This is a genomic window from Novosphingobium sp. GW835-FHT14H07 (assembly GCF_058793515.1).
In genome coordinates, this window is sequence record NZ_JBXAFX010000034.1 from 1 (window position 1) to 42,012 (window position 42,012).

Genomic DNA, 42,012 nt, shown 5'->3' on the forward strand with positions numbered 1-42,012 from the left:
CCTCGACCGACATACCCACAAGGACGGCTTCAGCCCCACCGCTTGATCCTACCGGCGTCAGCCGGTCAGTGATTCAGTGATCTAATGTCCGGTGTCGTCGTGACAACGGGGGCCATGACCCTTGGCGCGGATTGAGTCATCGATGTCACCGGGGTCGCGACACCTGCGCATCACAAGCGCGTCGCATCGCGAGCATCGCTCAATTCGATGGACGGCGAACACGCTGTTTTCGCTCGCGATGCTCGTCGTGTTCTGCTGGCACGGCATCCTTGTCCAGACGCATTTTCACACCAATGTCCGGCCGCTGTCCGCAGCGTCCGAATTGGCTTCGAGCAACGGTCTTACACATGGGCAATCCTCGCCCGATACGCCCGACCGATGCCAGATCTGCCGCGAAGCCGCGACGGCCGGCCACTATCTCTCGCCTACCGTACCGGCGTTGGAAGCACGGATCGGGTTTGCCTCATGGCGGCCCGTCACGCCTTATATCCGCCAAAGCGGCCGTTCGCGCTCGCATGCCTGGCATAGCCGCGCGCCGCCCCTGTTCCTGACCCACTGAGACAAAGCAGCGGCAACGGTCCCTCGAGTGGATCGTGCCCGGCCCTGTGGGCTGTCTGCCGGCAGAGCCAAGTCCTCAAGGTTCCTGGAGATCAGGTCATGTGCACTCTACTTCGTTTTGGCGTGGTAACAGCCGCGCTGTTCCCTGCTGCCGCACTGGCGCAGCAGGCGCCGTCCACCACCCCCGACCCATCGACGGACATCATCGTCACGGCGTCGCCCTTCGGCAACGACACGCCGACGATCGTCGCCAAGGTCGATCGGGATTCGATATTGACGACGGGCGGCTCGAATATCGCGGATTCGCTTCAGACCGTGCCCGGCATCTCATCGACCGCATTCGCGGCGGGCGCCAGTCGCCCGATCATCCGCGGCATGGACGCAACGCGCGTGCGCTTGCTGGAGGATGGCAGCAGCAGCGCGGATGTGTCCGACATCGCGCCCGACCACGGCGTGCCGATCGATCCGCTCGCGGCGCAGAGCATCGAGGTCGTGCGGGGTCCGGCGACCTTGCGCTACGCTAGCCAGGCGATCGGCGGGGTTGTCAATGTCATCAACAATCGTGTCCCGCAGTCCCTCCCGACGAAGACGGTGTCAGGCGAGCTGAACGGTAGCTTCGGGACGGTCAACAATGCCGGCGAGGTGTCCGGCCAGACCGACGTCAGGCTTGGCAGCTTCGTGCTGCATGGCGACGCCTTCTATCGCCGTACCGACGACTATGACACGCCGCTCGGCACACAGCAGAACAGCTATTTCCGCGGCGATGGCCTCTCGGCAGGCGCATTGTTGATTGCCACTGAGAACTGACCCGGGATTTCCATCGAGAAGTGACCCGGATTTTCACGCTGCGGCGTGAGCTGGTCCGCTTCCAGCGCGTGCTCGGTCCCATGCTCGAGGTCGGTCGCAAGCTGGTGAACCTGCAGCTTCCGCGGCTTGATGAGGCCTCCAAACCCTATTTCCGTGATCTCCTCGATCACATGCTCCGGGTTGAGAGCGCCATCACCGGCATCCGCGACATCCTGATCTCGGTGTTCGAGGCGAGTCACCTGCTCGAACAGCAGCGCCAGGGTGCGATCACGCGTCAGCTCGCCGCCTGGGCCGCGATCCTAGCGGTGCCTACCGCGATTGCCGGGATCTACGGGATGAACTTCGAGAATATGCCCGAACTGAAGACGCAGCGGGGATATTTCGTCATCCTCGGCGTCATCGCTGCGGTCTGCATCGGACTCTACATCCGGTTCAAACGCAGCCACTGGCTTTGACGTCGCTGACCGCTTTCCACATCGCGCGGGCTGAGGCCGCTGGGGCAGGCCGGCATAACTCAATGCTTTCGAAGCGTCTCGGCGCGGTGCCGGTCCAACGCATCGAGCAAAGCCCTGCCGATCAACGGCTTTGCGAGAACGTGATCGAAGCCCGCCTCGGCGGCCCGCGAGGCCAGCAGCGTGTCGTGAAAGCCTGAGATCATGATGGCCCGTCCCGACCATCCGAGCTGGCGGAGGTGACGCAGCATCGCAAATCCGTCGATGTCGGGCATGCGATAGTCGAGGATGACGCAGTCCGCCTCCTTCGCGCGGGGGTCGGCCAACAGCGCGTGGCCGGTCGTATATCCCCACACGGCATAGCCGCGCGATCTCAGCAGCAGCTGGAGGCCACGCCGCACGCCGGGATCGTCGTCGGAAACGAGGATGGTGTATCTGCCATCGTGCTGGGTGGAACGGACTGATGGCATTGCGAGAAGCGGACACCCGTGTGACGATTGCACCATCGATCGCATATCGCGCCTCGTCCCGTCGCTACGTAGAGGTCGCAGTCATTTCGGCTTGCGGCCCATGCCCGCGGCAAAGGCGATCCGCAGGGCTTCGGACAGGTTGCGGACCTCGAGCTTGGCCATCAGGCTCGCGCGATGGACCTCGACCGTTCGCGATGAACAGCCCAGGTCATAGGCGATCGTCTTGTTGGGCAGGCCGTTCGCCAGCCCTTCCAGCACTTCCCGCTCCCGGGGCGTCAGTGCAGCGACCCGCACACCGGCTTCGGACGTTTCCAGGGTACGAAGGTCGACATCGTCGAGACGCGCGAACGCGCGGCTGACGGCGCCGAGCAGGGCGGCTTTCTCGAAGGGTTTCTCGAGAAAGTCGACCGCGCCGCCTTTCATGGCCTGCACCGCAACCGACACGTCGCCATGGCCGGTCAGGACGATGACCGGCATGTTGACCCCGCGCGCTGCCATGGCGGCCTGAACCTCGAGACCGTCCATCTCGGGCATGCGCACGTCGAGGATGACACAGCCGACGGCCGCCGACTTCGCCTCCTTGAGAAACTCCACCCCCGAGGCATAGGTCACGACGTCGTAGCCCGCGGTCTTGAGCGCAAAGCTCGCCGCCTTGCGAATGCTCTCCTCGTCGTCGACGAGATGGATGACGCGTCTATCCCCCATGTTCCTCCTCCGCCTGCGCATGGATCAAGGTAAAATGAAAGCGGGTGCCGCCGCGGTCGGGGCGCTCCATCCAGATGCGGCCGCCATGTGCTTCGATGATGGTCCGGCAGATCGAGAGGCCGAGGCCCATGCCGTCGGCCTTTGTCGAGTTGAACGCCGTGAAGAGCTGCTCGCGGACCTCGTCGGCGATGCCGGGGCCGGTATCCTCCACGGTCACCTCGATCAGCCCGTCAGGGCGCAACCTGGTCGCCACCTTGAGGTCGCGAACCGGACATTCCGCCATCGCCTCGATGGCATTGCGCATCAGGTTGACCAGCACCTGCTGGATCTGCACCCTGTCGACGAGGACTGGCGTCGCGGCGGGATCGACCGCAAAGAAGCTGCGGATGCCGCGCTCGCGGGCGCCGACCAGCGCGAGCTGGCTCGCCTCGGCGATGACCTGCGGCAGCTCGTGGAGGCTCTTGTCGACCTCGCCGCGGGCGACGAAATCGCGCAGGCGCCGGACGATATGGCCGGCCCGCAGCGTTTCCTGTGCCGCATCATCCATCACCGATCGCAGCGACACGAAGGGTTCGTCGTCCCGCTCGTCGAGCATGTCGCGGATCGTCTCGAGATAGAGCGCGACCGCGGCAAGCGGCTGGTTGAGCTCATGCGCGAGGGTCGAGGCCATGGTGCCCATCGCGCTCAGCCGGGAGACATGGACCAGCTCTGCCTGCAGTTCCTTGAGCCTGAGCTCATCCTGCTCCTTGGCGGTGAGATCCCGGATGAAGCCGGTGAACAACCGCTGCCCGTCTTCACCGGCCTCGCCGACCGACAGCTGCATCGGGAAAGTCGAGCCGTCGCGGCGCTGGCCGACCACGACGCGGCCGAGGCCGATGATCCGGCGCTCGCCGGTCTTGAGATAATGCGCGATATATTCGTCATGCCGGTCGCGATCGGGCTGGGGCATGAGGCAGGAGACGTTGCGGCCGACGAGCTCGGTTTCCGAATAGCCGAACAGGCGTTGGGCCGCTGCGCTGAACGACGTGATGGCGCCGGTCTCGTCGATGATGATCATCGCATCGGGGACGGTCGCCAGGATCGATTGCAGATGCTGCTCGCGGGTCTCGATCGACGCGCGGACCGCCGCCTCGTCGGTGACATCGCGACTGATGCAGGCGAAGCCTCGATGTGCGTCGCCTTCGAACAGGGCGCTGATCGTCAGGCGCGCGAGATACTCCGCGCCGTTCTCGCAGACCCGCCACGCTTCGCGCTCCAGCGTGCCCTCGTGAAAGGCGGCCGCCAGGTCTGCGCACGGGCGGCCGGCCGTAATCTCGTCGGGCGGGTAGAACAGGTCGTGGGGCTGTCCCAGGACGCGGTCGAGCGGCCAGCATTCGGCACGCTCGCCTTCTTCATTATAGCTCAGCACGATCCCGGCAGGATCGAGCAGCGTCAGGACATGGCCGCCAGCCTGTCGCAGGAACAGCGGCGCAAGCCGCGCCACCTCCCTGGCAATCTCGTCCGGCCCGCGCCTCGTGTCGACCATCGTCCCGGCTCACATGCCTGGCCGGGCGCACGCATCCGGGCGTAGCCCGACCGTGCCACTCAGCGCCGCGCGAGTATGGCCTTCATCTCGTCGATTTCCTGCCGCTGCGAGCGCTTGATCGATTCGCAAAGCCGGATGACTTCCGGATCGCTGAGCTTTGCTTCCTGGCACATCAGGATCGCCCCGGAATGATGCGGGATCATCGAGCGCAGAAAGGCCGTGTCGCCGATCGTGGTCTGGGTGCGGATGAGCGCAAAGCTGCCGAAGAAGGCGACCAGCGACGCGGCGATCAGCGCGATGTTGGCGGCTTTCGACGCGAACATGTGCCGCATGGCGACGATCATCAGCACCACCATCGGCGCGACCATCATCAGCGTCATGTAGAGCATGTTGAGGTTGTTGTAGAAGCTGTCGAGCCCGTCGATCATGACGAACATCACCAGATACATGATGACGCCGCTGATGACGGTCTGAACGGCAAGGCTCCAATAGGCGCCCATCTTCCGGGTGTTCATGTGGGACGAATGGTCCATGGCGTATCTCCTTCGCTCGGCGCCGGCCGACCTGGGTATGAGTGTAACGCCCCGCTCTCTTGTTCGCCCCCGCCATCAGCCGTCCTGATGCTAAAACCAGAAGCGAACGCCGGCGACGAAGCTGGTGGCATGGACGTCCTCGCCCGCAAGCCTCGACAGCCGCGCCGTGTCTCCGGCTTTGCGCAGATAGGAAACGCCGATGTAAGGCGCGAACTGGCGGCTGAATTCGTAGCGCAGGCGCGCGCCGAGCTCTATGTTGACCAGCCCCGAACCGATGTCGTTCTCCGGAATATCCTGTGCGGCGAAATTGACCTCGGCGCGCGGCTGGAGGATCAGGCGCTGGGTGATGCGCTGGTCGTAATAGCCCTCGACCCGGCCCAGAACATCGCCCTTGGTCGAGAGGAACAGCGCGCCTTCGACCTCGAACATGCCAGGAGCCAGGCCCTCGACGCCGATCGTCGCGTAGGTGCGGTCGGGCCCGCGGCCGAAGTCCTGGCGGATACCGCCCTGAAGATTGAAATAGGGGTCGATGGCCCGGCTATAGAGGGCCTGGACCTCGGCGCTGTCGATGCCGCGGCCGAACTCGCCTTCGCCCTCGCTCTTGAGCCAGAGCCGGTTGATGTCGCCGCCGTAAAAGCCTTCGCCATCCCAGCGATAGCCATCGCGGCCGCTATGCGCCTGATACTCGAACAGGTTGAGCAGCATCTGCCCGAAATTGTTGCCGCCGCTATCCTTCATCATGATGTCGCGCGAGCGCGCCATCTCGCCGCCGGGAAAATCACGATCGGCGAAGTGGTCGCTTGGGGGAGGCGGCGGGGGCGCATTGCCGGCCGGAAGCGCCGTGCCGGTCATTTGCATGCCGGGCATGGCGGGCATTCCCGGCATCGTTGTCTGGCCATGCTGCGAATGGTCCATACCCGGCATCTCCGGCATCGCGGGAGACGCGGGTTGCGGCTGACCGGCCGCATCTCCCTGCGGCGCAGGACTGGCCTGGTGCTGCGAATGGTCCATCGCCGAGGTGGCGTCCGGCGCTGGTGTCTGAGCGCGCGGCCTGGCGGCGGCCTTGTCCTTCTTCTTCTCCTGCGCCGGCGCCACTTCGCCCGGCGGCGCCATGCCGGGCATGCCGTGCATCGAATGATCCTGGGCAAAGGCGGGCGCGGCAGCGAAAAGGGCGATCGCGCTCACCAGCGGCGTGAGGATGCGGGTCATTACGCGTCTCCCTTCGGACGGACGCTCACGACCCGCATCATCCCTGCATGCATGTGGTAGAGGAGATGACAGTGGAAGGCCCAGTCGCCGACCGCGTCGGCGGTGAAGTCCCAGGTCACCTTGCCGCCGGGCTGGACGATCACCGTATGCTTGCGCGGCGCATGATCGCCATGCCCCGTCACCAGCTCGAAAAAATGCCCGTGAATATGGATCGGATGCCCCATCATCGTGTCGTTGATGAGATTGACGCGCACCCGCTCGCCTTCGATGAAGGGGATCGGCTCGTGATGGTCCGACATTTTTTCGCCGTCGAACGACCACATGAACCGCTCCATGTTGCCGGTGAGGTGAATGTCGATGCTGCGGCTCGGCGCGCGCACATCCGGATTGCGCTCGAGCGCCATCAGATCCTTGTAGACAAGCACCTTGTGGCCGACGTCGGCGAGGCCCTGGCCGGGCTCGCCGGTGCGGTCGACGGGCATCGGCGAGATGGTCTGGACGCTCGGATCGCGCTTCACCTGGGGCGCATTCGAGAAATCGCGCATCTTCATCGAGCCCATCGCGTGCCCGCCATGATCCATGCCCGCCATCTGGCCATCGGCGCCCATCGCGCCGTGGTCCATGCCGGCCATCGATCCATGATCCATCCCGGTCATCGCGGAATGATCCATCCCCGAATGGTCCATGCCCGCCATGGCGCTATGGTCCATGGTCGCCACCGCTGCCGCCGCGCCGGTCGCGAGGCGCGCGGAGGCGTTCTTCTCGGCTGTGGGATCGACGCCCCGCATCGCGCCGCCCGACATGTCCATGCCTTCCATGCCCGGCATCGAGGACATGTCCATGCCCATGTCTTTCATGTCGGCGAGCGGCCGTTTGCGTAAGGGAGGCACCTCGCCGGCCATGCCGGCGCGCGGCGCGAGCGTGGCACGCGCCATACCCGAGCGGTCGATGGCCTCGCCGACAAGGGTATAGGCCTTGTCATCGCCTGGGCTGACAACGACGTCGTAGGTCTCGGCAACACCGATCTGGAACTCGTCGACGGTGACCGGCACCACATTCTGCCCGTCGGCCTGGACGATGCTGAGCGGGAGGCCGGGAATGCGGACGTTGAAGGTGGTCATCGCCGACGCATTGATGACGCGCAGCCGCACCCGCTCGCCCGGGGTGAAGAGCGCGGTCCAGTTGTCCATCGGACCATGGCCGTTGACGAGATAGGTGTAGGTCGATCCGGTGACATCGGAGATGTCGGCGGGGTCCATCCGCATCTGGCCCCAGTCGAGCCGGTCCTTGAGCGGCTGATCCTTGCCTGACAGGAGCCCGGCCAGGGTCTGGCGCTGGAAGTTGAAATGCCCGGGGTTGACTTTGAGGCGCCGGAAGATCGCCTGCGGCGAGAGCGCACTGTGATCGGCGAGCACGATGACATGCTCGCGGTCATAAGCGACCGGATCGGCACCGGCGGGATCGATGATGATCGGGCCGTAATGGCCTTCCTGCTCCTGCAGGCCCGAATGGCTGTGGTACCAGTAGGTGCCGTTCTGCATCACCGGAAAATCATAGAGATAGCTGCCGCCAGGCTTGATGCCGGGGAAAGAGACGCCTGGCACACCGTCATGCTTGGCTGGCACCAGCAGCCCGTGCCAGTGGATCGAGCTGTCCTCCTCGAGCTGATTGACGACGTTGAGCCGCACGCGCTGGCCTTCGCGCAGCCGGATGAGTGGCGCAGGGACCGTGCCGTTGACGCCGATTGCCCGGAACTGGCGACCATCGATGCTCATCGACTGCCGGGCGATCGTCAGCGTGATGTCTTCGCCCGACACGGTCGGCAGCGTCGGCCGCATCCCCGGCGAGATCGTCTGCGCCCAGGCCGGCAGCCAGGCTGACAAGGCGGCGCCGCCACCGGCGAGGGCCGCGCCGCGAAGGAACTGGCGGCGGTCGAGAGCAGAAATCATTCGGTTTGTCTCAGCTTGCGGAAAGAGGGCGGGCCTACTGGAAATACGCAGCCCGCCCGCGTGCCCCTCAAACTTTCTTCAAAATTTCCGCGAGGCGCGCCCGGGCGCGGTAGAGGCGTGTTTCGACCGCCTTCTGGGAGATGCCGAGAATCTCGGCGGTTTCGGCTTCCGATTTCTCATCGATCGTCCGCAAGACGAGCGTGTCCTTGAGCGATGCGGGCAGGGCGGCGATCGCTTTCATGGCCTCTGCCAGCTGCTGCTCGGCGCCGATCGCCTGGTCGGGTAGTGGCGCCTCGTCGACGACATGTTCGGCTTCCCCCAGCGCCAGCGCGTGGGAGAAGAAGTTGCGGACCGCGCGGCGGCGGCGCCAGTCATGGCATTTGTTGATGACGATCCGCGACATCCAGACCGGAAAAGGTCGCGCAGCGTCATAGTGGTTGAGTGCGGCGAAGGCGGCGACGAAGCTCGCCTGGGTCACGTCGAGCGCTTCGTCGCGGTTCCCGACATGGCTGCGCACGAGGCGGTGCACCCAGCCCTGATGCCGGCGGACCAGCTCGCCATAGGCCGCTTGCCGGCCTCCAAGCGCCAGAGCCGCGAGCTCCCCGTCCGAGCAGTCGGGGAGGCACGCGGTCATTTGGACTTGGCCGTCAGCGCTTTCACCACGGCGTCGTCGAACTTGTCCGTCTGATCCGGGCGCAGCACGGCCCGCATCGCGAATATATGCTCGAGTGTTTCCTTCTGCAGCGCGCCCATCGCCTGGTGCGAGCGATCCACCGCCCCTGCAACCCGAGGACCATAGCCATGCTCCGCCTCGATCGCCTCGGCGAGCCGCGCGTTATCGGCGCGCAGTTCGGCCTCCAGTGCCTGACGCCGGATCGCATAGTTCTTCTCGATCGTCTCGAGACGGCTATGTTGCGCGGTGTCCAGCTTCAGATCGCGATGGAGCAGGTCGTGCAACTCATTTTCGACCGGGCGCACCGGAACCACATAGACGCGGCCGATGACCACACCGGCGATCGCCGCGGCAAAGGTCAGCAGGACGAGGAGCAGGAGCCGGCGGTCGCGCATCATTGTGAACTCAGCAGCGTCGAAGGAGCGAGCGCGAGCCGCGCGTCAAAGGGCGATATCGGCCCGGCTTCGGTCGACCGCACAGGCACGGCCGAGCCGGCAATTCCCAGGAACAAGGCTGCTGCCGCGGCGATACCGAATGTCGTGGCGCTCAGGCGGGGCATGGCCTGGAGCCGGGCGATCTCGGCCATGACGCGGCTGTCCAGCCCGGCAAGCCGGGGATCGAGCGGCGCTTCCCGCAACCGGCTGAGCATGTCGTCGAGGTGGTCCATGATGTTTCTCCGTCTTCACTTCTCAATACGCAGGATGGTCCGGCAACCCTTGTCCGGGAACAAAAAGAAAATTGCGAGGGGTGCAGGTCGCGGCTGCGTATTCTCTCATGTCACTGACAGGAGAATGTCCAAATGCGCTTCTTTTCGCCGCTCGCAGCCATCGCCGCCGCCGGCCTGAGTGTTTCGGCTCCGGCCTACGCCCATCCCAAGCTCGTGTCCTCGACGCCCGCCGCCAACGCCAGCGTCCCGGCGCCGTCGCGTATAACGCTCACCTTCAGTGAAGGTCTGATGCCGAAGCTGTCGGGCGCCGAGATCGTGATGACCGGCATGCCCGGCATGCCCAACCACCGCATGGCGGTAACCGGCTTCAAGACGTCCGTCGAAGGCGACAAGACGCTCGTGCTGACGCTCGCCAAGCCGCTCATGGCGGGCAGCTATCAGGTCGCCTGGCACGTCGTCTCGACCGACACGCACCGCATCCAGGGCAATCTCGCCTTTACCGTCAAGTGACGCCATGAACGACGTGGCACTCGTCGCCGTCCGCTGGGCGCTTTACGTCGATCTCGGCCTGTTGTTCGGCCTGCCGCTGTTCGCGCTCTATGCGCCCGGCGGCGGCCGGATGGTACAGCGGCATCTGCCGATGGTAGCAATGGTGGCCGGTCTCGCCTGTCTCGCCCTCCTGCTGTCGGTGCTGGGGTTCGCGTTGCAGGCAGCGGCCATGACCGGGCTGCCGCTCACCCAGCCTGATCTTTCCATGGTCGCAGAGCTGTTCAACGGCACGTCCATGGGAACGGCGCTGAAGGCGCGCCTCGTCGCGCTCCTCGTTCTTCTGCTCTCCATCCCCTTCTATCGCCGGCAATCCCGTCCTGCCTTCATCGCCTCCACTCTGGCAGGCGCGGTCGCACTCGCGACCCTCGCCTGGAGTGGGCATGGCGCGGCTGGCGAAGGCGAGGCGGGCTGGCTGCAACTGGGGGCCGATCTCATCCATCTGCTCGCCGCCGGCGCCTGGGTCGGCGCGCTTGCCGCATTCCTCGCGCTGGTACTTCCCAGGCTCGCAACCGACGATCTCGCCGCTCAAGACATGGACCGGGTCACGCTCGCCGAGGAAGCGTTGCGGGGCTTCTCCCTCGTCGGCACGATCATCGTCGCCCTGCTGATCCTGACCGGGACGGTGAACGGCTGGTTCCTCGTCGGTCCGGGCAACATCGCCTCGCTCGGGCAGTCGACCTACGGCCTGCTGCTCATCGCCAAGCTGCTGCTGTTCGCCGGCATGCTGGGCCTGGCCGCGCTCAACCGTTATCGCCTGACCCCGGCACTTGCGCAGGCGATCGAGGAAGAGGACGCGCCACGGGCGCAGGCGCTGCTGCGCGCGAGCCTCGTCGTCGAAGGCGGTCTTGCGATCGTCATTCTCGGGCTCGTCGCCTGGCTGGGGACACTATCGCCGCCCATGTCGATGTAGCTTATCGTTTCGGACGCCTCGCGTTGGGAGAAGCCAATGCAATCCTACACCCCGCCGCTCGGGACCGGATCGACGAAAGACTATGATCGCGCGATCCGCCTGTGGACGCGGGAGAAGCGGTGGCGTGCCGCCATGCTCGCCGCCCTGGCGCCCAAAGCCGGTGAGACGGTCGTCGACGTCGGCTGTGGCACCGGCAGCTTCGCGCTGATGCTCAAGCAAGCCGAGCCCAGGACGCAGGTGATCGGTCTCGATCCCAATGCCGAGGCGCTCGACATCGCGCGGCACAAGGCCGCTGTGCGGCGGGCCGATATCGACTGGCGTCAGGGATTTGCCAGGGACGTGGCCCCGGGTACCGCCGACGCTGTCGTGTCGAGTCTCGTGCTGCATCAGATGCCGGTCAGGGAGAAGGCGGCAACCCTGCGCGCCATGTTCGCCATGCTGCGCCCGGGTGGGCGCCTGGTGATCGCCGATTATGGCCGCCAGCAGGGTTTCATGCGGCTTGCCTTCCGCCTGACCGTGCAGCGGCTCGATGGCATCGATGATACCCGGCCCAATGCCGACGGCGTGCTCCCCGGCCTGATCGCGGCGGCCGGCTTCAGGCATGTGGCCGAGACGTTTCGGCTTTTGACCATCACCGGCGCGATCGACTTGTTTACGGCGCATCGACCGGCGCAGGACCACGGCCTTACGGTTGCCAATGACCTTGGCTGATGGCGGCCAGGCGAACGGGCCCGCCGATTTGTCCGCTTAGGCGATTACGTATTGACCCTGACACGGTGTCAGACCCTAGATCGTCAGGCGTCGAAAGGAGCAAGGCGATGAACGAGACACATGGTGCGGCGCATGGCGGCGGTTGCTGCGGCGGCCACAGCGCCGCGAAAGCGGCGACCGGCGTCAAGGACCCGGTCTGCGGCATGACCGTCGACCCGGCGACCACGGCGCATCAAGCCGAGCATGGCGGTGAACGCTATCATTTCTGTAGCGCGGGCTGCCGGACCAAATTCATCGCCGATCCCGAGCGCTATCTCGGCCCGCCAGCGCCGCCGGTCGCGGCGCCCGAAGGCACGATCTGGACCTGCCCGATGCATCCAGAGATCCGGCAGGACCATCCCGGATCCTGTCCGATCTGCGGCATGGCGCTCGAGCCCGCGACCGTGACCGCCGACAGCGGCCCCAGCCATGAGCTGGTCGATTTCACACGGCGCTTCCGGGTCGGCCTGATGCTGGCCCTCCCGGTGCTGATCCTCGAGATGGGCGCGCATCTCTTTCCCGCGATCCATCGCCTCGTGCCGATGTCGATCTCGGTATGGATCCAGTTCGTGCTGGCGACACCCGTCGTGCTCTGGGCGGGCTGGCCCTTCTTCGAGCGTGGCTGGGCCTCGCTCAAGACCCGCAACCTCAACATGTTCACCCTGATCGCGATGGGGACCGGGGTCGCCTGGATCTACAGCGTCGTCGCGACGCTCGCGCCCCAGCTGTTCCCGCCCGCCTTCCGCGGAGAGGACGGCATGGTTGCCGTCTATTTCGAGGCGGCCGCGGTGATCACTGTCCTCGTGCTGCTCGGCCAGATGCTCGAACTGCGCGCGCGCGAGCGGACCTCGGGCGCGATCAAGGCGCTGCTTAACCTTGCGCCAAAGACCGCGCGCCGGATCGGTTCCGATGGCAGTGAAGAGGAAATCAGCCTCGATCTCGTTGCGGTCGGCGACCGCCTGCGTGTGCGTCCTGGCGAGAAGGTGCCGGTCGATGGCGTGGTCGAGGACGGCCGTTCCTCGCTCGACGAGTCGATGGTCACCGGTGAGTCCATGCCCGTCACCAAGGCCAAGGCCGACACGGTGATCGGCGGCACGCTCAACCAGACCGGCGCGCTCGTTATCGTCGCCGACAAGGTTGGCCGGGACACCATGCTCGCGCGCATCGTCCAGATGGTCGCCGAGGCGCAGCGCTCGCGCGCGCCGATCCAGCGCATGGCCGATCAGGTGTCGGGCTGGTTCGTGCCCGTGGTCATCGCGGTCGCGGTGGTCGCGTTCATCGCCTGGGGCATCTGGGGCCCCGAGCCGCGCTTCGCCTACGGGCTGGTTGCGGCGGTCGCCGTGCTGATCATCGCCTGTCCCTGCGCACTGGGTCTCGCCACGCCGATGTCGATCATGGTCGGGGTTGGCCGCGGCGCCGGGCTCGGCGTCCTCATCAAGAATGCCGAAGCGCTCGAGCATATGGAAAAAGTCGACACGCTCGTCGTCGACAAGACCGGCACGCTGACCGAAGGCCGGCCTGCCGTCACCCAGATCGTGCCGGCGCCCGGCTTCGACGAAGCCGAACTGCTGCGGCTTGCCGCCTCGGTCGAGCGGGCCTCCGAGCATCCGCTCGCGCTGGCGATCGTCGAGGCCGCCAAGGATCGCGGCATCCCCACGAGCGACGTCACCGACTTCGATTCCCCCACCGGACGCGGCGCGCTCGGCACCGTCGACGGCCGCCGGATCGTGCTCGGTAATGCGCGGTTCCTCTCGGAAGAGGGCATAGCAACCGACGCGCTGGCGGAGCAGGCCGACGCCCTGCGCCGGGATGGCGCCACCGCGATCTTCATCGGCGTCGACGGCACCGTCGGCGGCGCCTTTGCAATCGCCGATCCCGTGAAGCAGACGACGCCGGAGGCCCTGGCCGCACTCAAGGCCGAAGGCATTCGCGTGGTGATGTTGACCGGCGACAACCGCACCACAGCAGAGGCGGTGGCAAGGCGGCTCGGCATTGACGATGTCGAAGCCGAGGTACTGCCCGACCAGAAGAGTGCCGTCGTCGCGCGGTTGAAGAGCGAGGGGCGCGTGGTGGCGATGGCCGGCGACGGGGTCAACGACGCCCCCGCACTGGCTGCCGCCGATGTCGGTATTGCCATGGGCTCGGGCACCGACGTCGCGATCGAGAGCGCGGGCGTGACGCTGCTCAAGGGCGATCTCATGGGCATCGTGCGGGCACGGCGGCTGAGCCAGGCGACCATGTCCAACATCCGCCAGAACCTGGTCTTCGCCTTCATCTACAATGTCGCCGGGGTGCCGGTGGCGGCGGGCGCGCTCTATCCGCTGTTCGGCATCCTGCTCTCGCCGATCATCGCGGCCGCCGCCATGGCGCTCTCCTCGGTCAGCGTGGTCACCAACGCGCTGCGCCTCAACCGGAAAGCGCTGTGAACATCGGGGAGGCGTCGAAGCAAAGCGGGGTCTCGGAGCGGATGATCCGCCATTATGAGAAGATCGGCCTCATCCCGGCGCCGCCGCGCCGGGGAGCGGGTTATCGCGACTATGGCGAGAGTGACCTCCATCGCCTGCGGTTCATCGCCAATGCCCGCGATCTCGGTTTTCCGATCGAGGAGATCCGGACCCTGCTCGGCCTGTGGGCCGACACGGGCCGCAGCAGCGCCGATGTAAAGCGGGTCGCGTTGGCGCGGGCGGAGGAATTGCAGCGCAAGGCCGAAGCGCTGACGACCCTGCGCGAGACCCTCGTCGATCTCGCCGAGCGCTGTCATGGCGACGAGCGGCCAGATTGTCCCATCATCGCCGAACTGAGTCTCGACAGAAAATGTTAGCGCCGGCCGCCTCTCGGACCAGACCCGCTCTGGCGGCCGGGGTGCTGATCGCACTTGGCATTCTCACGACGGGCCTCGCGATATATTTCCTCGCAGTCCGCCCGCCACTGCTGGCGGAGGATCTTCGCCATATCGGCGGCAACCCGCAGACCCTTTCGCCGGTATTGCGGGACTGGTTCGGCGGGATAGCTGGCTCGCCCGTGCGACCGCACTGAGCCTCCTGATCGTATTTGGCCGCTTTTCATACAGCAATGTCGTGCTGAGCTCTGACTTCTGGGGCTGGCATATGCGAGGCAATCCCTCCGTAGGACTACGGAGTGCGCAGAGGCTTCCTGCGCTTCAGGGCTTGTTGCACCGCAGCAGGAGCGAAAATGTGCAGAGTCGAAGCAATATCCCTGACCCGTTGGACGGTCTGGCCACGACGCTGGATCGGTCGAGCTTCGCCGCCATCGCGCAGCTGACTTCAGGCCAGTCGCCCGCCACTTTGGCGCAGTCTTTTTCCGACTGGTGGACGCACATTCTCTGCTCGCCAGGCAGGCAGCTGCAGCTCGCCGCCAAGGGCGGGCGCAAGCTGATGCGGCTCGCCGACTATGCCATGCGCAGCGCATCCGGCAGCGATCCCGAGCCGGCGATCGATCCGCTGCCCCAGGATCGGCGCTTCGCCGACGCAGCCTGGAAGCGCCATCCGTTCGACCTGATCGAGCAGGCCTTCCTGCTCCAGCAGCAATGGTGGCATGCCGCGACGACCGGCGTGAGCGGCGTCACCGGGCACCACGAAGCGATCGTCGAGTTCGCGACCCGCCAGATGCTCGACATGGTGTCCCCGACCAATTTCATCCCGACCAACCCCGTGCTCCAGCAGCGCATCCTCGAAACCGGAGGACAATGCCTTGTCGAGGGTGCGCGATTTTTTTGCGACGACCTGGAACGCCTGGTACGCGGGGAGCCCGCAGCGGGCACGGAGGCCTATCGGGTCGGCGAGAAGGTCGCAGCCACGGCTGGCAAGGTCGTGTTTCGCAACAGGGTCATGGAACTGATCCAATATGCGCCCGCAACCGAGACGGTGCGTCCGGAGCCGATACTGATCGTGCCGGCATGGATCATGAAATATTACATCCTCGACCTGTCGCCGGAAAATTCGCTCATCCGCTGGCTGGTAGGGCAGGGCTACACCGTGTTCTGCATCTCCTGGCACAATCCCGACAGCGCCGACCGCGATCTCGACATGGAGGATTATCGCCTGCTTGGGCCGATGGCCGCCGTGGATGTCATCCAGGCGATTACCGGCACCGAGAAGATCCACGCGGCCGGCTATTGTATCGGCGGCACGCTGCTCGCCATCACCGCGGCCGCGATGGCGCGCGATGAAGATGAGCGTCTGGCGAGCGTCACGCTGTTCGCCGCCCAGACCGAGTTCAGCGAGCCGGGCGAACTTGGTCTGTTCATCGACGAGGCGGAGATCAACCTGATCGATGCGATGATGTGGGCGCGCGGCTTTCTCGACAGCAGCCATATGGGCGGCGCCTTCCAGATGCTGCGGTCCAACGATCTGCTCTGGTCGCGCATCCTCTCGACCTATCTCATGGGCGAGCGCGAGCCGATGACCGACCTCATGGCATGGAACGCCGACGGCACCCGCATGCCCTATGCCATGCACGCGCAATATCTTCGGCGCCTGTTCCTCGACAATGACCTGTCCGAAGGGCGCTACGAGGCCGGCGGCCACCCGGTCTCGCTCTCGGGGCTGCGCATGCCGATCTTCATGGTGGGCACGGAAACCGACCATGTCGCGCCGTGGCGCTCGACCCACAAGCTCCACATGCTGACGGGCGCGGAGATCCGCTTCGTGCTGACGAGCGGTGGCCACAATGCCGGGATCGTCTCCGAGCCCGGGCATCCTCATCGCCACTTTCGCGTCGCGACACGGATGCAGGATGGCCCGGCGCCAGGTCCCGATACCTGGCTGGAGCGGGCCGAGCTGCGCGAAGGGTCGTGGTGGCCGGAATGGAGTTCATGGCTTGGATCGCACTCGGGCAAGGCGGCCGCCCCACCGTCGATGGGCGCGCCCGAACGGAACTATCCGCCGCTCGGTGATGCCCCCGGGCGCTACGTGCTGGAGCGCTGAGCCATGGCCACCGCCAACCTCATCGAGAACCGCACGTTCGACGAGATCGCCGTCGGCGACACGGCCAGCCTCACCCGCACGCTGACCGCCGACGACATCCAGCTCTTCGCGGCGGTGTCAGGCGACGTGAATCCGGCGCATCTCGACCCTGTCTATGCCGAAACGGACATGTTCCACAGGGTCATCGCTCATGGCATGTGGGGCGCGGGGCTCATCTCGGCGATCCTGGGAACCGAGCTGCCAGGGCCCGGTGCGATCTATCTCGGCCAATCGCTTCGCTTCACCCGCCCGGTGGGCGTCGGCGACACCATCACGGCCTGCGTCACCGTCGCGCAGAAGCGCGCCGAGCATCATGTCATCGTTCTCGACTGCACCTGCGTGAACCAGAAGGGCGAGACCGTCATCAGCGGCCAGGCCGAGGTCAAGGCGCCCACCGAGAAAGTCAGCCGGCCCCGCATGCCGCTTCCCGACGTGCGGATCGCCAGCCATGACCGCTTCCGCCAGTTGATGGCGCGCGCCAAGGACGGATCTGCGTGCGTCACGGCCGTGGTCCATCCGTGCAGCGCCGACGCCATGCGCGCAGTGGCTGAGGCCGCCGACGCCGGCATCGTCGTTCCGATTCTCATCGGCCCTGCGGCGCGTATGACGAATGCGGCGAAGGACGCCGGTGTCGATATTGCGGCCTTCCGGGTGATCGACGTCCCGCACAGCCACGCCGCCGCCGCCGAAGCCGTCGCGCGCGTGCGGGCCGGCGAAGCCGCGCTGCTGATGAAGGGCTCGCTTCATACTGACGAGCTCATGGGCGCGGTCGTATCGTCCGACACGGGCCTTCGGACCGAACGCAGGATTAGCCACGCCTATGTGATGGACGTGCCCGGCTATCCGCGCCCGCTCATCATCACCGACGCCGCGATTAACATCGAGCCGACGCTTGAGGACAAGGCCGACATCGCGCGCAACGCGATCGACCTTGCCCATGTGATCGGGATCGAACAACCCAGGGTCGCGATCCTCGCCGCCGTCGAAACGGTCAATCCGAAAATGCGCACCACATTGGATGCCGCGGCGCTCTGCAAGATGGCGGACCGGGGCCAGATCGAAGGCGCGCTGCTCGATGGCCCGCTCGCCCTCGATAATGCGATCAGCGAGGCGGCCGTGCGCGAGAAAAGTATCGTCTCGCCGGTCGCCGGCCAGGCGGACATCCTGCTGGTGCCCGATCTGGAGGCCGGCAACATGCTCGCAAAGCAGCTGACCTTCCTGGGCGGCGCCGATGCCGCAGGCGTGGTGCTCGGCGGGCGCGTTCCGATCATCCTCACCAGCCGGGCAGACAGCGTGCGCACGCGCCTCGCCTCCTGCGCGCTCGCGGTGCTGCTGGCGCGGGCTGCGACCAAGGCGGCTCCCGGCGTTGCGGGACAGCGCCGCGATGGCTGAAATCCTGTGCCTCAACGCCGGTTCGTCGAGCCTTAAGTTCGCGCTCTACGCCGAGCCGGGCACTGATGAGCCCTCTTTGCTGGCGAGCGGCAAGATCGAGAATATCGGCCTTGAGCCGCACCTGATCGCGCGCGATGCGAAGGGGGATGTCCTTGCCGACCGGCGCTGGACGAAAGACGTCACGATCACGCATGAGACGCTGCTCAAGGATTTGCTGCGGGAGATCGAAGCTTCGGTCGGCGAGGATCTGATCGCGGTAGGACATCGGATCGTTCATGGGGGCGCTGACCATTCAGCGCCGGCGCGGGTCGACGCGCCACTCCTCGCCGCACTCGAGGCGCTTTGCCCACTGGCGCCATTGCATCAGCCCCATAATCTCGCCGCGGTCCGCGCCGTCTCCAGGCTGCGCCCCGCTCTGCTGCAAGTCGCCTGCTTCGACACCGGCTTCCATCATGGCCAGCCCCCGGTTGCGACGCGCCTCGCGCTGCCGCGCGCGCTCGGCGAAGAGGGCATGCGGCGCTACGGCTTTCACGGCATCTCCTACGAATATATCGCGCGGCAGCTGCGTTTGATCGATCCCGATACAGGCGGTGGCCGCACGATCGCCGCGCATCTCGGCAACGGGGCCAGCCTCTGTGCGATGGACGGGGGGCGCAGCATCGACACGACGATGGGGTTCACCGCACTCGACGGATTGGTGATGGGCACGCGGTGCGGAGCGCTCGACCCGGGCGCGGTGCTCTATCTTCTCCAGCAGAGGGGCATGACGGCGCGCGAAGTCGAGCATCTCCTCTACAGTGAGTCCGGCCTTTTGGGCGTGTCCGGCACATCGAGCGACATGCGCGCGCTTCTCGGCAGCGAAACGCCCGCCGCTGGGGAAGCGATCGACCTCTTCGTCTGGCAGATCGCGCGCCAGGCTGGCGCCCTCGCATCCTCGCTCGGGGGGCTCGATAGCTTCGTGTTTACCGCCGGGATCGGCGAGAATGCGCCTGAAATCCGCGCCCGCGTCGCCGATCGGCTCCGCTGGCTCGGCGTGGCGCTCGACACGGACGCGAATCTCCGCGGAGCGTCGGTCATCAGCGCGCCGTTCAGCCGTGTCACGGTGCGCATCATCCCGACCGACGAGGAGTGGATGATCGCCATCCACACCGCCGATCTTCTGCGTGAGGAGCCGAAACCATGAAACCTCTCGTCGATCTTACTGGCAAGCGCGGCCTGGTGATCGGCATCGCCAACGCGCAGAGCATCGCGGCGGGCTGCGCCCAGGCCTTCCACGACTGTGGCGCGAGACTGGCGGCGACCTATCTCAACGGAAAGGCCGAGCCGCTCGTGGCGCCCGTCGCGGAGACCCTGGGAGTCGAATGGCTCGCCGCGTGCGATGTCCGGGTGCCGGGCGAACTGGAGGCCCTGTTCGAGCGGGTGAAGTCCGAATAAGGCGGCCTCGATTTCCTGCTTCATTCGATCGCTTTCGCGCCGAACGAGGATTTGCACGGCCGCGTCGTCGACAGCTCGGCCGAAGGCCTCGCGCTGGCGATGGACGTCTCGTGCCACAGCTTCCTGCGCATGGCGCGTCTCGCCGAGCCGCTGATGTCGGATGGCGGCTGCCTGCTGTGCGTCACCTTCTACGGGTCGGAGCGGGTGGTCGAGCACTACAACCTGATGGGGCCGGTCAAAGCGGCCCTCGAAAGCGCGACCCGCTATGTCGCGGCTGAGCTTGGCCCCAAGGGCATTCGCGCCCATGCGATCTCGCCAGGCCCGATCGCGACCCGCGCTGCCAGCGGCATCGACCGCTTCGACGAGCTGCTCGAACGGGCCGCGGCGACGGTCCCGCAGCACCAGCTCGTGACCATCGAGGATGTCGGAGGGCTCGCCGCCTTCCTGGTGAGCGATGCCGGCCGCCATATCACCGGCACGATCATTCCGGTCGATGGCGGTCAGCACCTGCTCGGCTAGGGCGGCTCGCCGCGATCGGGGGCTATCCTATTTGTCGCTGGTGGCCTGCTTCTCGCCGTCGCCCGGGCTTTTCTGCCCGAACCATGGTCCGACAATGGCAGCAAAGGCATCCAGCGCCCCGGGAGCCGTCGGAGCGCTCGCGACGGCCTGCCAGGCCTGCTGCCATTCCTCGAACGCCGATCTTGTGCCGGCAATCATATGCTCGCGGACCGTGGCCATGTCCTCGAACAGTGCCCGCGGTCCGGCCGGGCTGACCGCGCCGGCGTCCGACGTCTTGTCCGTCGCGCCCGCAATCGAGGCACGCGCCTCTTCGGCGAAGCGGCCGGCGGCGCGGTTGCCGACCTCGAGCGACTCTTCGCCAACTTTCCGGGCGACTTCGGCGAGCTTCAGCATCAGGCCGACATTCGCTTTGGCGAGCGCGGCAAGTTGATCGACCGGATAGGGCATGGGACGATGAACCTTTCTCTTCGCGTCTAAGCTCCAGCGTATCGGGCATGCAGCCCTGGCCTGAGGCTCATCGCGTCGCGCCGCCGATATTCGGCGAGGCTGAATCAGAGAGAATCGGTAACTCTACGTATGCCGAATCTGCGGCTTGCCTGCGACGCTCAGCCAATGCACTTTTGGCTTGTCGTCCATGTCGTGCCCGCGGGCAGCGACTTCTACCCGTCCCGTCATGATCGCGGCACGGTCGGGCATGATTATGGTCTGACCCGGCAACCGGCATGGGCGTGATACCATCCATAGCCAGGCTCGGCCGGATTGCGGCGCTCCGCGGTCCCGTCCTCGATGTCGAGTTCGACGAAGGGCCGCTGCCCGCAGTCAATGAAGCACTGCGCATCGATGCGGCGTCAGGCCCGCTGGTCGCGGAAGTGCAGAGCCATATTGATGATCGGACCGTCCGCGCCGTCGCGCTTCAGCCGACCTCCGGTCTGGCGCGCAATGTCGGCGTGGTGGCCTTGGGCGCACCCATCGCGGTTCCGGTCGGAGACAAGGTTCTTGGGCGGCTCCTTACGCCGACCGGGCAGGTGGGGGACGGCGGCGCGCCGCTCGGACCGGATGTGCCATTGAGGCCGATCCATCGCGCACCCCCACCGCTCGACGAGCAGAGCGCGGCGACGGCGATGTTCGAGACCGGCATCAAGGTCATCGATCTGCTCGCACCGCTTGCCCAGGGCGGCAAGGCCGCCATGTTCGGGGGCGCGGGGGTGGGCAAGACCGTGCTGGTGATGGAACTCATCAACGCGATGGTCGCCCGCTACGAGGGTGTCTCAGTGTTCGCGGGCATCGGCGAGCGATCGCGCGAGGGCCATGAGCTGCTCACCGACATGCGCGGCTCGGGTGTGATCGACAAGACCGTGCTCGTTTTCGGGCAGATGAACGAGCCGCCGGGCGCGCGCTGGCGGGTCGGGCTGACCGCGCTCACCATCGCCGAACATTTCCGCGACGAGCAGAAGCGCAACGTCCTGCTGCTCATGGATAATGTGTTCCGCTTCGTCCAGGCCGGCAGCGAGGTGTCGGGCCTGCTTGGACGCATGCCCTCGCGCGTCGGCTATCAGCCGACGCTGGCCAGCGAGGTGGCCGCGCTGCAGGAGCGCATCGCCTCTGTGCATGGGGCTGCGGTGACCGCGATCGAGGCGGTCTATGTGCCCGCCGACGATTTCACCGACCCTGCGGTCACCGCCATCTCCGCCCATCTTGACAGTTCCATTCTGCTCTCGCGCGCCATGGCGGCCGAAGGCATCTATCCCGCGGTCGATCCCCTGGGGTCCTCGTCGATCCTGCTCGATCCGCAGGTCGTGGGTGATCATCATTACGCGCTCGCCCAGCAGGTCCGAGAGACGATCGCGCATTATCGCGAGCTGCAGGACATCATCTCGCTGCTCGGCATCGAGGAGCTGGGCCGCGAAGACCGGCTGATCGTCGGCAGGGCGCGGCGACTTCAGCGCTTCCTGACCCAGCCCTTCATGGTGACGCGGGCCTTCACCGGGCAAGCCGGCCGCTCGGTGGCGCTGGCTGATACCCTGAAGGGCGTCGCGGCCATCCTGTCGGGCGAGACCGACGACTGGCCCGAAAGCGCCTTCTACATGGTGGGCGATATTGAAGAGGCACGCTCTCGCGTGGGGCAGGGCGCATGAAGCTGCGCATCACCGATCCGACCGCGATCCTCGTCGACGCCGATGTCGCGTCGGTTCGCGCCGAGGACGCCAGCGGCAGTTTCGGCATCCTGTCGGGCCATGCCGATTTCCTGACCGCGCTTGGCGTCTCGATCGTCTCCTGGCGGGGCTCCGATGGCGCTCCCGGCTATTGCGCGGTGCGCAACGGCATTCTGACCGTGAGCCACGGCACGGAGGTCGCGGTCGCGACGCGCGAAGGCCATGTCGGCGATGACCTTGGAACGCTCGAGCATGACGTGCTCGCGCGCTACCGCGAGCGCGACGAGGGCGAACGATCCGAACGGACCGCGTCGGCGAAGCTCAGGATGCAGGCGATCCGCCATATGGTCGAGGCCCTGCAGGGTGGTGGCCGGGAGCTTGGTCTGTGAACGCGGACAAGCCCGAGCAGCCGATCGTCGAAGCCATCCGGACCCGCGCGGAACGGCGGCGGCTTGCGCAGCGGCTTCCTTCCGTCGCCCGCAATCTCGGCCAGATCGGCGTGCTCGGTTGGCAGATCGTCCTGCCCGCGCTGGTCGGTCTCGCGATCGGCCGCTGGCTCGACCACCGGCTGGATAGCGGCATCTTCTGGACCGCGCCGCTCCTGCTCGTCGGGCTCGCCCTCGGCTGCTGGTCGGGCTGGCGCTGGATGCACCGGCAATGAGCCAGCTCTCCCCCATCCTGTTCCTGGCCCTCGGATTTGCGGTCGGCCTCGCCCATTTCGCGGCCATCGCGAGAGAAGCCGACCTCGTCACACATGGCGGCTCGGCATCGCGCGCGATCCTGCTGAGGCTCGGGCGTCTCGCCGTCACTATTCTGGTCCTCGTCATCGCCAGCCGCCAAGGGTGGCCGGCGCTTCTTGCCGCAACAGCCGGCTTCATGGGCGGTCGCCAGATCATGCTCCACCGGTTCGGAGGTGCCCGATGAAATTCGCCTCGCCGCTCGAAGGCCATGTACTTTTCACCGTCGGCCCGGTACCGATCAGCCAGCCCGTGGTCACGACCTGGGGCATCATGGTCGTGCTCACCATCGGAAGCTGGCTGCTGACCCGCCGCCTTACTCTCCGCCCATCGCGTGCGCAGGCTGCGATCGAGCTGGTCGTCGAGACCGTCGCCGGCCAGATCCGCGAGACGATGGAGGCGGAACCGCGGCGTTATCTGCCGCTGATCGGCACGCTGTTCCTGTTCCTGCTGGTCGCCAACTGGTCGTCGCTGATCCCCGGCGTCGAGCCGCCGACCGCGACCCTCGAAACCGACGCGGCGCTGGCGCTGATCGTCTTCGGCGCAACGCTCTGGTTCGGCGTCCGCGCGCTCGGGCCCAGGGCCTATCTCGCGACCTTCGCGCGCCCCTCGATCCTGCTCGCCCCGCTCAATATCGTCGAGCTCTTCACCCGCAGCTTCTCGCTGATGGTGCGCCTGTTCGGCAACGTCATGAGCGGCGTCTTCATGATCGGCGTCGTGCTGAGCATCGCCGGGCTGCTCGTCCCGATCCCGCTGATGGCGCTCGAAATGCTCACCGGCGCGGTCCAGGCCTACATTTTCGGCGCGCTCGCCATGGTCTTTATCGGGAGCGCTATCAGCGAGAACGGCGCCCGCCCGGCATCCAAACAGGAGTCCCCCGCATGAACTGGATCCATCTCGCCAGCATCCTCGGCGCCGCTTTCGCGATCTCGATCGGCGCAATCGCCCCGGCGCTCGGGCAGGGCAGGGCCGTCGCCGCCGCGATGGACGCGATCGCGCGCCAGCCCGAAGCCGCCAACACCGTCTCGCGCACGCTGTTCGTGGGCCTCGCGATGATCGAGACGATGGCGATCTACTGCCTCGTGATCGCGCTGCTGCTGCTCTTCGCCAACCCGTTCGCCTGACATGCGGATCGACTGGTGGACGCTCGCGCTGCAGGGGGTCAATGTCCTCATCCTCGTGTGGCTGCTCGGACGCTTCCTGTTCCGTCCGGTGATGGATGCCATCGCTGCCCGCCAGGCATCGGCCCAGGCGCTGCTCGACGAAGCGCAGGAGGCAAAGGACCGGGCACAGGCCGAAGCGCAGGCGCTCAAGACGCAGAATGACGGCTTCGTCGCGGATGCGGCTGCGCGGCACGCCGAGATCCGGACCGAGGCCGAAGCAGAGCGCCAGCGCCTCCTCGCGCAGGCCAGGCTCGAGGCGGACGCCGTGGTCGAGCAAGGCCATGCGGCGATCGATGCCGAACGCGGGCGGGTGGCGGCACAGTGGCGGGAAAAGGCAGCGAGCCTCGCCGCCTCGATGGCGGGCACATTGCTCGCTCGTCTCCCGCCCGAGCAGACGGTGCAGGCCATGGTCGACGCGCTCAACGCGCGGCTCGGGGACCTTTCCGAGGCGGATCGCCGCAGCCTGGCGGTCGCCGGGACCGTCACCGTCGCGACGCCCGCGCCGTTGACGGCCGATCTGCAGACGCAGGTAGCGCGCGCGCTTGGCGAAATCCTGCCGGATACCGCGACCCCGATCTTCGCGGTCGATCCAGATCTCATCGCCGGCGCGGAGCTTCGCACGCCCCACGCCGTCGTGCGCAACAGCTGGCGCGCCGATCTCGACGCCATGGTGGAGAGCCTCAATGAGGACGATCATGCCCGGATCGCCTGAAGACTGGCTGACGCAGGCCCAGAGCTGTATCGCGCGCGCCAATCTCGGGCCGCGTGTCGATGCAATTGGCCGGGTGGAATCGATCGGCGACGGCGTTGCTATGGTCTCGGGCCTTCCGGACGCGCGCCTCGACGAATTGCTCTATTTCGCCCGGGGCCAGACCGGATTCGTCCACACGCTCGACCGGGACCGGATCGGCTGCGTGCTGCTCGACAATGCCGCCCAGGTGGAGGCAGGAGACACCGTAACCGGCTCGGGCGAGGTGGTGCGCGTGCCGGTTGGCGAGGCATTGCTTGGCCGCGTCGTCGATCCGCTCGGCCGTCCGCTCGATGGCGGCCCACCGATAAGGGCCAGGCGTTTCGACCCTGTCGAACGGCCGGCGCCATCGATCATCGAGCGCGACCTCGTCGTCCAGCCGGTCCAAACCGGCACGCTCGCGATCGATGCGATGTTCGCCATCGGCCGGGGGCAGCGGGAACTCATTCTCGGAGACCGCGCCACCGGCAAGACGACGCTCACGGTCGACACGATCATCAACCAGCGCACGAGCGACATGATCTGCGTCTATGTCGCAATCGGTCAGAAAAGCTCGGCGGTCGCACGCGTGATCGATCAGGTGCGGCGGCATGGCGCACCGGACCGCACCGTCTTTGTCGTGGCGAGCCCCGCCGCGGCGCCTGGGCTTCAATGGATCGCGCCCTTCGCGGGCTTCACGATGGCCGAATATTTTCGGGACGCGGGCGGCCACGCGCTGGTGGTGCTCGACGATCTCACCAAGCATGCCGCGACCCATCGCGAGATCGCTCTGCTGACCGGGCAGCCGCCCGGGCGCGAGGCCTATCCCGGCGACGTCTTCTTCCTCCATTCCCGCCTGCTCGAACGCGCGGCGCGTCTCTCGGCCAAACGAGGGGGCGGTTCGCTCACCGCCCTGCCGATCGCGGAGACCGATGCCGGGAATGTCAGCGCCTATATCCCAACCAATCTGATCTCGATGACCGATGGTCAGATCATTCTCGACGCGAAGCTGTTCGCGCAAGGGCACAAGCCCGCCATCGACGTCGGCACGAGCGTGAGCCGGGTCGGCGGCAAGACGCAGCTGCGTGTCCTGCGCGACGCGAGCGGAACCATGCGCCTCGACTATGCGCAGTTCCTGGAACTCGAGATGTTCACCCGCTTCGGCGAGCAGCCTGAGCCGCGCGTCCGGGCCCAGATCGAACGTGGCAAACGCTTGCGCGCCCTGCTCGTGCAGCCATTGCTCAGCCCCCTGCGGGCCGTCGACCAGGTGGCGCTGGCCCTTGCGCTCAGCGAAGGGTTGCTCGACGACATGGCAGTAGCGGAGATACCGTCGCTCCGCACACGGCTGCCCGCCTGGATCGACGATCACGTCCCCGAGCTTTGCGCGCAGATCGAGCGGACCGGACAGATCGACACTGCGCAGCGGGCCGCTCTGGTCGCGGCGGTGAAAGCGCTGCTCGAAAGCCCGCGGATGGGCGGTATGCCATGAGCGATCGTCTCGCCGAGATCGGCCACCGGATCGAGACCGTCCGCCAGCTCGGTGCGGTGGTCAACGCCATGCAGGGCATCGCCGCGCAGCGGGCGCAGCAGGCGCGCGCGCTGCTGCCCGCGGTGCGACGCTATGCGGAGACCGCCCGCACCGCCATTGGCCAGGCGCGCCGCCTTGACGAGCCACTGGCGCGTTTTCCGGCGCGGGCGGTCGGTGGTGCGAGAGGCGGCCTTATCCTGTTCGGTGCGGAGCAAGGCTTTGCCGGGGCCTTTCCGGAGCAGCTGCTCGACGGCGCCGCGGCCGACATGCAGGACAGGCATATTCTTCTGATTGGGGCACGCACGGCGGCCCTTGCGGCCGAGCGCGGTCTGCGCATCGCATGGAGCGCGAGCATGCCGAGCAAGGCCGACGCGCTTCCCGCGCTGGCGACGAGCATCATCGACGCGGTTTACGACTTTCTGGAGGAGGCCGGCGCGGTGCCCATTACCATGGCTTATCCGGTCTGGAGCAGCGGCAAGGGCATCTCGATCGTGCGTGCGAGCCTCCTGCCGCTCGACCTCGACACTTTCCCGGCGTCCACGGCGGATTTGCCGCCGCTCGTCAATATCAAGGCGGCGGACCTCATCGGCAACCTGACAGTGGAATATGTCTTCGCCCAGATCTGCGCGGCGGCGGTCGAGACGTTCGTCGCCGAGAATGAGGCACGGCTGCGCACCATGGCGACCGCCCGCAGCCACATCGATCGCAAGGGCGAGGCCCTGCGCCTCGAGGAGCGGCTCACGCGTCAGGATCAGATCACCAGTGAAGTCGTCGAACTGAGCGGCGGGCGACATCGGCGAGAATGAATGCAGGGCAGGCATTTCTGCTGTTCAGCAAGAAACCGCAGAACCGCCATTGTCGTCGGGATCGAAGAGGGAGTTCGTCATGCACTATAGTAGCGGAAACTATGAAGCTTTCGTGCGCCCCCGCAAACCTGAGGGCGCTGACAGGAAGACGGCCTGGTTCGTCGGCTCGGGTCTTGCGGGACTAGCGGGCGCGGCGTTCCTGATCCGCGACGGCGGCGTCGCCGGCGAGCATATTACCATCCTTGAGGAGCTGCATGTTCCCGGCGGCGCGCTCGACGGCCTCGACGTCCCCGAAAAAGGGTTCGTCATCCGCGGAGGGCGCGAGATGGAGGAGCATTTCGAATGCCTCTGGGATCTCTATCGCTCGATCCCGTCGCTGGAGATCGAGGATGCGAGTGTGCTCGACGAATTCTACCGGCTCAACAAGGACGATCCGAATTTTTCGCTGCAGCGCGTCACGCAGAACCAGGGCCTGGATGTGCCTGACAAGGCTTTGCTGACACTCGGCGATCGCGCGCAAAAAGATCTGATCTCCGTCTTCCTCGCGACGCGGGAGGAGATGGAGAACAAGCGGATCAACGAAGTCTTCGGCGATGATTTCCTCAGGAGCAACTTCTGGCTCTACTGGCGCACCATGTTCGCCTTCGAGGAATGGCATTCCGCGCTCGAGATGAAGCTCTATCTCCATCGCTTCATCCACCATATCGGCAGTCTGGCGGATTTCTCCTCACTCAAGTTCAACCGCTACAATCAATATGAATCGATGGTCCTGCCGCTGGTCAAATGGCTGCAGGATCGCGGCGTCAGGTTTCGCTACGGCGTCGAGGTCACCGACGTCGATTTCGACATCCAACCCGGCCGCAAGCAGGCGACCCGGATTGCCTGGATCGAAAATGGCGTCGAAGGCGGCGTCGATCTTGGCGCCGATGATCTCGTCTTCATCACCATCGGATCGCTGACCGAGAATTCCGACAATGGCGATCACCATACTCCGGCCAGGCTCAACGAGGGGCCCGCGCCGGCTTGGGATCTGTGGCGCCGGATCGCGGCCAAGGATTCCGCCTTTGGTCGTCCCGATGTGTTCGGATCCAATATCCCGGAAACCAAATGGGCATCGGCAACCATCACCACGCTAGACGCGCGCATCCCGGCGTACATTCGCAAGATCGCCAGGCGCGATCCGTTCAGCGGCCGGGTGGTGACCGGCGGCATCGTCACGGTCAAGGACTCGAGCTGGCTACTGAGCTGGACGGTCAGCCGGCAACCCCACTTCAAGAAGCAGCCGAAGGACCAGATCGTCGCCTGGTTCTATGCCTTGTTCGTCGACCGGCCGGGTGACTATGTGAAGAAGCCGATGCAGGACTGCACGGGCGAGGAAATCACGCAGGAATGGCTCTATCACCTCGGCGTGCCGGTCGCGGATATCCCCGGGCTCGCGGCGACGGGAGCAAAGACCGTGCCGGTGATGATGCCCTACATCACCGCCTTCTTCATGCCGCGCCAGGCCGGCGACCGGCCGGAGGTGGTGCCTCAGGGCGCGGTCAATTTCGCCTTCATCGGCCAGTTTGCCGAGTCGAAGCAGCATGATTGTATCTTCACGACGGAATATTCGGTGCGCACGCCGATGGAGGCCGTCTACACGCTCATGCAGGTCGAACGCGGCGTGCCTGAAGTGTTTAGCTCAACCTATGATATTCGCACGCTCCTGGCTGCGATCGGGCCGCTCAGGGATGGCAAGGGGATCGACATTCCCGGCCCGTCCTTCCTGCGCAAGCTGCTGATGAAGAAGCTCGAAGGCACAGAGATCGCCCAGTTGCTGGAAGAGTTTCACGTTATTTCGGAATAGTGATCGAAGGCCATCTGGCCGTTTGGATGGGGCGAGCCCGCGCCCGAGCCGCCGGAGCCTGCGTCGCCATGCCTTCGTCACGGGTTCGATGGATGCCGATGTATTATTCCGCCAACGCCTCGCTCTGCTCCGGGTCGGCGAAGCCAAAAGATGCGCAGTGACAGAGTTGTGTCTGCAGGCTTACGACCGCTTTCCCATTCCCGCCGAAAAGGCGATCCTCAAGGTCTCGGAAAGCGTATGGGCGCCGAGTTTGGCCATAAGGCTCGCACGATGGACTTCGACCGTTCGGGAAGAGATGCCGAGGTCGTAGGCGATGGTCTTGTTTGGGTGCCCCTGAGCGAGACCTTCTAGGACGTCCCGTTCACGCGGCGTCAGAAGATCTATCTGCATCCTCGCTTCAGCTTCTTCGAGGGCACGGCTCTCTGCCCGGTCGATGCGCGCGAATGCTCGGTCGACTGCAGTGAGCAGTACGGCCCTTTCGATCGGCTTGGCGAGAAAATCGACGGCGCCTGCCTTCATCGCCTGGACCGCCAGCGCGACGTCGCCATTTCCGGTCAGCACGACGATCGGCATGTCGATGTTTCTCTGTGTCAGAACTGCCTGAACCTCGAGACCGTCCATATCCGGCATATGCATGTCGAGAATGACACAGCCGATCTCGGCTTCACCCGCAATCTTCAGAAATTCCGGTCCCGATGCATAAGTCTCAATGATGAAACCCGCTGTTCGTAACGTGAACGCCACCGCTTTCCTGATTGTCTCCTCGTCATCGACGATATGAACGACGCGCTTTTCTGCCATGGTCCCCCTGGCAATTCAAACCTACCATGCTGCAGCGTCGGTCACGCCGCCGCTTCGCGCGCGCCTTGTGCGGGTTGGACCATAGTCCAAGGTCAAGGGGGATTTTGTGCCTCACGAACTCGGCGATCACGCCGGCATCTGGCGAGCCAAAGCGTGGACGACATGCTGTCGGCAGGTTCAGAAGCTATTTTAGGGAGGGGCGCCTGCGTGCCCCGCAGTCCTGCTTACGGGGCGTTGCGGACAGCCTCCGCGATCACCGGCATCATGTCGATGTCGTTGGAGGTGTGAACGATTGTGTTCGTGCTGACGATGCGCCCCACATACCCGCCCAGAACCTGCGCCGCGTCGCCCGCGAAGAGGGGATGAACCACCACACAATCGGGTGGTGCGAAACCCATGCTGGCGAGCTGGCGTGCCGCGACCGCGAGCGTTCGCCCTGACGAGGCGATATCGTCGACCAGCACTGCCTGGCGATCGAGAAATGCCGAGGCGTTGGGGATCGAAATCGTCACCTCACGGTCGCCGGACCGCACTTTCTCGCAGACGAGGAACGGCGCATCGGCGTCGGCCGCGACCTGCGCGACCCATTGCTCGCTTTCCATGTCGGGGCCGATGATCAGCGGCCGGGCGACGTTCCGTTTGATCCATGCTGCCAGGAGCGGGGCCGCATGAACGACCTGGGTCGGAATTCGATAGATCTCTGCCAGCGCATGGTAGCGGTGGAGATGCGGATCGACCGTCACCATCCAGTCGAGATGGCGAGACAGGAGGGCGGCAAAGGTTCGCGACGTGACCGCCTCGCCGGGATGGAAGCGCACGTCCTGGCGCATATAGGCGAGATAAGGGGCGACGAGACCAAGCTTGAGGGCACCAAGCTCGCGAAGCGTGTCAGCGGCGAACAGAAGCGGTAGCAGCTTCGCGTCCGGACGATCGAGGCTCGACAGAAGGACAACGTGCCGATCGGCGACATCGCTTTCGATCCTGAGATAAGTCTCCCCGTCAGGAAACTGGCGATGTTCCAGTGCTCCCGGCTCCGCGTCGAGGGCAGTGCACAGGGCCTGCAGCAGCGCCTCGCTGCCGGGAAGCGCGAAGACGATCGGCCGGTTCATTCAGCGGTAATCCCGAAGATCGCCCCGTCACTCACCGCGAATGCCGCGGCATAGTCAAGCTCACCGGGACTCTCGGCATGGATGGTGCATAGTGGGGCGCCTGCCTCCACCGTCTGGTGCAGGCGGCTGTGCAGCGCGACCCCGGCGGCTTTGGCTGTGGGCGCGCCGGCGAGCTTGGCGACGATTGCGAGCTTGCGATTGTCGATGCTGACGATCCTGCCGCTATAAGGTGCGATCATATCCTGCTGAAACTTGGCAACCGGCGGTTCTCGCATGCCGCCCTGGGCTTCGCAGATGCGTTGAAATTTCGCCCAGGCCCGGCCGCTTTCGAGGCTTTCCAGCGCGCGCGCGAATCCTCCGCCGGTCGGTGTCGCTCCCGCCAGCTCGAGGAGGCCTCCGGCGAGTTCGCATGCCCGGTGCGCGAGATCCTCTGCGCCGGGTTCGCCCTGGAGCACGGCCAGTATCTCCTGGGCTTCGAGCGCCGGGCCGATGCCACGGCCAATCGGCTCGACGCCCGGGCCGCACATCACGCGGGTGCGCAGGCCAAAGGCCTCGGCGACCGAGGTCAGCGCCGTCGAGAGCGTTTCGGCTGCCTCGGCGCTGCGCACCTTGGCGGTCGGGCCGACCGGGATGTCGATCACGAGATGGGTCGCGCCGGCGGCAATTTTCTTGGAAAGTACCGAGGCCACCATCTGTCCGACCGCGTCGATGTCGAGCACCCGTTCGACCCCGATGATCACATCGTCGGCCGGGCTGAGCTTTACGGCGCCGCCCCAGGCGATACATCCACCCTCGCGCTCGACCACCCGGCGGATCGCGGGCACGTCGAGGTCGACGGGCGCCAGCACTTCCATCGTGTCGGCAGTGCCGGCCGGCGAGGTGATCGCGCGTGAGGACGTCTTGGGCATGATCAGTCCTTCAGCGGCCATGATCGATACGATGATCGGCGTCGTGCGATTGCCCGGCAATCCGCCGACGCTGTGCTTGTCGACGATGACGGCACCGGCCCAGCTCAGCCGCTCTCCGACATCGACCATGGCCCTCGTGAGCCCGACGGTTTCATCCTGATCAAGCGGGACCGCCGAACAGGCCGTCACGAAGGCCGAGAGATGGACATCGCTGTACCGGCGCTCGGCAATGTCAGTGATGATCGCCGAGAAGGCCGCTTGGCCGAGTCGGTTCCCGTAGATACGACGCCGCACGTCACTGAGCGAGGCAAGCGGCTGGGAATGCGCGATCTCCACCAGGTCGCCGTCACTGACGCCGAGCCGGTGCCAAGCCGCCTCGGACAGGCCAATCTCGCCGGGTGCCGGAATATCGGCCGAACTGTGCAGCAGGGAGACCACCACTTCATGGCCGCCGGCGCGGAGTCTGATTTGAGCGCGGGACGCGAGCCCTTCGGATCGACAGACCGGGCAGTCGTGACGCATGACTGCAATCGGATCGTTGCCGGCTGCGGTAAGGCCGAGGCGTCGCGCCCGTAGCGTCGTCGCGATGGGCTCCGCATCGGTTTCTTCGATTGCGGGGGCGCTCACGCCAGCATGCCCCAGCTTCCCAGCGCCGGGACGCTGGAGGACCAGCTCAGTTCTTCCGAGATGCGCTTCGCCAGCACATGTGCGCCGGTGGGCTCTCCGTGGGTGACGAACACATGTTTTGGCGCCTCGTGCAGCGAGCCGAGCCATCGCATGAGCTCATCGCTGTCGGCGTGCGCAGACAGCATGGTAAGGTTTGCGACCTCGGCCTCGACCGGAATATACTCGCCGTGGATCTTGATCGTCCGGGCACCGCTGATCATCGCCGCGCCGCGCGTCCCCGCCGCCTGGAAGCCCGAAAAGAGGACGAGATTCTTTCCGTCCGGTGCGAAGCGCTTGAGATGATGCAGGACACGGCCACCAGTCGCCATGCCGCTTGCCGAGATGATGACCTTGGGGGCGGGATTCGCGGTCAGCTCCTTGGACTCCTCGACTTCGCGCACATAGTGCGCGACTCCGCAGGCCGCCTCGCACTCCGCGCGACTCAGCCGGTGCTCCCCCATGAAGTCGCACATCAGCCCGCTCGCGTTGATCGCCATGGGGCTGTCGAGATAGATAGGGATGTCCCGCAGACGGCCGTCGGCACGCAGACGTGAAAGGTGATAGAGGAGCGACTGCGCGCGTCCCACGGCGAAAGCCGGGATCACGACCGTGCCGCCGCGCCTGACGCACCGCTCGATATGGTCCCCCAGCGCTCTTGTCGGGTCGATCTGCTCGTGGCGGCGATCGCCATAGGTGGACTCCACGAGGACATAGTCGGCGCGCGCGGGCGGCTCGGGATCCTTCATGACCGCGTCGCCGTAACGCCCGATGTCGCCGGAGAAGAGGATCGTGCGACCTTTCCAGTTGATCTCGATCGACGCGGCCCCGAGGATATGTCCGGCGCGATGATAGCGTGCCTTGATGCCATCCGCGATCACGTGCCATGCCCCGAACTCGATCGTTCGGAACAGTTGCAGCGCCAAGCGCGCGTCGGCCTGAGTGTAGAGCGGCAGTGCCGGTTGGTGCTTCGAAAAACCGTGACGGTTGGCGAACTCCGCGTCCTTCTCCTGAAGATGACCGCTGTCCGGCAGTAGAAGCTCGCACAGAGCTTCGGTGGCCCGTGTACTGAGAACGGTTCCTCCCCACCCGAATCGTGCCATCCGGGGCAGCGCGCCGGAATGATCGAGATGCGCATGGGTGAGCAGCACCAGGTCGACATCGGCAACCTCGGGCGGAATCGGCGCCCAATTGAGGCGGCGCAGATCCTTCGGACCCTGGAACAGGCCGGAATCGATGACCACCTGCGTCTCGCCATCATCCACTAGGTACCGAGAGCCCGTTACGGTCCCCGATGCGCCGAGAAAGGCGATGCCGAGGCCGTCTGCTGAGCGCTCCGCGAGATCGATACGCGCTTCTTGTTCGAGGATAGCCGTGCCGAAATGGCTGCGGGGGCGATGCTTCTGTTTCCTCTTGTGCATGAATCCTTGCCTGCCTCTCACGTTTATATTCGTGAGCGCAGCATTGGTGGGCTCGTACCTCGAGCCTATACGCAAAAGCCGCAGCAAGCCTGTTTAGAGTCCTCTAGCAAGGAGGAACCCCTCCGACTTCAGTCGGATACTGGCTTCAGCCACAGACTCGCGTGCTAGCCTGTAACCTCGGGAAAAGCGGAAGCCGCCGAAGGCGTGAAGCTTCCGCTTTTCCCGAGGTTACAGGCTATGCCGTATCGGTCCGGTTGTCACACCACATTCCATCATCGCTACCATCTCGTTTGGGCGCCGAAATATCGGTACAAGGTGCTGATCGGCGATGTTCGGCTACGGGTGCGCGAGATCATCCGTCAGGTCTGTGCCGAGATGGGCGTGAAGATCATCAACGGCGCGCTGTCGAAGGACCACGTACACATGTTCGTCGAAATCCCGCCGCACGTCTCGGTCAGCGACTTCGTGCGCCGGGCCAAGGGGCGCTCATCCCGCAAGATCCAACAGGAATTCGAGCACATCCGCAAACGATATTGGGGCCAACGCTTCTGGCAGCGCGGCTACTTCTCGACCACATCCGGCAACATCACCGATGACATCATCATGCGTTACCTGGACCAACATACCCACAAGGACGGCTTCAGCCCCACCGCTTGATCCTACCGGCGTCAGCCGGTCAGTGATTCAGCCTCAGTGCCGGTGCCGCGCTGATAACGGTGGACGGGTCCAATCGACGCATCTCGACGCCCACCGCTGGCCGCCTCTTCCGAACTTCGGTCTCTACTTATACCTTGCTCCCGGGACTTAGGCCTAACCTGGCGGCGCATCGGCTAGAAGAGAGTGGCATATGGACGATCAAGACCATCGAATGCGCAAACGCGGGACGATCGTCCTGATCGGGTTCCTGCTGGTAGCGGGCTTCTTCCTAATCACCGAGCACACCGCGCACTTTTTCGGCGTGCTGCCCTATCTGATCCTTCTCGCCTGTCCGCTCATGCACCTGTTCATGCACCATGGTCATGGCGGCCATCAACATGGCCACGAGCCCAATCAGCTCCCGACCGGCCTGCCGGCCAATTCCAATGAGCGTGCCGAGGGGGAGTCGCGATGACGCATACCGATTACGGCTATGGCCTGTGGGGCCTCGCTCTGGTCAACGCGGCCGTGTTCATCCTGTTCGCATTCAGCTTCTTCAAGCCGGCGACCAAGCGCGACTGGCGCAGTTTCGGAGCGTTCAGCGCGTTCATCATCGCCCTCTTTGCCGAGATGTATGGTTTCCCGCTGACGATCTTCGTGCTCTCAGGATGGCTGCAATCGCATTTCCCTGGCATCGACTGGTGGAGCCACGACGCCGGCCACCTGCTCGAGATGATGTTCGGTTGGCGCGTCAACCCGCATTTCGGGCCGTTCCACATTGCCAGCTTTGTGTTGATCGGCGCGGGCTTCTGGCTGATCTCGGCCGGCTGGGCGCAACTTCACGCTGCCCAACGCGCTCACAAGCTGGCGACCACAGGAATCTATGCCAAGGTACGCCACCCGCAATATGTCGGGTTCATCCTCGTCATGCTTGGCTTCCTGCTGCAATGGCCGACTCTGCTGACGCTCGCCATGTTCCCGGTGCTCGTGGTGATGTATTTCAGGCTGGCGTGGACCGAAGAAAAGACTGCGCTTGCGGAATTTGGTGAAAGCTACCGCGATTATATGCGCCGCGTCCCCGCGTTCATTCCGCGGTGCAAGCGGGCTCCGGCGGGACCAGCCAGTCTGCAGGTAAGCGCGGCCGACAAACCAGTCCGAGGCGTCAGCGAGCTCGACGCTCCAAAGCGCTAACGCCACGGAAAATCGAGAAATCTTGCTGTTTCTAGGGCGGTAGGTTCTGTCGCTACTCAGCCTCGTGCGAAGGCGCTGACGAATTCCTGCGGGACTTGCCCGAACAATGTGAGAGTAATTTGATGTGTATCGAGTCAGAACGCGCGCCCGATAAAGCAATAAGCCCTGCGACAGCCGATGTCATATTTCAAACTCTTACAGGCCGTTGGGTGCTGCAAATCCTTGTCGCGCTCAGTAGTAGGGAATTACGCTTCACGTCGCTTCGCCGGGAGATCCCCAAGGTTAGTGCCAATGTGCTTACGACGCGTCTAAGGGAACTGGAAGCCGTATTGGCCTGCCACGGGATTTTCATCCAGCCCTGATTAGAGCCGCGGCGGTTGCGGTTATGCCTTTCGGCGCCTTGTTTGCAATGGGGTCAGGCATGCCTGACCCCATTGCAAAGATCGTTTCTGCGTAGCCGGCTGGGGTCTGGTATCCGATCGAGGAGTGGGGGCGGCAGGTATTGTAATCCTCCGCCCACTCCCGGATCACGGCACGGGCATGATCGAGGCCGTGGAACAGCGTCTCGTTGAGCAGCTCGTCCCGCATCCGCCCGTTGAAGGATTCCACGTAACCGTTCTGCATTGGCTTGCCCGGCGCGATGTAGTGCCACTCGATCTCGTGGTCCTTGCACCAGGCCAGGATCGCATTGGCGGTGAACTCGGTGCCGTAGCACATTGGGAAGCGGCTCCTTTGAGGGCCGCGATGCCTTGATGAAGACAAGAGCGCGTAGCGCCCGCCGGCTTCATCAAGGCGGCCATGACCGGCCAGCAGGTCTCTAAAGTGAAGTTGTCGACTCAACCCTTTGGAGACGGACCGACCATGACCAAGCGCAGTTCTACCCCCGCCGACGCCGTGCTGGTAGCCATCGATATGTCGAAGCACCGGCAGGAGGTATTGATTGAACGCCCCGAAGGCGGCCGCCGCCGGCGCATGACGATCATGGCCACCAAGGCTGACTACGATCGCCTCGCCGACGAGCTCAGCAGCATAGGGCGCCCGATCGTCGTCGGCTTCGAGGCGACCGGCAACTACCATCGCACGTTGGCGCATCGGCTGCTCTCGGCAGGTTTCGAGCTGCGACTGATTTCGTCGGTTGCCTTGGCTCGCACCCGCGAGGCGTTGCACAATGGTTGGGACAAGAACGATTCCAAGGATGCGCAGGTGATCCTGCATATGCTGCGGATCGGTGCCACCCAGCGTTACGTCGATCCGCTGGCCGCCGGGATCAACGACCTGCAGGAGATGTCGAAGACCCATGAAGCCATTTCCAAAGCCAAGACCCAGACCTGGCATCGGATCCTGACACACTATCTGCCGCTGTATTTTCCTGAGATCGAGCGCTTCGCCGGCAACAGCCGGTCTGACTGGTTTCTGCCCTGCTCGAACGCTTCCCAACTCCGGCCAGCATGACAGCGCTCGGCCAAGAAGACTTCACGCGCGAGGCTTGGTCTCTCGTCGGTCGCAAGGTCTCCAAGGCCCGCTTATTCAACGATATTTATGAGACCGCCTGCGCCTCGGTGGCACTGCCGGTCGACAAGGATTCCGTAGCGATCGCCATGTTCCGCATGGTCATCGCACAAGCACGTAGCCTCATCCGGCAGCGCGATGAGATTGAGCGCACCGCTCACGCCTTGCTCAGCGAGAACCGCGATTATCAGCTCCTGCGCATGATCCCCGGGATCGGACCGATCAACGCGCTGACCATCCTTGCCGAGGCTGGCGACCTTCGCCGGTTTGCCCACCACCGCCAGTTCCTCAAGCTCTGTGGGCTTGACCTCGCGACCTGCCAGTCGGGCACTTTCCGTGGGCAAACCAAGCTCTCCAAGTACGGCAACGCTCGGCTACGCCGCACCTTCTGGATGGCAACTCAAGTCGCCATCCGTCAGCGTGACAACAGCTTCCGCGACAAGCTTGGTCGCTATGTTGCCGGCCATGGCAACGACCCTGATCGCCGCCGCAAGGCGATGACCGCACTCACCGCCAAGATGGCGCGCGTCGCTCACGCTGTCATCAAGACGGGAGCCGAGTACCGCCCGTTCGTCGAACGGGCGGACACCAGATGGAAGGACCCCTCTCTGCTGTGCCGTGAGGGCGCTACGGCGACCCTGTAGATAATGTTCGGGCCGTCCATCTGGCATCCGCATCTCATTTTAAGGACGGTGAGGACCACGACCTGCTCGGCCGCTGGATCCTGTGTTTGTTATGGCCGAGAGCGCATTCCTCGACGACGGAAGCCATCTGGATCAGAACGCTACCAGCGCCGATCGCAATCGGCGCAACGAGACCTGCTGGCCGTTTCCCGCCGCTGCTTCCCGACCTAGGACGTTGTCACTGACGATCATTCCCGGCTTGCCACGCCAGGCGATGATGTCGGTCAGTTCGCGCACCACTCGGCGCCCGGAGAGTGACGTGTCGGGTATTGCGGCGAGGCATTCCCTGGTCACGTCATCGACGATGTTGAGCACACGGAACCGCCTGCCACAGGCGAACTGGTCATGGACAAAGTCAAGGCTCCAACGGGCGTTGGGCCGGGCCTCCACGAGGATCGGAGCCCGCGTGCCGACGGCCCTGCGCCGGGCTCGACGCTTGCGCACGCCCAAGCCTTCCTCCCGATAGAGCCGGTAGACGCGGTTAATGCCCGAAGGCTCACCTTCCCGCCGCAGCAGGATGTGCAGCCGACGGTAGCCGAACCGGCGGCGCTCGTTGGCAAGTTCGCAAAGACGCGTGCGCAACTCTGTCTCCGGCGGTCGCCGGGACTGGTAGCGAACGCTCTTGCGATCAGCATCTATCACACGGCACGCCCGCCGCTCGCTCATCCCGTGATGATCCGCGAGATGAGCGACTGCTCTGCGCCTGGCAGCGGGCGTTACCAATTTTTTGATAGAAGATCCTTCAGCGCGGCGTTGTCCAGCATCATATCCGCCAGCAGGCGCTTGAGCTTGGCGTTCTCGTCCTCGAGCGAACGCAGCCGCTTCGCCTCCGACACTTCCATGCCGCCATACTTGGCCTTCCAGTTGTAGATCGTTGCCTCGGAGATACCGTGCCGTCGAGCAAGGTCGGCGGTCTTCACTCCCGCCTCCGCTTCCTTCAGCACCCCGATGATCTGCTCTTCTGTAAACCTCTTGCGCTTCATCTCGTCCGTCCTTCCGCAGGCCGGACTCTAATCGCAACTAGAGGTAATTACCCGTGGCAGGTCAGATCCTCTGAGTGGGGGACGATGCCTCGAGATTCTTCGAATTTGGTACTTCAAAATATAATCCACTGACACAAGTTCGTGCAGTTTTGCAGTAATACTTTTTTAAGTGGAGAAGCTTGCTGACATCTCAAACCCAACGTGAACTAAAGGTCCTTTAAACTATTTCGGTTGATCACGGTTGGTATGCGCGATATATTGGACGCACGCTCGGCACTAATCGGCCTAGCGCGTTGGTTAAACAGCCGCAGGCGTTGGCATGGAACCAGGGTCTGGGCGTTGCAGGGCGGTTCATCCTTGACGGGTTGGGTTACGTCAGGGGTGCCGATTGTCAGGCATGCCTTTGTCGCTCGTTCGCGAATTTGCACCCTACCTGATCGATGCGAAGACTTCAGCTTCCTTGTCGGACTGCCTCGCGCACATCACGCGAGAACTCGGGTTCGATCATTTCGCAGTAGCCTATGAGCCGCGGGTTCGTTTTGAGGAGCGAAAGTCGGTCTTGATGCACAACTATCCGGCAGAATGGGCCGAGGTGTATGTTTGCTTTGACCTCGCGGGACAGGACCCGGTGCGCCGTGCCTGCGATAGGGCACTGCTGGGCTTCGAATGGCGCAACGTTGCGAGTCTGATCCCCATGACGAGTGGCGATCATCGCATGCTGTCTGTTGGTCGCCACGTCGGCGTCGCAGACGGATACACGGTGCCTCGCCACATACCCGGCGAAGGCAGCGGCTCATGCTCCTTCGTGGTCGGCCCAAGAACTGAACTCCCCCGTGAGCGGTTGGAAGTGGCTGAGCTGCTTGGAGGCATCGCGATAGCGGCCGCACGTGGACTGGCAGGGCTGGGCCACTACGATTGCAGGCCAGCACTTTCGGACAGGCAGCGCGAATGCGTCTTGTGGTCCGCCAGAGGGAAGACGGCAGCAGAGGCTGCAATCATCATGGGCGTCACCGAGTTTACCGTTCGCAAGCACCTCAAGGATGCCCGAGAACGTTACAACGTCCACTGTGGCCAGACGCTCATCCTCTGCGCCCTCTATGACGGTCTGATCAGCTTTCCGGACCTCCTGCGTTGGTGGAACAACCTCCTCGATTAAGAGGATCGCCGGGAAGAGCTTTTTTAAGTTCCGCCATTCCCAGATCTGGGAATACCGCGAACGTCCGCTCGCTGTTTGGATGCGCCATCCCAACCTGGAGATGGCCCCATGCTCAACCTCACTGACGCCGCAGCGAATGAAGCCCACGCCTTTCGCACCATGTTTGCCGCCCGCAAGCGGGTATTTATCGACCTCCTGCGCTGGGATCTGCCAGTCCTTGCCGGCAAGTACGAGGTTGATCAATTCGACAACCAGCATGCCGATTACCTGATCCTGCTCGATGAGAACGGTGAGCATCGGGCATCGACCAGGCTGCTGCGCACCGATACCCCCCACATCCTGCGCGACATGTTTCCGGTGCTATGCCCCGGGCCAGTTCCGTCCGGACCTGCGACCCGGGAAATAACCCGCTTCTGCCTTGATCCGCGGCTGACGGCTGCACAGCGCAAGGTAGCGCGCAACGAGCTCGTGACCGCGCTGGTCCAGTACGCGCTGAGAAACGGTGTCACGGATTATACCGGTGTCGCCGGCCTTGCCTGGTATCGGCAAATCCGGACATTCGGGTGGCAATGCCGGGCGCTTGGCGATGCTGTAACACATGATGGGCAAATGCTCGTCGGTCTGCACATCAGTATCGACGGGAATACCCTTGAAGGGCTCAAGCAGGCAGGTTGCTTTGCCGAGCCGATTATCGAAATGCCCGCCGCGAGGGGAGGAGCGGCATGACGCCCATCACAATCGAGCCATGGCTCGATGAGCTGATGGCGCAAGGCTACTGCGTCATCCCGCAGCTTCTTTCGCCGAGAATCTTGTCCGATCTGGCTAGAGACTTGGAGGTCCCGTTCAGAACGACCCCATTCGGCCAAGGTCATTTCTATGGCTATCGGACCAAGCGCTTCGGCAGCCTGCTGCGCCGATCGACGCGGGCTTCGGAAATCGTCATGGAGCCCACTGTGCTCGCCCTGGCGCAGGCGGTGCTGGGGGCCGCCTGTGACAGAATCCAGCTCAACGTGGCACAGGCCATCGCAATCCACCCGGGCGAACTCGAGCAATTCCCTCACTGCGACCACGACATGTGGGCCGGGGTGAAGGGGGCGCACGAATATCTCCTGAACGTGGTCTGGCCTCTGGATCCCTTCACGCCTGAAAACGGTGCCACTCGGATATACCCCGGCACGCATCGTAATCCGCCAACTGACTTCTCGGAGCTTCCAGACCCCGTCATCACGGAGTGCGAACCTGGCTCTGCCATATGCTTTCTGGGCTCGACGCTTCATGGCGCAGGTCCAAACCGCTCCTCGGGCGTCCGCCGCGCGATCGTTGTCGGGTACAGTCTGGGCTGGCTCAAACCATACGAGAATATGTGGTTGGCCTATCCGCCAGAGGTCGCAAGGTCATTCTCGCCTGAACTTGCGGCGCTTGTCGGCTATGCTCAGCACCGCCCCAATCTTGGAAACTACGAAGGACAATGCCCGTCCGTGCTGCTCAATCGCGGCAGGCGAGGCAAGCTCGGTGCGGTCGATGCACTACGACCCGACCAGGCTGCAATGCTCTCGGAATTTGCGCGGGGGCAGGGGGCACAGCGATGAGCCCGGCGCATGTCCTCGAACCGACATACACGGCCATCAAGCAAAAGTTGCTGGATGGAGCCTGGCCGCCAGGCTCTCGCCTGGAGAGCGCGCGGATCGCCGATCTGGTAGGCGTCAGCATGACCCCGGTTCGCGACAGTCTCAATCGCCTTGTTGGCGAGCGCATGGTGGACCTGAGGCCAGGTTTCGGCTTCCATGTGCCGCGGCTCTGCACGTTCGACCTTCGTGACCTCCTGGAGTGCGGATTCCGAGGTCATCGCGCGCACTGTTCCGATTTGATCGCGCGCGGCATTCCGAGGTGATCGCGCGCAGTTTG

General features: G+C 64.8%; 43 protein-coding genes and 5 pseudogenes. 32 read left to right on the plus strand and 16 right to left on the minus strand.

The features are described from left to right. The first annotated feature begins 121 nt into the window (after positions 1–121). From AC1Q5P_RS19485 to AC1Q5P_RS19495, 3 genes and pseudogenes are all read left to right on the plus strand, one after another. Positions 122–559, plus strand: coding sequence for a hypothetical protein (locus AC1Q5P_RS19485; protein ID WP_492519813.1), 438 nt, complete (start codon positions 122–124; stop codon positions 557–559). 98 nt (positions 560–657) lie between these two features. Further along, positions 658–1,365, plus strand: a complete 708-nt coding sequence (locus AC1Q5P_RS19490) for a TonB-dependent receptor plug domain-containing protein (protein ID WP_492519814.1) — start codon at positions 658–660, stop codon at positions 1,363–1,365. 17 nt (positions 1,366–1,382) lie between these two features. Beyond that, positions 1,383–1,820, plus strand: a pseudogene (locus AC1Q5P_RS19495) (CorA family divalent cation transporter); the annotation flags it as partial. Between the two features lie 59 nt (positions 1,821–1,879). Here the strand turns inward: AC1Q5P_RS19495 and AC1Q5P_RS19500 are convergent. The 9 genes from AC1Q5P_RS19500 to AC1Q5P_RS19540 form a co-directional block, all read right to left on the minus strand. Continuing rightward, complete coding sequence (locus AC1Q5P_RS19500) at positions 1,880–2,287, minus strand: response regulator (RefSeq protein ID WP_492519815.1); 408 nt, start codon at positions 2,285–2,287, stop codon at positions 1,880–1,882. Positions 2,288–2,368: 81 nt separating this feature from the next. Then, a complete protein-coding gene (locus AC1Q5P_RS19505; RefSeq protein ID WP_048575130.1) occupies positions 2,369–2,992 on the minus strand; it encodes a response regulator transcription factor in 624 nt (207 codons plus the stop codon). Further along, positions 2,982–4,517: a two-component system sensor histidine kinase NtrB gene (locus AC1Q5P_RS19510; RefSeq protein WP_492519816.1), complete on the minus strand. Its 1,536-nt coding sequence runs from the start codon at positions 4,515–4,517 to the stop codon at positions 2,982–2,984. The genes AC1Q5P_RS19505 and AC1Q5P_RS19510 overlap by 11 nt, the downstream gene beginning before the upstream one ends. A gap of 59 nt (positions 4,518–4,576) precedes the next feature. Continuing rightward, on the minus strand, positions 4,577–5,050 hold the full coding sequence (locus tag AC1Q5P_RS19515; protein ID WP_492519817.1) for a DUF305 domain-containing protein: 474 nt from the start codon (positions 5,048–5,050) through the stop codon (positions 4,577–4,579). Between the two features lie 90 nt (positions 5,051–5,140). After that, entirely contained in the window at positions 5,141–6,259 is a 1,119-nt protein-coding gene (locus tag AC1Q5P_RS19520; RefSeq protein WP_492519818.1) for a copper resistance protein B, read from the minus strand. After that, positions 6,259–8,208, minus strand: coding sequence for a copper resistance system multicopper oxidase (locus AC1Q5P_RS19525; RefSeq protein WP_492519819.1), 1,950 nt, complete (start codon positions 8,206–8,208; stop codon positions 6,259–6,261). Before AC1Q5P_RS19525 ends, AC1Q5P_RS19520 begins: the two co-directional genes overlap by 1 nt. A 67-nt stretch (positions 8,209–8,275) precedes the next feature. After that, entirely contained in the window at positions 8,276–8,842 is a 567-nt protein-coding gene (locus AC1Q5P_RS19530; RefSeq protein ID WP_492519820.1) for an RNA polymerase sigma factor, read from the minus strand. Then, a complete protein-coding gene (locus AC1Q5P_RS19535) occupies positions 8,839–9,276 on the minus strand; it encodes a periplasmic heavy metal sensor (protein ID WP_025550099.1) in 438 nt (145 codons plus the stop codon). The genes AC1Q5P_RS19530 and AC1Q5P_RS19535 overlap by 4 nt, the downstream gene beginning before the upstream one ends. Further along, positions 9,276–9,548: a hypothetical protein gene (locus AC1Q5P_RS19540; protein ID WP_007406394.1), complete on the minus strand. Its 273-nt coding sequence runs from the start codon at positions 9,546–9,548 to the stop codon at positions 9,276–9,278. The genes AC1Q5P_RS19535 and AC1Q5P_RS19540 overlap by 1 nt, the downstream gene beginning before the upstream one ends. Before the next feature lie 132 nt (positions 9,549–9,680). Here AC1Q5P_RS19540 and copC point away from each other — a divergent pair, with 132 nt between their 5' ends. From copC to fabI, 10 genes and pseudogenes are all read left to right on the plus strand, one after another. After that, positions 9,681–10,058 carry a copper homeostasis periplasmic binding protein CopC gene (copC, locus tag AC1Q5P_RS19545; RefSeq protein ID WP_492519821.1) on the plus strand — a complete coding sequence of 126 codons (378 nt, stop codon included), beginning with the start codon at positions 9,681–9,683 and terminating at the stop codon, positions 10,056–10,058. Between the two features lie 4 nt (positions 10,059–10,062). Beyond that, entirely contained in the window at positions 10,063–11,007 is a 945-nt protein-coding gene (gene copD, locus AC1Q5P_RS19550) for a copper homeostasis membrane protein CopD (protein WP_492519822.1), read from the plus strand. 36 nt (positions 11,008–11,043) lie between these two features. Further along, positions 11,044–11,718: a class I SAM-dependent methyltransferase gene (locus AC1Q5P_RS19555; RefSeq protein ID WP_492519823.1), complete on the plus strand. Its 675-nt coding sequence runs from the start codon at positions 11,044–11,046 to the stop codon at positions 11,716–11,718. A 107-nt stretch (positions 11,719–11,825) separates the two neighbouring features. Next, positions 11,826–14,183: a heavy metal translocating P-type ATPase gene (locus tag AC1Q5P_RS19560; RefSeq protein ID WP_004206948.1), complete on the plus strand. Its 2,358-nt coding sequence runs from the start codon at positions 11,826–11,828 to the stop codon at positions 14,181–14,183. Next, on the plus strand, positions 14,180–14,578 hold the full coding sequence (gene cueR, locus AC1Q5P_RS19565; protein ID WP_007406402.1) for a Cu(I)-responsive transcriptional regulator: 399 nt from the start codon (positions 14,180–14,182) through the stop codon (positions 14,576–14,578). The genes AC1Q5P_RS19560 and cueR overlap by 4 nt, the downstream gene beginning before the upstream one ends. Next, positions 14,572–14,793 (plus strand): hypothetical protein, encoded by a 222-nt coding sequence (locus AC1Q5P_RS19570; protein WP_017501310.1) that lies wholly within the window; start codon positions 14,572–14,574, stop codon positions 14,791–14,793. Before cueR ends, AC1Q5P_RS19570 begins: the two co-directional genes overlap by 7 nt. Positions 14,794–14,981: 188 nt before the next feature. After that, on the plus strand, positions 14,982–16,703 hold the full coding sequence (locus AC1Q5P_RS19575; protein WP_062346039.1) for a PHA/PHB synthase family protein: 1,722 nt from the start codon (positions 14,982–14,984) through the stop codon (positions 16,701–16,703). A gap of 3 nt (positions 16,704–16,706) precedes the next feature. After that, positions 16,707–18,134: a bifunctional enoyl-CoA hydratase/phosphate acetyltransferase gene (locus AC1Q5P_RS19580; protein ID WP_039335455.1), complete on the plus strand. Its 1,428-nt coding sequence runs from the start codon at positions 16,707–16,709 to the stop codon at positions 18,132–18,134. Then, positions 18,127–19,317 (plus strand): acetate/propionate family kinase, encoded by a 1,191-nt coding sequence (locus AC1Q5P_RS19585; RefSeq protein WP_226018244.1) that lies wholly within the window; start codon positions 18,127–18,129, stop codon positions 19,315–19,317. The genes AC1Q5P_RS19580 and AC1Q5P_RS19585 overlap by 8 nt, the downstream gene beginning before the upstream one ends. Then, positions 19,314–20,087 (plus strand): annotated as a pseudogene (gene fabI / locus AC1Q5P_RS19590) (enoyl-ACP reductase FabI). Before AC1Q5P_RS19585 ends, fabI begins: the two are co-directional and overlap by 4 nt. A gap of 27 nt (positions 20,088–20,114) precedes the next feature. On the opposite strand, the gene AC1Q5P_RS19595 reads toward fabI, so the two are convergent. Next, positions 20,115–20,534 carry a hypothetical protein gene (locus tag AC1Q5P_RS19595; protein WP_039335459.1) on the minus strand — a complete coding sequence of 140 codons (420 nt, stop codon included), beginning with the start codon at positions 20,532–20,534 and terminating at the stop codon, positions 20,115–20,117. Positions 20,535–20,809: 275 nt separating this feature from the next. Here AC1Q5P_RS19595 and atpD point away from each other — a divergent pair, with 275 nt between their 5' ends. The 10 genes from atpD (at position 20,810) to AC1Q5P_RS19645 (ending at position 29,047) form a co-directional block, all read left to right on the plus strand. Further along, complete coding sequence (atpD, locus tag AC1Q5P_RS19600) at positions 20,810–22,222, plus strand: F0F1 ATP synthase subunit beta (RefSeq protein WP_039335461.1); 1,413 nt, start codon at positions 20,810–20,812, stop codon at positions 22,220–22,222. After that, positions 22,219–22,629, plus strand: a complete 411-nt coding sequence (locus AC1Q5P_RS19605; protein WP_039335462.1) for a F0F1 ATP synthase subunit epsilon — start codon at positions 22,219–22,221, stop codon at positions 22,627–22,629. Before atpD ends, AC1Q5P_RS19605 begins: the two co-directional genes overlap by 4 nt. After that, entirely contained in the window at positions 22,626–22,901 is a 276-nt protein-coding gene (locus AC1Q5P_RS19610) for an AtpZ/AtpI family protein (protein ID WP_039335464.1), read from the plus strand. The genes AC1Q5P_RS19605 and AC1Q5P_RS19610 overlap by 4 nt, the downstream gene beginning before the upstream one ends. After that, entirely contained in the window at positions 22,898–23,164 is a 267-nt protein-coding gene (locus tag AC1Q5P_RS19615; RefSeq protein WP_039335465.1) for an ATP synthase subunit I, read from the plus strand. Before AC1Q5P_RS19610 ends, AC1Q5P_RS19615 begins: the two co-directional genes overlap by 4 nt. Beyond that, positions 23,161–23,862 (plus strand): F0F1 ATP synthase subunit A, encoded by a 702-nt coding sequence (locus AC1Q5P_RS19620; RefSeq protein WP_039335466.1) that lies wholly within the window; start codon positions 23,161–23,163, stop codon positions 23,860–23,862. The genes AC1Q5P_RS19615 and AC1Q5P_RS19620 overlap by 4 nt, the downstream gene beginning before the upstream one ends. After that, positions 23,859–24,101, plus strand: a complete 243-nt coding sequence (locus AC1Q5P_RS19625) for a F0F1 ATP synthase subunit C (RefSeq protein WP_017501321.1) — start codon at positions 23,859–23,861, stop codon at positions 24,099–24,101. Before AC1Q5P_RS19620 ends, AC1Q5P_RS19625 begins: the two co-directional genes overlap by 4 nt. Position 24,102: 1 nt before the next feature. Then, positions 24,103–24,852 carry a F0F1 ATP synthase subunit B family protein gene (locus tag AC1Q5P_RS19630; protein ID WP_492519824.1) on the plus strand — a complete coding sequence of 250 codons (750 nt, stop codon included), beginning with the start codon at positions 24,103–24,105 and terminating at the stop codon, positions 24,850–24,852. Further along, positions 24,824–26,356 (plus strand): F0F1 ATP synthase subunit alpha, encoded by a 1,533-nt coding sequence (locus AC1Q5P_RS19635; RefSeq protein ID WP_492519825.1) that lies wholly within the window; start codon positions 24,824–24,826, stop codon positions 26,354–26,356. The genes AC1Q5P_RS19630 and AC1Q5P_RS19635 overlap by 29 nt, the downstream gene beginning before the upstream one ends. Continuing rightward, positions 26,353–27,201 (plus strand): F0F1 ATP synthase subunit gamma, encoded by an 849-nt coding sequence (locus AC1Q5P_RS19640; protein ID WP_039335471.1) that lies wholly within the window; start codon positions 26,353–26,355, stop codon positions 27,199–27,201. The genes AC1Q5P_RS19635 and AC1Q5P_RS19640 overlap by 4 nt, the downstream gene beginning before the upstream one ends. A 79-nt stretch (positions 27,202–27,280) precedes the next feature. Next, complete coding sequence (locus AC1Q5P_RS19645) at positions 27,281–29,047, plus strand: oleate hydratase (RefSeq protein WP_039335473.1); 1,767 nt, start codon at positions 27,281–27,283, stop codon at positions 29,045–29,047. Positions 29,048–29,227: 180 nt separating this feature from the next. Here the strand turns inward: AC1Q5P_RS19645 and AC1Q5P_RS19650 are convergent, their stop codons facing one another. The 4 genes from AC1Q5P_RS19650 to AC1Q5P_RS19665 all read right to left on the minus strand — a co-directional run bounded on the left by AC1Q5P_RS19650 (position 29,228) and on the right by AC1Q5P_RS19665 (position 33,949). Next, the gene (locus AC1Q5P_RS19650) at positions 29,228–29,848 is read right to left on the minus strand and encodes a response regulator transcription factor (protein ID WP_039335475.1); all 621 of its coding nucleotides are present in this window, start codon (positions 29,846–29,848) and stop codon (positions 29,228–29,230) included. Between the two features lie 224 nt (positions 29,849–30,072). Next, positions 30,073–30,957 (minus strand): ribose-phosphate pyrophosphokinase, encoded by an 885-nt coding sequence (locus AC1Q5P_RS19655; protein ID WP_039335476.1) that lies wholly within the window; start codon positions 30,955–30,957, stop codon positions 30,073–30,075. Next, on the minus strand, positions 30,954–32,492 hold the full coding sequence (locus tag AC1Q5P_RS19660) for a thymidine phosphorylase family protein (protein ID WP_062345266.1): 1,539 nt from the start codon (positions 32,490–32,492) through the stop codon (positions 30,954–30,956). The genes AC1Q5P_RS19655 and AC1Q5P_RS19660 overlap by 4 nt, the downstream gene beginning before the upstream one ends. After that, positions 32,489–33,949: an MBL fold metallo-hydrolase RNA specificity domain-containing protein gene (locus tag AC1Q5P_RS19665; protein ID WP_052242496.1), complete on the minus strand. Its 1,461-nt coding sequence runs from the start codon at positions 33,947–33,949 to the stop codon at positions 32,489–32,491. The genes AC1Q5P_RS19660 and AC1Q5P_RS19665 overlap by 4 nt, the downstream gene beginning before the upstream one ends. 237 nt (positions 33,950–34,186) lie before the next feature. Between AC1Q5P_RS19665 and tnpA the strand changes: the two genes are divergently transcribed. The 4 genes from tnpA (at position 34,187) to AC1Q5P_RS19685 (ending at position 36,138) form a co-directional block, all read left to right on the plus strand. Then, on the plus strand, positions 34,187–34,606 hold the full coding sequence (tnpA, locus tag AC1Q5P_RS19670; protein ID WP_039335478.1) for an IS200/IS605 family transposase: 420 nt from the start codon (positions 34,187–34,189) through the stop codon (positions 34,604–34,606). A gap of 190 nt (positions 34,607–34,796) precedes the next feature. After that, the gene (locus AC1Q5P_RS19675) at positions 34,797–35,060 is read left to right on the plus strand and encodes a DUF2933 domain-containing protein (protein ID WP_039335480.1); all 264 of its coding nucleotides are present in this window, start codon (positions 34,797–34,799) and stop codon (positions 35,058–35,060) included. Further along, positions 35,057–35,776 (plus strand): methyltransferase family protein, encoded by a 720-nt coding sequence (locus AC1Q5P_RS19680; protein ID WP_492519826.1) that lies wholly within the window; start codon positions 35,057–35,059, stop codon positions 35,774–35,776. Before AC1Q5P_RS19675 ends, AC1Q5P_RS19680 begins: the two co-directional genes overlap by 4 nt. A 122-nt stretch (positions 35,777–35,898) precedes the next feature. Continuing rightward, a complete protein-coding gene (locus tag AC1Q5P_RS19685; RefSeq protein ID WP_082813155.1) occupies positions 35,899–36,138 on the plus strand; it encodes a winged helix-turn-helix transcriptional regulator in 240 nt (79 codons plus the stop codon). Here the strand turns inward: AC1Q5P_RS19685 and AC1Q5P_RS19690 are convergent. Next, positions 36,125–36,484, minus strand: a pseudogene (locus AC1Q5P_RS19690) (integrase core domain-containing protein); the annotation flags it as partial. The gene AC1Q5P_RS19685 and the pseudogene AC1Q5P_RS19690 sit on opposite strands and share 14 nt — an antisense overlap. A 153-nt stretch (positions 36,485–36,637) precedes the next feature. Here AC1Q5P_RS19690 and AC1Q5P_RS19695 point away from each other — a divergent pair. Beyond that, positions 36,638–37,933 (plus strand): annotated as a pseudogene (locus tag AC1Q5P_RS19695) (IS110 family RNA-guided transposase). Positions 37,934–38,142: 209 nt separating this feature from the next. On the opposite strand, the pseudogene AC1Q5P_RS19700 reads toward AC1Q5P_RS19695, so the two are convergent. After that, positions 38,143–38,951, minus strand: a pseudogene (locus tag AC1Q5P_RS19700) (IS3 family transposase); the annotation flags it as partial. Between the two features lie 397 nt (positions 38,952–39,348). Here AC1Q5P_RS19700 and AC1Q5P_RS19705 point away from each other — a divergent pair. The 4 genes from AC1Q5P_RS19705 (at position 39,349) to AC1Q5P_RS19720 (ending at position 41,998) form a co-directional block, all read left to right on the plus strand. Next, positions 39,349–40,107, plus strand: a complete 759-nt coding sequence (locus AC1Q5P_RS19705; RefSeq protein WP_492519827.1) for a LuxR family transcriptional regulator — start codon at positions 39,349–39,351, stop codon at positions 40,105–40,107. A 159-nt stretch (positions 40,108–40,266) separates the two neighbouring features. Next, positions 40,267–40,833 (plus strand): acyl-homoserine-lactone synthase, encoded by a 567-nt coding sequence (locus AC1Q5P_RS19710; protein ID WP_244885408.1) that lies wholly within the window; start codon positions 40,267–40,269, stop codon positions 40,831–40,833. Then, positions 40,830–41,696, plus strand: a complete 867-nt coding sequence (locus AC1Q5P_RS19715) for a phytanoyl-CoA dioxygenase family protein (protein ID WP_039335488.1) — start codon at positions 40,830–40,832, stop codon at positions 41,694–41,696. The genes AC1Q5P_RS19710 and AC1Q5P_RS19715 overlap by 4 nt, the downstream gene beginning before the upstream one ends. Next, entirely contained in the window at positions 41,693–41,998 is a 306-nt protein-coding gene (locus tag AC1Q5P_RS19720; protein ID WP_492519828.1) for a GntR family transcriptional regulator, read from the plus strand. The genes AC1Q5P_RS19715 and AC1Q5P_RS19720 overlap by 4 nt, the downstream gene beginning before the upstream one ends. Positions 41,999–42,012 lie beyond the last annotated feature (14 nt).

What these genes read in the sequence shown, in the direction of transcription:
- AC1Q5P_RS19490 (WP_492519814.1), top strand. Translation starts at nt 658, where the DNA reads ATGTGCACTCTACTTCGTTTTGGCGTGGTAACAGCCGCGCTGTTCCCT.
- AC1Q5P_RS19500 (WP_492519815.1), bottom strand. Translation starts at nt 2,287, where the DNA reads ATGCCATCAGTCCGTTCCACCCAGCACGATGGCAGATACACCATCCTC.
- AC1Q5P_RS19505 (WP_048575130.1), bottom strand. Translation starts at nt 2,992, where the DNA reads ATGGGGGATAGACGCGTCATCCATCTCGTCGACGACGAGGAGAGCATT.
- AC1Q5P_RS19510 (WP_492519816.1), bottom strand. Translation starts at nt 4,517, where the DNA reads ATGGTCGACACGAGGCGCGGGCCGGACGAGATTGCCAGGGAGGTGGCG.
- AC1Q5P_RS19515 (WP_492519817.1), bottom strand. Translation starts at nt 5,050, where the DNA reads ATGGACCATTCGTCCCACATGAACACCCGGAAGATGGGCGCCTATTGG.
- AC1Q5P_RS19520 (WP_492519818.1), bottom strand. Translation starts at nt 6,259, where the DNA reads ATGACCCGCATCCTCACGCCGCTGGTGAGCGCGATCGCCCTTTTCGCT.
- AC1Q5P_RS19525 (WP_492519819.1), bottom strand. Translation starts at nt 8,208, where the DNA reads ATGATTTCTGCTCTCGACCGCCGCCAGTTCCTTCGCGGCGCGGCCCTC.
- AC1Q5P_RS19530 (WP_492519820.1), bottom strand. Translation starts at nt 8,842, where the DNA reads ATGACCGCGTGCCTCCCCGACTGCTCGGACGGGGAGCTCGCGGCTCTG.
- AC1Q5P_RS19535 (WP_025550099.1), bottom strand. Translation starts at nt 9,276, where the DNA reads ATGCGCGACCGCCGGCTCCTGCTCCTCGTCCTGCTGACCTTTGCCGCG.
- AC1Q5P_RS19540 (WP_007406394.1), bottom strand. Translation starts at nt 9,548, where the DNA reads ATGGACCACCTCGACGACATGCTCAGCCGGTTGCGGGAAGCGCCGCTC.
- copC (WP_492519821.1), top strand. Translation starts at nt 9,681, where the DNA reads ATGCGCTTCTTTTCGCCGCTCGCAGCCATCGCCGCCGCCGGCCTGAGT.
- copD (WP_492519822.1), top strand. Translation starts at nt 10,063, where the DNA reads ATGAACGACGTGGCACTCGTCGCCGTCCGCTGGGCGCTTTACGTCGAT.
- AC1Q5P_RS19555 (WP_492519823.1), top strand. Translation starts at nt 11,044, where the DNA reads ATGCAATCCTACACCCCGCCGCTCGGGACCGGATCGACGAAAGACTAT.
- AC1Q5P_RS19560 (WP_004206948.1), top strand. Translation starts at nt 11,826, where the DNA reads ATGAACGAGACACATGGTGCGGCGCATGGCGGCGGTTGCTGCGGCGGC.
- AC1Q5P_RS19570 (WP_017501310.1), top strand. Translation starts at nt 14,572, where the DNA reads ATGTTAGCGCCGGCCGCCTCTCGGACCAGACCCGCTCTGGCGGCCGGG.
- AC1Q5P_RS19580 (WP_039335455.1), top strand. Translation starts at nt 16,707, where the DNA reads ATGGCCACCGCCAACCTCATCGAGAACCGCACGTTCGACGAGATCGCC.
- AC1Q5P_RS19585 (WP_226018244.1), top strand. Translation starts at nt 18,127, where the DNA reads ATGGCTGAAATCCTGTGCCTCAACGCCGGTTCGTCGAGCCTTAAGTTC.
- AC1Q5P_RS19595 (WP_039335459.1), bottom strand. Translation starts at nt 20,534, where the DNA reads ATGCCCTATCCGGTCGATCAACTTGCCGCGCTCGCCAAAGCGAATGTC.
- atpD (WP_039335461.1), top strand. Translation starts at nt 20,810, where the DNA reads ATGGGCGTGATACCATCCATAGCCAGGCTCGGCCGGATTGCGGCGCTC.
- AC1Q5P_RS19605 (WP_039335462.1), top strand. Translation starts at nt 22,219, where the DNA reads ATGAAGCTGCGCATCACCGATCCGACCGCGATCCTCGTCGACGCCGAT.
- AC1Q5P_RS19615 (WP_039335465.1), top strand. Translation starts at nt 22,898, where the DNA reads ATGAGCCAGCTCTCCCCCATCCTGTTCCTGGCCCTCGGATTTGCGGTC.
- AC1Q5P_RS19620 (WP_039335466.1), top strand. Translation starts at nt 23,161, where the DNA reads ATGAAATTCGCCTCGCCGCTCGAAGGCCATGTACTTTTCACCGTCGGC.
- AC1Q5P_RS19625 (WP_017501321.1), top strand. Translation starts at nt 23,859, where the DNA reads ATGAACTGGATCCATCTCGCCAGCATCCTCGGCGCCGCTTTCGCGATC.
- AC1Q5P_RS19630 (WP_492519824.1), top strand. Translation starts at nt 24,103, where the DNA reads ATGCGGATCGACTGGTGGACGCTCGCGCTGCAGGGGGTCAATGTCCTC.
- AC1Q5P_RS19635 (WP_492519825.1), top strand. Translation starts at nt 24,824, where the DNA reads ATGAGGACGATCATGCCCGGATCGCCTGAAGACTGGCTGACGCAGGCC.
- AC1Q5P_RS19640 (WP_039335471.1), top strand. Translation starts at nt 26,353, where the DNA reads ATGAGCGATCGTCTCGCCGAGATCGGCCACCGGATCGAGACCGTCCGC.
- AC1Q5P_RS19645 (WP_039335473.1), top strand. Translation starts at nt 27,281, where the DNA reads ATGCACTATAGTAGCGGAAACTATGAAGCTTTCGTGCGCCCCCGCAAA.
- AC1Q5P_RS19650 (WP_039335475.1), bottom strand. Translation starts at nt 29,848, where the DNA reads ATGGCAGAAAAGCGCGTCGTTCATATCGTCGATGACGAGGAGACAATC.
- AC1Q5P_RS19655 (WP_039335476.1), bottom strand. Translation starts at nt 30,957, where the DNA reads ATGAACCGGCCGATCGTCTTCGCGCTTCCCGGCAGCGAGGCGCTGCTG.
- AC1Q5P_RS19665 (WP_052242496.1), bottom strand. Translation starts at nt 33,949, where the DNA reads ATGCACAAGAGGAAACAGAAGCATCGCCCCCGCAGCCATTTCGGCACG.
- tnpA (WP_039335478.1), top strand. Translation starts at nt 34,187, where the DNA reads ATGCCGTATCGGTCCGGTTGTCACACCACATTCCATCATCGCTACCAT.
- AC1Q5P_RS19675 (WP_039335480.1), top strand. Translation starts at nt 34,797, where the DNA reads ATGGACGATCAAGACCATCGAATGCGCAAACGCGGGACGATCGTCCTG.
- AC1Q5P_RS19680 (WP_492519826.1), top strand. Translation starts at nt 35,057, where the DNA reads ATGACGCATACCGATTACGGCTATGGCCTGTGGGGCCTCGCTCTGGTC.
- AC1Q5P_RS19685 (WP_082813155.1), top strand. Translation starts at nt 35,899, where the DNA reads ATGTGTATCGAGTCAGAACGCGCGCCCGATAAAGCAATAAGCCCTGCG.
- AC1Q5P_RS19705 (WP_492519827.1), top strand. Translation starts at nt 39,349, where the DNA reads ATGCCTTTGTCGCTCGTTCGCGAATTTGCACCCTACCTGATCGATGCG.
- AC1Q5P_RS19710 (WP_244885408.1), top strand. Translation starts at nt 40,267, where the DNA reads ATGTTTGCCGCCCGCAAGCGGGTATTTATCGACCTCCTGCGCTGGGAT.
- AC1Q5P_RS19715 (WP_039335488.1), top strand. Translation starts at nt 40,830, where the DNA reads ATGACGCCCATCACAATCGAGCCATGGCTCGATGAGCTGATGGCGCAA.
- AC1Q5P_RS19720 (WP_492519828.1), top strand. Translation starts at nt 41,693, where the DNA reads ATGAGCCCGGCGCATGTCCTCGAACCGACATACACGGCCATCAAGCAA.